Consider the following 57,671-nt stretch of genomic DNA (forward strand, 5'->3'; position numbering starts at 1 on the left):
ATTTGAATTTGTCGCCACCGATGACACCCTATTTACAGAAATTCTAGATTTTCCTGTGGGTGAAGACGATTTGTTTACGGTTATGGTTGATGACCTAATTCTGGGAGAGTTTAGTCCCGGAGATAGAGTCGATTTTCTTTCCTTACTCGGTTCGGGTGTTTCCCGGTTTAAAGTAACTGATATCGATTATTTTATCGGCAATACAGAAGAAACCTATTTTCCGATTCAACTGGCATTTGATAAAAATGTGGGCAGTTTTAAGATGCGTCCAATAGTCACTGAAGAAGAAACGAAAAAGCAGAAGGTACCAGAATCCAATTCGGTTTGGGGTTTAATCGGGTTGGGTGCTTTTGGAGTCTGGAAATTTATGGGTTTGAGGAAGCGGAAGGAGTGAGAGTTGAAGTCAGAAGTTATCTCAAGTCCGAATAATCAGTTACAGTATGTCATGGCGAAGGTCGCGCTAGTGGAATCAAGCAATCTGGATTGTCTCCCAATCTTGGCGATTGCTTCCCTCCGGTCGCAATGACAACTCTTTAAGCGGATTTGATATTAAATTCAGATGTGAGTCAATCTGTAAGGTGGGCATTGCCCACCCTACTTCATTGTTATTTGAAATGACTATACTTACCGTGATTCAATTAACAAAAATAATTTACACCCTATTATTTACGCTCAGTATCGTTATCATTAATCCTTGGGGAAGCAGTCGGGGAGAAATTTGGACTCAACCCAAATGTGCGGTACTGGCTCTGATTGTCATCTGCAATCTCTACTTACTGTGGAAAAATTGGGATACTCTACACATTCCCAAGAGTTGGTTTACCTGTAAACTTCTCTGGGAAATATTTCTGTTGATTGGATTCATTTCTACTCTCTTGAGTCCGTTTCCGATTCGCTCTCTATTCGGTCAAGATCAGATGGGAGATGGTTGGCTCTACTGGTTGCTTGTCGCAGCTTTCACTCTCAGTAATACCCTCGTTTTAAGACGATATCCCCAACTATTGCCCGCTCAACTCTACGGTTTTCTCATCGGTGGCATTCTTCTGGCTTTGAGTACCTTTCCGCAACTGCTTGACTGGCGCATTGACTACACAGCAACCACCGGACAATTACTGCGAGATAATATCCTCGTCAGCACTATTTTTCAGAATCATCAACCCATCGGTTTCTACTCCCATCGCGGTCATGCCGCATTTGTGTTGGCAGCCATTGGCGTGATGGCGGTTGCTTGCAGACAGCTCAGATGGGTGTCGTTGCCAACAACAGTGACGATAATTATTCCCATTATAATCGCTCTTCTTTTAGCCAATACTCGGATGGCTCTTGTTGCTTTCATCGTCGGGATTTTATACTTGTCAGGAAGGAAATACTATCGACGAGTAATCCCCATTATTTTAGTTTTTATACTAATGATTGGGGTCATGACTACCACCAGACAAATTTCAGGTTTGTCTGGGATTAAACAAATGACTTCAGACCGAATATACCTGTGGGAGTTAGCCACTCGTGGCATCAGCAAACGCCCTTTATTTGGCTGGGGTTTCAATGGTTTCGGCATTGCTTATCCCTATATCCGATCGCTAAAAAATACTCCCCATGTCGTCCGTTTGGGTCATTTAAGTTACGATGTAGTGAGGGAAAATGGCAACTTGCATACTGTACCTTTGATTACCTATAAAGCTCATAACCTAATTTTGGATACAATTTTATCAGTGGGAATTTTGGGAATGCTATCTTATACGGCATTGTGGGGATATGGTATTTTCCTGCTTGTCCGATCGCCAAACCGGAAACTGTTGGCAGTAGCGATCGCCTATTTAGTTTTCACTGTAACCTGGTTTGAATGCGCTCAATTTACCCATATAGCTTGGTGGACACTATCGGTAAGCGTGAATACAAGCAGTAAACCTATAGCAGAGTAACCTAAGAAGCCACCTCACTCGTATTCGTAATCCCCAACACCTGAGTAAATCCACCCCTCGCTTGAGTCACACCGATCGCGCGCTCCGAGGCTTCAATCATGGGACGACGGAGACTGACAACAATAAATTGGGCACTACCCAAACTTTGTTTTTTAATCATTTTCGAGAGCCGTTCCACATTCGCGCCATCGAGGAACATATCTACTTCATCAAAAGCATAGAACGGGGAAGGACGATAGCGCTGGAGGGCGAAAATAAAGCTCAGAGCCGTTAAGGATTTTTCTCCTCCAGACATCGATGCCAGACGTTGCACGGGTTTACCTTTGGGATGGGCAATTAAATTCAGTCCGCCACTAAAGGGATCTTCAGGATTATCCAGTTGCAGATGTCCATCCCCTTCCGAAAGTTCGGCAAAGATCTGTTGGAAGTTTTCATTCACGGCATCAAAGGATTCCATAAACGCCCGAAAGCGCAGAGTCGTAAAGTTTTCTACCCGGAGTAAGAGTTCTGTGCGCTCTTTTTCTAGAATCGCCAGTTTTTCGCTGAGAGCTTCCAGGCGTTCGGTGGTATGTTCGTATTCTTCGATCGCCAACATATTCACCGGTTCCAAGGCTTGCAGTTGTTTTTGCAGTTGGCGCAAAGTTTGTTCGAGTTCCTTCATCTTCAGTTTTTCCGGAACTTCGGGCAAGGGAACGGGCAACTCGGCTTTCACCTCTTGAATCTGGTTTTGCAGCGCAATCAGATTTTGGCGACGGGTATTTTGGTTTTCCGCCAGTTTCTGTTGTTGCCATTGCAATTGTTGACGGTTGAGATGCAATTGGCGCAAATTCTCTTCCACCGCATCCCGTTGTTGTTTTTCCGCCCCTAGGGTTTCTTCCAGGATCGCCAATTGCCCCGTTGTTTGCGCCATCTGCCCCTTAATATCCGCCTGTTGGCGACGAATGCGGGTATTTTGGCTCATAGTGGTAGACTCATTCTGCTTGAGTTCGTTCACCCGCTCTAAACCTTGGCGAATTTTCTCATTGGTGCGATCGCGTTTTTTATCCAATTCCTGTAACTGTTGTTCGCATCCTCTCAGAGCCAGTTCTCGCCGATCTAACACACTTTCCTTTTCCCGCAGTTGCTCTTGAATCGCCTGCCACTCCTTCGGTGCTTGATTTTCTTCCAACTGAGCCAAAGACTGCCGATACTCATCCAGTTGGCTCTGTTGTTGAGGCAGTTCCCGATTCAAGTACTCTAAACGGGTGCGAGTTTGATTCAAGTCATGTTCCGTTTGACTTAAAAGCTCCCGAGCGCGATCGCATTGTTGCCGATCGCTTTGGATCTGTTTTCGGCATTGCTCCAGTTGCAGTTGTTTTTCCCGGTGCTGCCCCCTAACCTCCATCAACTCTGCAGAGGCTTCTTTTGTCGCGTCTGACAAACGTCCCTGTTCAACTTCAATTTGAGCCAAAAGTCCTTCAATCTCATTTATCCGGTCTGCTAGCGCCCTCTGCTGGGCTGATTCAGAACTAGCTGTACCCATACCCAAACGCAGGCTCGCTCGCTGGGACTGACTGCCCCCAGTCATCGCTCCAGAGGCTTCGAGCAGTTCCCCCTCTAGGGTAACCATGCGCAGATTGCCAATATGGGATTGAGCGGCGTTGAGGGTGGCAAATACGGCAGTACTGCCAAAAACATAGGCAAAGATCGTGTCATAACGAGGATCGCATTGAATCAGATTGACCGCGTAGTCGATAAAGCCTTCAGCGCTGAAACCCTTATCTGGACGGCGACCGGGGCGAATCTTATTCAAGGGTAAGAAAGTCGCGCGTCCAGCTCGTTTTTGTTTCAGCAGAGCGATCGCCTGGGCAGCTACGTTATCATCTTCTACAACCATATTTCCCAACCGCGACCCCGCCGCAATTTCCAAAGCCAACTGATAGCGAGAATCCACTTGACCTAAACTAGCGACTAACCCATGAACGCCAGGGATCTGGGTTTGCATAATCAGTTTACTGGCGTAAGTTCCCGCCGCTTCTTGCTGGGCCTGTACTTGCGCCTCTAGTTTATCGAGTTGTCGTTGTTTGTCCCGTTGTTCATTCAGCAATCTTTTCTGGGTTTGCTGCTGGGTTTGCTGGTCATATTCTGCTGTTGAAAGGGTTTGAGCGACCACCTGAATGCGCTGGGATAACTCAATGACTTCCACTTCTAACCCGGTTGCGCTTTCATGTTGGCTGGCAATATTCGGTTCTAGGGTGGCAATGCGAGTATTCTGTTCTTCTAGGGTACGGGTTAACTGGCTTTGGCGCTCGGTTAGTTGCGCTTGTTCGGTGCGTTGGGGTTCTAGGGTTTTGAGAATCTCTTCGATATTGTGATTCAAAGCCGTTTGTCGATCTACCCATTCTTGAGACGCAGAAGCGATCGCCTGGGCCTGTTCCCGCGTTTGGGTTAAACTAGCCTGAGCTTCATCCCGACTATCTTGCAATCCCGACAAAGCCTGAGTTTCCAAATTATATTGATGCTGAATCGTGTCCAGGGTTTGCCGGTCTTGATGAATGTCATGTTCCGTTTTTTCTCGTTGATGTTTTAACTGCTGTTCCGTGCTTTCGAGTTCCTGTTGCCGAGTTTCCAGTTGACTCAGTTGCGCTTGTTGAGTCGCTAACGTAGACTGGAGCGCCAATAACTGTTCTTCCCCCAAAGACTTCACCCGCGCATTCAATCCATCGAGTTCTTCACTCACCTGGGAAATTTGAGTATTCAGCGCTTCTAAGTTATCCTGAAATTCACCTTGAGTGCGATCGCCCGCTTCAATCGCTTCCCTCAGTTTTCCTTCCTCCGCTCGTAAAGAGCGCCAGCGCAATACCACTTCCCACTCCTGTTTCTGCAACAGTTCTGTGCGTAGGGTTTGATACTTTTCCGCTTTCGCTCGGTCTTTGGCAAGGCGATCGCGCTGAGAAATTAACTCCTGTTCTATAATCCGAGAATTCTCCTCCTTCTCCTTAACCTCCGCTAACTTCTCCTTCGCCAAATCAATCTTACGGTCAAACTGAGCCACCCCCGCCAACTCATCAATAATTTCCCGTCTCGCCTTCCCATTCATGGAGATAATACTCGTCACATCCCCTTGAAGCACCACATTATAGCCTTCCGGATAGATTCTCAGCCGGTTCAGATGCTCATGTAACTGGGTTAAGGTGCAAGCCTCCCCATTCATATAATAGGTTGACGTATAAGTTCCGGCTGGCGTAACCCGCAGGCGGCGCGTAATATGCCATTCTGGGTCTAATTCAATCTCCCCCTCTGGATCTTCTTCCTCCTCCCAGATACTGCGCTCCACATCCGAAACATCCAACGTCACCGTCACACTCGCTTCCACCGTCGCTTTCCGTTTCTCTCCCTTCGCATGGTTTACCAGATCTGGCAGCCGTTCCGCTCGCATCCCCTTAGAGCTGGATAAGCCCAAACAAAACAGCAGCGCATCTAAGATATTAGACTTTCCCGACCCATTCGGCCCCGAAATCACTGTAAACCCAGGTAACAACGGCACAGTCGTTGTTCCCCCAAAGGATTTGAAGTTGGTCAGTTGCACGCCCTTAACGTGAACCATAGGATTGAGTGTTTAGACGGATTTAGGTTATTTAAATAAGATTAGCGTAGGATTGGCGAGAATGGACAAGGGATGCTCACCCATCCCAAATCTTTACTTTCATCAATTTGGTGCAGATCGATAGTCGATTTTAGATATATTCAACACTGCCATACACCTCGACGGGTAGTAAAACTTCATAAATCAGAATAATTCTTTTTATGATTTAAGCTGACTATAGGCATGATTTTACCCCAAAGATTAAAAAGATTAATATGATAAATCAGTAGGCGATCGCTATACTGAATCATGAGGCTGTGAGCAGTGAACGAGTGGTTAAAATATCGTTCTTGGTTAAGGTTTTTACAGCAGAGATGGGAACTGTGACCACTTTGATCGATTCACCAACTGCATTGAAAACTTCCAGAGTGCAACCGGTTTCGCCGCCGTCGGGGTGGGGAATAAAATCGATGAGGGTGGCGATATCTCCTTGATACATTCCGTATTCTGGAATGTCTTGGATTAAGGCAATTTCTTGATAAAGTTCTAGACTCATGGGTTTATGCTCGATAAGGTTTTAGAGTGACAAAATAAAATTGACTATCGATAGATCGTTGTAACCAAATAGTAGCCACAAGTAATTTACAATCGTTTACTCCTTCAAGTTCGCCGATCGCTTGATAACAGGAATTATTCAATTAGTAAGGAACAACTGAAGAGATTGAAAAGCATTGACCCTCTCTTTCCTGCAACTTAGGAAAAGGGAGGATCAACAACACTTACAGGATCGGGCAATTTACCCGTTGTTCCCCAGCTAAATTATGCTTCATCTAAAGCAGCAATACCGGGAAGTTCCTTACCTTCGAGCAGTTCCAAGCTTGCGCCACCACCAGTAGAAATGTGACTCATTTGATCGGCAACGCCAACTTTTTCCACAGCAGCAACCGAATCACCCCCTCCAATAATAGTGGAAGCACCGGTTTTAGTCAGTTCAGCCAAGGAGCGAGCGATCGCCTCTGTACCCTTAGCAAAGTTCTCAAACTCGAATACACCCATTGGCCCATTCCAGATCACCGTCTTACAATCGGCTAAAGCCGCCTTAAAGGTTTCCACCGAATCCGGGCCAATATCGAGTCCCATCCAACCATCAGGAATCGCATCGACACTGACCGTTTGGGAGTTAGCATCAGCAGCAAAATTATCAGCCAACACTACATCTGTGGGTAATAACAGGTCTACACCCCGTTCTTTCGCCTTCGCTTCCAAAGATTTTGCCAACTCTAGCTTATCTTCTTCCACCAAAGACTTACCGACATTCAGTCCCCGCGCCTTATAGAACGTGAAGATCATGCCCCCACCAATCAGGAGCTTATCGCATTTTTCCAATAGGGTTTCAATAACACCAATCTTGCTCGATACTTTCGATCCACCAATAATAGCTGCTAAGGGTCGTTGGGGACTTTCGATCGCCGCTTGCAGATACTGTAGTTCCTTCTCAATCAAAAATCCAGCAACTGAAGGCTTCAGATATTTAGTCACCCCTTCCGTAGAGGCATGGGCCCGGTGAGCCGTTCCAAAGGCATCATTAACATAAAGATCGGCAATAGAAGCTAACTGTTTGACAAACTCTGGGTCATTTGCTTCTTCTCCAGCATGGAAGCGCACATTTTCCAGTAGCACCACATCGCCATCGTTCATGCTGGCAACCGCAGCAGCCACTTCATCACCAATACAATCATTCGTTTTCTTCACCTCTTTACCCAGAAGTTCAGATAGCCGTTGAGCGACTGGAGTCAAACGCATGGACTCATTCACTTTTCCCTTGGGTCGGCCGAAGTGAGAGGTTAAAATAACTTTAGCCCCCTTGCCCGTCAAATCCTGTATGGTAGGGAGAGCGGCACGGATACGAGTATCATCAGTGATAGACCCATTATCAATGGGGACATTGAAATCCGCCCGCATCAGTACCTTCTTACCAGAGAGGTCAGAAGCCGACAAATTGGCGATCGTTTTCTTGGGCACAGGATAAACCTCCTTCAAAAAATTTTTCGTTATGTTGTTGATTACGCCATCGTCCACATTGTATAGGAGTCCGTGTCTCGGAGGTAAGACCCATGTTTAAGACTGTTCTGTTTCCGATTAACAAAAGCCAAGAAACCTTAGCCGCCACTGAGGTGGTGATGGATATTGTCAAAACCTATGGCTCTCATCTGATTTTACTTTCTGTCCTGGAGAGTGAGACCACTGAAGAGAATGCCTCTAGAGACCCGATGACCTCCCATGAGCAAATTGCTGAACTTTTAAATAAAGTCCAAACTGGCTTTTCTAAGAATGGAATTGAGGCTCAAATCCTAGAACGGCAAGGGAACCCAGCCTTTACGATCTGCGATGTCGCCGATGAAATAGATGCCAAGCTGATTATCATGGGAAGTCGGGGTGTTGGTCTGACGGAAGAAGGGCCAAAGGATAGTATTACCAATCAGGTGATTAACCTTTCTCCTTGTCCCGTCTTGATTATTCCCTAATGTTCCTGATTTTCTCATTCTGATTATGATTCAATGGTATCCCGGACATATTGCTAAGGCAGAACGTTCTCTAGCCGAACAACTCAAACGGGTTGATGTGGTCTTAGATGTTCGGGATATTCGTATTCCCCTGACGACACAACACCCGAAACTGAAGGAGTGGGTGGGGAGTCGGGAGCGAGTGCTGGTGCTGAACCGGATGGATATGATTTCTCCAGAGATGCAAGATTTATGGTTGCAGTGGTTTAGCGATCGCCAAGAGAAGCCCTATTTTACCAATGCTAAATTGGGTAAGGGAATTCGAGAAGTGACCCAAGCGGCGATCGCCGCTGGTGCAGCGATGAATGAACGCCGACGTAACCGAGGGATGCGTCCGCGTCCCGTGCGAGCCGTGGTGGTGGGATTTCCCAATGTGGGAAAATCGGCCTTAATTAACCGGCTCTTGAACCGTAAAGTGGTTCACAGTGCAGCGCGTCCAGGGATAACTCGGCAACTACGCTGGATTAAAATTTCTGCTGATATTGAGTTATTAGATGCTCCTGGAGTAATTCCAGCGCGGTTAGAAGATCAACGAGATGCGGTGAAGTTAGCCATTTGTGATGATATTGGTGAAGCCAGTTATGATAATCAGCGGGTGGCGATCGCCCTTTTGGACTTATTGTACCAACTGAAGACCCATGTTAATACCTTGGATAAACTGCGATCGCGCTATGAAGTCGAGCCTGAAAACCTCTCTAGTGAAGACTATTTACATACCCTCGCCCAAACCAAATACCTCGGAGATTTAGAACGCGCTGCTTGTCAACTGCTCACCGACTTTCGTAAAGGTCACTTAGGGTTATTCTCCCTGGAATTACCTCCTTTGCGATAATCTTCTATAATCTCAGGGCCAGCACTCAGTACAATAGACCTCTTACATAAAGCAGGTAGAAGATATAAGATTAACTCAGGGTTTGCATGATTTAGCACAGGGAGCCAATTCTAATGGCCGATCGTTTTTTTCACCCCCCTAAAACGGTTCCTTTATCCATCTATATTCTCGTGCCTGTGGTATTGCCTATCCTAGTGGCAATGACACTCACCGGATGGCTCTCCTTGCGCCAAAACCATCAGTTAGTCCAACAATTATCCCTGCAATGGATGCAGGAAGTAGCCGATAGCCTAGAAACCAGACTCACCCTTAATCTCGATTTTCCTCAAGAGCTACTCAACTCCTATCCCACCCTTCCCTTAGATGATGAGAGTGCCTTATCCAATCAAAACTGTTTTTGGCCCTTCCTCAACAGTTTTCCCCACCTTCAAGGTATTTATTTAGGATTACACGATAGCGGAGACCTACTCGCTATTCATCGTACAGAAAATGGTGAAACAATTTGTACCCAAGCTAATCGTGAAACAGAGCAACGTTTATTGTCCTATCGTCTCAACGATCGAGGTGAAATCCAAGAGCAAATCCAGGCTGCTTCTACTCCCTATGATGTGCGCCAAGAATTTTGGTATAAAAACAGCTTAATTGAAGAAAACCCGACAATAACTATTATACCATCCTCTTCCCACGCTAAGAACTCTGTCCATCTGCAACTCAAGCAACCTTTATACAACACTGAACAAGAATTAGTTGCGGTCAGTAGAATAGATTTTAACCTCGATTTGTTTCTTGATTATATTCAAGAAAAATCTAGGAATTTTTCCGCAAATATTCTTGTTTTTGATCCACAGCTAAACCTCTTAAATCACTCTGCATTGACTTCTGAGAAACAAAACGCTCTCGACTCCGATTTAGTGCCTGAAATTCAAAATCATCTCCAGAATCCATCCAGCGATCGACTGCAAATCATTAACCACAATAAACAAAACTATTGGATTTTAAGTTCTCCCTATCATTGGCCTGGCGAGCAGCAATGGTGGATCGCTATCATAGTCCCGGAACAACAAATATTTAAAACCGTACAAATCAATTTTCGCAATCACCTCTTGATTAATTTATCTGCGTTATTAATCGCCATAACTTGGGGAGGGTTCTGCCTTTATAAGGTGAGCTATGTTCTCAATCAGTTGAGCAAAAACGTAGAAGAAGCTCTTTATGGAAACTTGCACTTTAAAAGTTGGAATAAATCCATCGTCGATCCTCTGGATAGATTAATCAATCGTGCCCAAAGGCTATCCGATTATGGCTCTCAAATCATGGAATCAATCCAAGAGGAAAATAAACGCTTATTAGATAAAGTCGATTCGGGTACAAATTTATTGATAGAAGCGGTAGAAAAAGCCGATCAAGCCAACCTAAAATTGCAACAATCTCAATCCCGGGTAGAAAGTATTATCAATAGTTCTATGGACGGGATTATGGCGTTTCAGTCTATCCGAGATCGGCGCGGTAGTATTGTTGATTTTGAATGGATTGTTTGCAATCAGGTTTCTGCCCATTTTTTTCACATAAAAACAGTTAATCTAGTGGGGAAATCTTGGCTTCAAGAAATCAAAAATCCTAACCTAAGAAGCTTGTTCGATCATTATGTGAGTGTGGTAGAAACGGGTAGGAACGTAGAACTAGAGTTTCCCTATGATTATCAAACAGAACGGGCTTGGTTTCATGCTATTGCGGTCAAACTAGGGGATGGCTTATCCGTGAACTTTCGGGATATCACTGACCGAAAAAAATCTGTGTTTGAACTGCGAAAAATGCTCGATGAGGTGCATAAACTTGCCAATACAGACGGCTTAACCAAAGTGGCTAACCGTCGTCAATTTGATGAATGTCTCTATCAAGAATGGTTACGTTTAAAACGCGATGGCTTACCCCTATCCATCATTTTATGTGATGTGGATTACTTTAAGCTCTATAATGACACGTATGGACACCAAGCGGGGGATGACTGCCTGATTCAAGTCGCTCGAGTCATTCAACATTCAGTCCGACGCGCTAGTGATGTTGTTGCTCGCTATGGAGGAGAAGAATTTGTTGTCCTGCTTCCGAATACGTCAGAAGATGGTGCAAAAGTGGTTGCCCAGTTAATTCAGTCCAAAATGGAAGATTTGCAAATTCCCCATGAAAGCTCGAAAGTTGCTTCAACTGTGACGATTAGCTTGGGGATTGCCACCTTAGTTCCTACAACACAACTATCCAAAGAAAGTTTGATTGCTCTAGCGGATGAAGCGTTATATGAAGCTAAGGAACAAGGACGAAATCAATTTGTAGTTAAATCTTAATCTGGGGCAGGTAACGTAACAAAATGTTGCAAGTCTTTGAAAACTATTGAGAAATGCCCCAAAGTCCTCTACTGCCTTTACCCTAGTTCATTAAAATAATGTTAACTTTCCCCAATACCAACTTATGAACGATCAACAGAGCTATCGCCTCCATTGCACCCTCTCCTTTGGAGATATCTATGGACAAATCATTGTCTGGTTAATTGTAATTTTCATCAGTTTAGCAGCCGCCTTGGCCCTAATGGGTGCAGGGAGTCCGGTTTATGCCTTAGCCACGGTGGGATTAATTCTGGTTCTTTCTTTACCGTTTCTGTTGTTTAGCTTTGTGACGACTTTACTCAACCATATTGAATTTATGCCGGTTGAAGAGCGTCAGCAAAAACGCTCCTCTCGTGCAGGAGCATCCCAAAATCCAGCACAAGCAGCCGGTTAACCGGATTCGTAATGTATTGTTGTAGGGGCGAAGGGCCCCTACTAATTTCCTGTTTCTTGACCCAGTTGGAGAAGATCAACCAAACCATGTTAGAGCATGATGTAATCATTGTTGGCGGTGGACTGGCCGGGTGTCGTGCGGCTGTGGAAATTGCCCGCACCGATCCTAGTCTGAACGTTGCTGTAGTGGCTAAAACTCATCCGATTCGATCGCACTCGGTGGCGGCTCAAGGGGGTATTGCAGCTACCTTGAAGAATGTGGATTCTGAGGATAGCTGGGAAGCTCACGCCTTTGATACAGTGAAAGGTTCCGACTATTTAGCGGATCAGGATGCGGTAGAAATTTTAGCGAAAGAAGCCCCAGATGTGGTGATCGATTTAGAGCATTTGGGGGTTCTATTTTCCCGTCTACCGGATGGCCGCATTGCTCAACGAGCTTTTGGGGGCCATTCCTATCGTCGCACCTGCTATGCTGCGGATAAAACGGGTCATGCAATCCTTCATGAGTTGGTGAATAATCTGCGCCGCTATGGGGTAAAAGTCTATCAGGAATGGTATGTGATGCGCTTGATCCTGGAAGAAGGGGAAGCGAAGGGTTTGGTAATGTACCACATCCTGGATGGTCGCTTAAAGGTGGTGCGAGCGAAGGCGGTGATGTTGGCGACTGGGGGCTACGGCCGGGTGTTTAATACCACTTCCAATGATTTTGCTTCGACGGGAGATGGGTTAGCCATGGTGGCGAGGGCGGGTTTACCGCTTCAGGATATGGAGTTTGTACAGTTCCATCCGACGGGATTATATCCAGTTGGGGTGTTGATTTCTGAGGCAGTCCGGGGCGAGGGGGCTTATTTACGCAACAGTAAGGGCGATCGCTTCATGGAACAGTATGCTCCAAGCAAAATGGAGTTAGCTCCCAGGGATATTACGTCTAGAGCTATTACTCTGGAAATCCGCGCCGGTCGTGGGATTCAGACCGATGGCAGCGCGGGAGGGCCCTTTGTGCATTTGGATCTGCGCCACATGGGCCGGGAAAAAATTATGAGCCGCATTCCGTTTTGCTGGGAAGAAGCCCATCGCTTGGTGGGTGTGGATGCGGTGGAGGAACCGATGCCTGTGCGTCCGACAGCCCATTATTCTATGGGGGGGATTCCGGTGGATACGGATGGCCGGGTACGCAGTGGGGTAGAGGGCTTTGTAGAAGCGTTGTTTGCGGCGGGAGAATGCGCCTGTGTGTCGGTACATGGGGCGAATCGTCTGGGGAGTAATTCCCTGCTCGAATGTGTGGTCTATGGACGACGGACGGGGGCGGCGATCGCCCAATATGTCCAGGATCGCAAGTTACCGAGTTTGGAGGAAGGGCCTTATCTGCAAGAGGCACAGGAGCAAATTCAAGCGTTATTAGACCAACAGGGAGAACAGCGTATTAATCCCTTGTGCCAAGCGTTTCAAGATGCCATGAGTCAATATTGTGGCGTATTCCGCGATCGGGAATCGATGGAGAAGGGGTTAGAGATTACACAAGAGTTGCAACAGCAATATGGCAGGATTTATCTTGGCGATCGCGGATCGTTGTGGAATACCGAGATTATTGAAGCCCTAGAGCTGAAAAATATTATGGTGGTTGGGCGCACGATTCTTACTTCTGCTCTGAATCGTAAGGAGAGCCGGGGTGCCCATTCCCGCGAAGATTATCCCCAACGGGACGATCCCAATTTCCTCAACCATTCTTTGGCGTTTTATTCAGCCGCAGGAATTGATATTCAATACCGTCCGGTGACGCTGACCCAGTTTGAACCGCAGGAGCGGAAGTATTAAGCATGGGGGCGATCGTATAAGAGAGCCAATCTAGCCCATATCAGGCGAGATGATCGGGATCGAGACCCAGTTGTTGCAGGTGTTCTCTTAAGTGTTGAATCTTCTGATTTTGTTCCTCAACAACAGTTTCGGCTAGGTTTGCTCTCTCCCGTTCGCGATCGCGCTCCGAATTTATTTAGTATAGCGCTATGCCTGGCGATCGCCCTTTTCCCAACCTCGAATTTCCGCTAAGGTATAGAGGGGACGGCCTTTGACTTGTTCGTAAATGCGGCCGATATATTCGCCTAGAATGCCGATGCTGACGAGTTGTACGGCTCCCAGAAAGAAGATGGCGATCAGAATGGTGGCAAACCCGGTGAGGGGTGCGGTGGGGGCTACGATGCGCCAATAGAGGACGAGTACAGCCATGAAGAGGGCGATCGCCGCAGCCGCTAAACCGAGATACGTGGATAGCCGTAGGGGAACCTTAGAAAAAGACACAATTCCATTAATCGCCAGGGAGAAGGATTTGGTAAAGGTGTATTTGACTTCACCTGAAAATCGGGGGCTACGCTCGTATAAAATAGCCGTTTGATGGAAGCCCATCCAAGCTCGCAATCCTCGAATATAGCGATCGCGCTCTGGCATCTGATTTAACACATCCACCACACACCGATCCATCAAACAAAAGTCGCCTGTATCCGTGGGAATCTCCACCTCTGATAGATAGTTTAGTATCCGATAAAACAAGTAAGCCGTCCATCGTTTCCGCTTTTTTTCTTGATGTCGGCGGGTTCTTTGGGCATAAACCACTTGATAGCCCTGTTGCCATTTTTCCAACATTTCTGGAATTAATTCCGGGGGATCTTGCAAGTCTGCATCTAAGATCACGACCGCTTTACCGCGCGCATAATTTAAACCCGCAGTTACGGCAATTTGGTGACCAAAATTACGGGCAAAACTGAGATAACAAACCCGCTTGTCCCTCTGATACAATTCCCGCAATAAACGCAAGGAAGCATCCGTACTGCCATCATTAACCAAAATTAATTCCGTCTGTCCCTCTAATTGCTCCATCACCGACTGGAGACGGTTATACAGCTCAGGAATCGTGTTTTCTTCATTGTAAATCGGAACAATAAAAGAATAGGTTGGCTTGACAAACAGTTCCATGTTTATTTACAATGTATCTTTTACAACAAATTATGGGATATAAATTAGGGGCATGATTAAACCTGATTGTATTAAACCATGGTTGGGGCACGTCATTTGTTTCATGCTTCTAGTCATTACCGTTTCCAGTGGTACAATTCTTTATGTCTCCAGCGAACAGTATTTTCACTTTTGGGATTTTGCCGCTTATCAAATTTGGGCCCAAGAAAGTTTTACCGCCTTTAGCCAATCTTGGTTAATAGGTTGGCAGGAACTGCAAGCGTCCTTTTCTCAAAGTTATAATAAGCTCTATACGTTACCCTTGATTCCAGGGTTGTGGCTATTTGGAGACTCTCGATTAGGCTATATCCTCAGTTTGGCGATCGCCTATTTAATCCCCTTTACCTTAGCCATAGGTGCGATCGCAACCCAACTTATCCCGATTTATCCGTCCCTCGTCTTCTGGTCAACCGTGTTTTTCAGCCTCTGTATTCCTGCAACTTGGTTACCTACACTACAAGGCTATCCCGACACCGGAGCCGCCCTATTTATTGCGATCGCTCTTTGGATTTACTTACAGAATACCCGATTAAAATATAGGTGGCAAATTCCCCTAATTGGAATTTGCTTAACCTTAGCCTTTGTCTGGCGTAGGCATTTTGCCTATTCAGGAATTGCCCTCATTCTAACCTTCATCATTCAAGGTATACTCACTTATCTTAAAGAAAAGAATTCCCAGTCACCTAGAGCAATCAATAACCTAATTGAATATCAAATCAAAATTGTCTTAATTGGTGTAACCAGCTTTCTCACGTTAGTGCTTATTGCTCGACCCTATTTACTTCTGGCACTCCAAAGAAATTATACGGATCTTTATCAATCCTATATTATCCCCTATAGCCAACTGTTACACCAATACCTTGATTTTTATGGACTTAGTTTACTCGGTTTAAGTCTCGTGGGCTTCGTCATGGCTTGGGGTAAATTATCGCGTCAGCCTTATCGGATTATATTTATTTTTTATGCGATCTGCGCCATAGAATGGATCGGGATTTTACGCTATATGGGGGTTCAATATACCCTGCATTTGACCCCCTTAGTGATTTTAGGTGTAGTTTCCTTGGTGTGGACGATCGTTAAAACCACCAATCGACCGATTAAAAATCTCTTAATTTGGGGATTAATCGGTTATTTAATGCTCAACTTAACCCTATCATTCACTCCCCTAGGACAACCCCTCAGCCGCACTTTTCAGACCATCCTATTTTCTTTGTATTCGCCTCCCCCCTCCCGCTCAGACTACCCGGAATTAGTCCGAGTTGTACGAGCGCTACATCACCTTGCACCCAATCAAGAACCCTTATATCTTGTTGGCTCATCTCTGATTTTTAATAGCTCCTTAATCAGTGTAGCAAACCAAGAATTATATGGTCAAAATAGCTCTAATCTCTATATTTTACCAACACCAAACATAGATTCTGAAGGTTGGTATCCTCTAGAGCAACTTTTGCAGGCAAAGTATGTGATGATGGCCCAACCTTTTCAACATATTATCGCTGTTGAAGAAACCGATGTCGAGAAAGTGGTTTATGATATTTTTGATCGGAATGGGCCTATCGCTGCCGACTTTAAGCAATTACCCTTGGAATTTGAACTAGAAAATAATACCAAACTGGTCATTTATGAACGACTGCACAATACCTCAGTAGAACTTGCCTGGGAAACTTTTATACAAATGCAAGGAGTTATAGGCGATCGCCCTGGAAATCAACCGCCATGGATCGCCTTAAATCCTAACTTTCAAACTGCCATTTTACCCCAATCCGATACCTATACCGTAGCCACCTCTTTTAATGAGCAAAATTACGATCAAATTCTAGATATTCTCTGGATTAATGCTCTCCCTAATCCATTTATCTTAACCGGAAAGCCTGTATTTTCTAGTGATGTTTGTCCAGAGTCCAACTTACGGTTATCTTGGATTAATCCACAAGGTGAATCAGAATATCTTACCGAAACCAGCTTGCGTGTTGAGGATGCATCGGTGTTTGAATTGCCATTACAGCCAGTTTCCGAAGGCTATCTCAATCTCAGCTTAAGGGTAGCTGATCCCAAAACTTTCACCACCACTTGTTATCTAAGAATTGATCGACTAAACTTAGAATAGATTCCCTAGAACTTGAGTATCGAATGCCAGTTTATTCAGATTGATGATAGGTTGTCGATTCGGGGCATGAGTAAACCTAATTTTATTAAACCATGGTTGTGGCACGTCATTTGTTTGATGCTTCTAGTCGTTACCGTTTGCAGTGGTACAGTTCTCTATGTTTCCAGTGAAAAATATTTTCACTTTTGGGATTTTGCCGCTTATCAAATGTGGGCGCAAGAAAGTTTTACCGCCTTTAGTCAATCTTGGTCAATCGGTTGGCAGGAACTGCAAGCATCTTTTTACCATAATTATAACAAGCTGTATACATTACCCTTAATTCCAGGGTTTTGGCTATTTGGAGACTCTCGATTAGGCTATATCCTCAGTTTGGCGATCGCCTATTTAATTCCCTTCACCTTAGCCATGGGCGCGATCGCTACCCAACTTATCCGTATTAATCCGGGTCTTGTGTTTTGGTCAACCGTATTTTTCACCCTCTGTATTCCCGCCAGTTGGTTACCCATATTACAGGGGTATCCAGACACTGGAGCCGCCCTATTCATCGCCCTAGCCATCTGGATTTACTTAAAAAATATATGCTTAAAACACTGGTGGCAAATCCCCTTAATTGGGATTTTATTAACCTTAGCCTTTTTATGGCGTAGGCATTTTGCCTATTCAGGACTTGCCCTCATTTTAGCCTTAATCATTCAAGGTATCATCACCTATTTTGAAGATAAGAATAAAGCATCATCTAAAGTTATCAAAAACCTGATTCAATATCAAATTAAAGTCGCGTTAATTGGCTTAACCAGCGTTCTCACCTTAGCCGCGATCGCTCGACCCTATCTAGCAATAGCAACCCAAAGGAATTATAGCACTCTTTATGAATCCTATGTTATGCCCTATGGGAAACTCTTTCATCAATATGTTGATTTTTATGGAATCGGTTTACCGATCTTTAGTGCAGTGGGTTTGATTCTCGCTTGGAGAAGCAAGAATCAGATTGGCATATTCTCTCGCCCATCTTATATTATTCTATTGACTTTTTATCCGATCTGTGCCATAGAATGGATCGGAATTCTGCGCTATATGGGCGTTCAATACACCCTGCATTTTACTCCCTTGATAATTTTGGGTTTAATCACCCTAATTTGGGCAATGATTAGTTTGATTAAACCGCCTATCAGAAATCTTTTAATTGTCACAGTTCTTGGCTATTTAGCCCTCAACCTAACCCTATCTTTCACTCCCCTAGGACAATCCTTAAGCCTAACTCCAGCAAAAACACTCGTTTCCTTATACGCACCGCCTCCCTACCGATCTGATTATCCTGAGTTAGTCCGACTGATGCAAGCATTACATCGCCTTGCCCCCAATCAAGAACCCTTATATTTGGTTGGATCTTCTCCTATTTTCAATAACTCCTTAATTGTTTCAGCAGAAAAAGAATTGTATAGTCAAGATAGTTCTCAACTCTATATCCTGCAAACTCCAACCTTAGATTCTCAAGATTGGTATCCCCTAGAACAGTTTCTACAGGCAAAGTATGTGATCGTTGCCCAACCTTTTCAACATAATATCGCCATTGAAGAAACGGGCGTAGAGAAAGTCATTTATGATATTTTTAATGAGAATTGGCTAATTGCAGCAGACTTTGAGCAATTACCCCTAGAATTTGAACTGGAAAATAACATCAAGCTGGTCATCTATCAGCGACTGCAAGATACTTCGGCAGAGACTGCATGGAAAACTTTTATACAGATGCAAGAAGTCATCGGCGATCGCCCGGGAAGTCAAGAAAATTGGATTACCCTCAACCCTAACTTTAAAGTATCCATTTTACCGGGACATAAAACCTATACCCTCTCGACCTATTTTAACGATCAAAATTACGATCAATCCTTAGATATTCTCTGGATTGACGATCTGCCCAACCCCTTGCTCTTAACAGGATTACCTCGCTTTTCAACTGACCTTTGTCCAGAATTTAGCTTGCAATTTTCTTGGATAAGTTCCCAAGGAGAATCAAAAACGGCTGCCGAAACTACCTTTAGTTTTTATGATGCCCCTGTCTTTGAACTTCCCTTAGAGCGTCTTCCAGAAGGCTATCTGAATCTCAGTTTAACAGTAACCGATCCTAAATCATTCACGACCCCTTGTTATCTAGGAATTAATCAACTACACTTAAAACAGATTCCCTAAAAGCAATTCGTGTGCCAATTGTTAGGAGGTAAGTTACTTAGAGTCAATTGTTTAAGACCAATCAAAGCAAAGCTACGGCGAAAAATTGAAGATATTGTAAAAAATGAGTGTAGCATGTCAGAAGAAACCTTAAAAAAAGAACGAGATTTTCACGATCAATGGGCCGCCACCATTGATATTGAAGAAATTCATGTCTCCGATTATTTTGAAGCTTGCACGGCTCCCGAAAATCGGTTTATCTTACATCATTTGGGAGAGGTGAAGGGCAGAACCTTATTGGATGTGGGCTGCGGAGCTGGGGAAAATAGTGTTTATTTTGCCCAAAAAGGCGCTCAATGTGTGGCTTCTGACTATTCTCCGGGCATGGTGGAAGTGGCACTAAAACTAGCTGAAAAAAATGGGGTGAGTATCAAAGGTCATGTAGGGAATGCCATGGCTTTCGATTTTCCTGACAATAGTTTTGATATCGTTTATGTGGCCAATCTTTTACATCACCTTCCCGATCCGAAGTTAGCGCTCCAAGAATTGTATCGGGTTGTGAAACCAGAGGGAAAGGTCTGTTTTTGGGAGCCATTAAAACACAATCCAATCATTAATGTCTATCGGCAAATGGCGACTGAAGTACGCACGGAAGACGAACATCCTTTGGATATGAATATTATTCCCTTTGTAGAGTCCTTATTCGAGCAGACTCAATGGGATACCTTTTGGATTGCTACCTTATGGATTTTCCTACGCTTTTATTTGATTGAACGGGTGAATCCTAATGAGGAGCGCTATTGGAAAAAGATTATCCTCGAAAAGGATCGATTGGAACCCGAATATCGGCGACTCGAACAGATGGATCGCTGGCTGAAACAGATTCCAGGAATGAAGCGGATGGCGTGGAATTTGGCAGTAGTGGCGACAAAGTAAGAAGGGTATCAATTCTGTTGAAATTTGACAGGAAGCCGCACAGTAAATGTTGTGCCTTGGTTCACCTGACTTTTAACTTGAATCGTTCCCTGTTGCAGTTCAACAAACTGTTTAACAATGCTCAAACCTAATCCTGTACCGGGAATATTGCTCACATTACGCCCTCGGTGAAATAACTCGAATAAATAGGGTTTGTCTTCGGAGGGAATACCAATGCCTTCATCTTGAATGGTGAAAATGACATGGTTTTGACGCTTGGCGAATTTGAGACGAATAGCCTTGTGTGTCGGGGTATAGCGGAGTGCATTGGAGAGGAGGTTATTCAGGATAGAGCGAAGGAGTCGTTCATCACAATAGGCGATCGCCTGCCGAGAGCGACTGATAAACTCAATAGGAGACTCTGGCCGAGTATACTGGTGTTCGGCTAACAACTGGCGGCAAAATTGAACAAAATCCAGACATTGGGGCTTGACTTCTAGCACCTTTGCCTCAATTTTGCCGATGACGAGGATATCATCAATCATCTGAGTCATGCGTTCTACGTTATTATTGATGCCCAAAAGATAATCTGCTTTTTCTGCCGCAGTCAGTTGCAAATCATAGCGTTTCAGGGAAGAAACCGATAGGGTAATGTTATTGAGAGGGTTGCGAAATTCATGGCAGAGCATGGCGATAAAGCGCGATCGCATTTCGCTTAATTCTTGCAACTGTCGGTTAACCTGCCGGAGTTTAGTGGTGCGCTCTTCAACTTTAATCTCTAACTCCTCATTGCTGCGCTGTAGGACTTCCTCCGCCCAACGACGCTGAGAAATATCCCGAAACGTCACCACCGCACCAATGAGCCGCCCATTGTCCTCACGCATGGGAGTACTGATATATTCTACGGGAAAACTCGTACCATCTTTGCGCCAAAATACTTCAGTCGTCACTCGATGGGTACTGCCATCTTGTAGAGCAGCATAAATGGGACAATCTTCCCGGCAATAGGGCGTTCCATCTGCATGGGAATGATGCAAGACAGCGTGCATCGACATGCCGATTAATTCCTCAGTTGACCAATCAATCATAGCAGCGGCAGCAGGATTGACAAATGTGACATTTCCCTCTAAATCAAGACCATAAACTCCTTCTCCCACAGCATTGAGAATAAGCTGATGCTGACGGAGTAATTGGGTAAAGTCTTGGGCTACCGGTTGATCGAGGGGAGTCAAGGGTGGAGTCGCAGACGTTGGGAACCAAGCATAATCAGTCATCTGAACAGAATGTTATAGCGCTTTGGGCAAGCAGATATGAAATGTGGGGCGAAGGAGTCAACCATTTTTCCCTGAAAATCCTCTTTTTTCAACTTTCTTATTTATTTTCGCCTAAAAAGTGTAATGGACTACATCATAAAAAGGCAAATTCGATCTTAATAAACTCAATCAAAAATAGTCTTATATTCATACCCTGGGACAGTAATGAAAACGATCCTCATTATTGAAGATGAATGTCAAACTCGCAATATTTTTTTGAGATCCCTAGAGTTTGAAGGCTTTTGTGCCTATGGAGCCAGTAATGGTTCTGAAGGGGTGCAATTAGCTCGCCATTATCGGCCGCACTTAGTGGTTTGTGATATTATGATGCCAGATATGGACGGCTATACGGTTCTGTCCCAACTTCGCAGTTCTTCAGAAACCGCAGGAATTCCCCTAATCTTTTTAACGGCTAAAGTTACCATGGCTGATTTACGTCAAGGGATGGAATTAGGAGCTGATGACTATTTGACCAAACCCTGTACCGTAGAGCAATTTTTGTCGGCGATCGCCACTCGCCTGAAACGCCAAGATGATCTGCTAAAATTATATGGGCGATCGCCTCAGCAATACCCAGACCCTAAAGTCTCCCCATCTACCTCTGCTTCTAGCATTTTTCCCCATTGCCCTAAATTAGTTCAGGTCTTCCGCTTTATTGAAACCTCCTATCACAAACCCATCAATCTCAACGACGTTGCCCAAGCGGCTGGCTATTCGCCAGCCTATTTAACCCACCTGGTTCAAAAACAGACTGGACACACCGTCAAACAATGGATTATCAAGCAACGAATGGCAAAAGCTTGTCAGCTTTTACAAACCACCCAAGAAACCATACGACAAGTTGCTGAACGCTCCGGCTATCCCGATGCTGGATACTTTACCCGCCAATTTCGCCAGATTCATGGCATTTCCCCCCTATCCTGGAGACAGCAATTTCTCTCACCATCGCCTGAATAACAATCATATCTAAAAAGAACGATCTGTATCTCAATTAACAGAATCAAGATTGATTTCCCCTCCTAGAGAAATTCCTAAAAAAACTCCCAATTTTTCCCAAATAAAGTCCAATGCATTTCTAGAGTTGACCTGATACATTACTGAATAATATTCACTCCGAATCTGGATGTAACAGCCAATTGTTATTGGTCAGGTTTCGTATTTGTTTGCTTGAGATGGACATGGATCTATGGCTTTAATTTCGGCACAGGAGACATTCAAAAATTGGCAATCTGCCCAAACAAGTAACAGAAAACGGTCTAATTTACAGCCATTGTGTCAAGTCTGTGGACGACAACACTCGAGCTTTGACCATTGGGACTTTATGCAGACCTTGCCCCAAGACCCTGTTGAGTTAGTAGATGACCTCGTAAAAATGGGCATCTACAAAGACAACCAACTGCGGGCAGCCAACACGGTTAATGCCTATGAACTCCGCAAGACCTTATTTTTGAAACGAGTGGGTCGGGGCGACCCCAAACGAGAAAAGCTCATTTTAGCCCTTTGTCAAGAAGCTGGGGGCTTAGAAAATGCTTTTGCTGCTGCCTTTGGCCCCCAAGCTGGACAATTCTTTGGGGATGCCATTCGCAATGGCAAATCCACCCGTCGAGAATTTTTACGCAATATGACTGTCGGGGCAGCCCTCGTGAGTTTAGCCAGTTGTGCAGATGGGGGTTCAGGAGAATCGGAAGCAGACGGCGAACCCGTTGCTGCCGCAGACGTGGAAAAAACCGATCTGCAAATTGGGTTTATTCCCATCACCTGTGCCACACCCATTATTATGTCGGAACCCTTGGGCTTCTACAAAAAATATGGGTTTAACGCCAAGGTGGTGAAAATGCCCAGTTGGGGTGCCGTTCGAGATTCGGCGATCGCCGGAGAACTCGACGCTTACCACATGCTCGCCCCCATGCCTATCGCCATGACCCTCGGTTTGGGATCGGCCGCCTTCGGAGTCAAACTAGCCAGCATCGAAAACATCAACGGCCAAGCCATCACCGTTGCCGAACGGTACAAAGGGCAAGTGAACGGCCCGGCAGACTTCAAAGGCTTTACCATCGGCGTTCCCTTCCCCTACTCCATGCACAACCTGCTACTGCGCTATTACCTCGCCACCGGTGGCATAGACCCCGATGTCGATGTGCAAATTCGTCCCGTTCCTCCTCCCGATAGCATCGCCCAACTCGTCGCTGGAGACATTGATGCCTATCTGATGCCCGACCCATTCAATCAACGGGCAGTTTACGAAGAAGCAGGCTTTATCCACATGCTCACCAAAGAGCTGTGGCCGGGACACCCCTGCTGCGCCTTTGCCGCCAGCGACCAATGGATTGAAGCCTATCCCAAAACCTTCCGCGCCCTGAATAAATCCATTATCGAAGCCGCTGGATATGCGAGTAACCCTGCCAACCGTCCAGAGATCGCTACCGCCATTTCAGAACGAGCCTTCCTCAATCAACCTGTAGAAGTTGTGGAAGCCGTCCTCACCGGTAACTTTGAAGATGGTAATGGTAATACCTTAAATATCCCCGATCGCATCGACTTCGATCCCTATCCCTGGCAAAGTTTCGCCAACTGGATTTCCTCCCAACTGGTGCGCTGGGATCTGCAAGGAGACGGTTTAGCCCCCAAAGCCATTCCCGAAAAAGGCTACGACACGGTAGGCAAAGACATCTTCTTAACCGAACTTGCCCGCGAACTTGCTCAGGAACTCGGCCAATCTCCCCCGTCCGATATCTATCGCACGGAAACCTTGAAGTTTGATACCTTCGACCCCGCCGATCCAGCCACCTACGTACAAGAACAGATTGATGAATATGGTGTTTAGTAAAACAGTCGTTAACCGATGACCCTCACTGAATCAACCCCAATCTCCATTAAACGGAAGCAACGACAAAACCCATTTTTGAACGAGAATGTTCAAGCGTTTGCCCTCTTTATCGGCTCTTTAGCGCTCTTTCTCCTCTTCTGGGAAGTGGGCGCTCGTGCAGAACTGTTTGCCAAAGGCGTGCCTACAGCCTCTAAAACCTTATCTGAATTGTGGTGGTGGATTACCCATCCGTTCTTTAACAATGGCCCCAATGATTTGGGCATTGGTTGGAACCTGTTGATTAGTTTACGCCGAGTTGCCATTGGTTATCTTTTGGCCTCCGTAGTTGCCGTTCCGTTAGGAATTTTAATCGGCATTTCCCCCGTAGCTAGAAAGGGGTTTAATGCCTATATTCAACTGCTCAAACCCGTTTCTCCCTTGGCTTGGCTTCCTCTAGGATTGTATCTGCTCAGAGATTCTGAGAATACGGGTATTTTTATTATTTTCATCTCTAGCATTTGGCCCACCTTAATCAATACGTCATTTGGGGTTGCCAATGTAAACCCTGATTATTTAGATGTCTCTAAAACCCTGGGGGCTTCTCGGCTCCGCACCATTTTTAAGGTGATTATTCCCGCCGCACTGCCCAATATTATTTCCGGTTTGCGGATCAGCATGGGAATTGCTTGGTTGGTCATTGTTGCCGCAGAAATGCTTTTGGGAACCGGTCTAGGATATTTCATCTGGAATGAGTGGAATAACCTCTATATTCCCAATATCTTGGTCGCAATTTTTATTATCGGCTTAGTGGGTCTGATTCTAGATAGTCTCTTTGCTACTGCCGAGAAATTTGTCACATTTGGTCGAAACTAATGAGTATTAGTCCTTTGAATTTTAACCCCGTGACTCCTACAGATGCTTCCCCTTCAGCTCAACTGTCAATCCGCCAGGTGACTAAGGTCTTTGAAGGTAAGCAAGATATCTTTAGTAAGATCCAGCGGAAAACCTCTCGAGACTTTGTGGCGATCGAAAATATTAGTCTCGATATTGAACCGAATACCTTCGTAAGCATTATCGGGCCGTCAGGTTGTGGTAAGTCTACCCTACTCAATTTGATCGCTGGTCTTTCCACTATTACGAGCGGCGAGATCTTACTCAATGGTTCCCCTATTCAGGGGCCAGGGCCCGATCGCGGTATGGTGTTCCAAAACTATGCTCTCATGCCCTGGATGACCGTAGAGGAAAATATCCATTTTGCTGTGGAAACGGTCTATCCCAAACTCTCGAAACGGGAGATCGGGCGCGTTGTTAAAGAACACATTCAGTTAGTCGGTTTGGTGGGTGCAGAAAAGAAGCATCCCCACGAAATTTCGGGAGGGATGCGTCAGCGCGTAGGAATTGCTCGCGCACTGGCGATTAATCCCCAAATTCTGCTCATGGATGAACCCTTTGGCGCGCTTGATGCTCTGACTCGGGGTTTTCTCCAAGATGAGATCGAGCGCATCTGGGAACAGGAGCGCAAAACGGTGATCATGATTACCCACAGTATCGAGGAAGCACTGTTGCTTTCCGATCGCATTGTCATGATGACACGGGGACCAGCCGCTGGGATCGATGAGATTCTGGAAGTGCCTTTCCCTCGACCTCGGAATCGAGAAGCGATCGATCTCCATCCTGCTTATCACGACTTGAAAGCCGAGATGGAAAGCCATCTATTCCGAGAAACTCGCGCTGTTGAAGAAGCAAGGGTGAAAGGGCGATAAGACGCTTTGCTTGGTAATGGGAATTGGTCACAAGTCAAGGTTGTAAGCTGGCTGTCAAGGGAATAGGGAATAGGGAATAGGGAATAGGGAATAGGGAATAGAAAAAAACGTTTTTACCTTTTCCTTGAATAGTCTATAAATAGGGTTGTCCAATTTTCTTCCCTCCATCCCCCGACCTTGCCATTTTTTCAGCTGTTGCCGACATGAATAGGCGAGAATAAAAACCCCTGTAATTCTATACTTTGCACACTTGAAAACGAGGAATTTAACTATGGCTATCTCTGAAGTCACTCAAAAACTATTAGCGGCGAAAAAAGCGGCTGGCGTAAGCTTTGCTGATTTAGAAGCCAAGGTGGGTTGTGATGAAGTTTGGATTGCTTCGGTGATCTATCGCCAGGCTAGTGCTTCCGTGGAAGAAGCCACCAAAATTGTGGAAGCCATTGGTGCAGATACATCCCTAATCGAACCATTAACTGAGTGTCCGGTGAAAGGTTCTCTAGAGCCGGTGATTCCCACTGATCCTCTGATTTATCGTTTCTACGAAATCATGCAGGTCTACGGGATGCCCATTAAAGCTGTAGTTCATGAAAAATTTGGCGATGGCATTATGAGCGCCATTGATTTTTCTGTGGATGTAGAGCGCGAACCCGATCCGAAAGGCGATCGCGTCAAAATCATTATGTGCGGTAAGTTTTTACCGTACAAAAAATGGTAACTCTTGTCTTTATGTCTTTAGGGTGGGCAAAGTTTTGCTCACCCGAACCCCTTCTAAGAATACTGAAATTACAGCCCAATTCAATGACTTCATCAGCGAAAAAACTGCTTCCCCCTTTCGATCGCAAAACGGCGATCGCCAAAGTCCGGATGGCGGAAGATGCTTGGAATAGTCGAGACCCAGAGCGCGTCTCTCTGGCATACACCGAAGATAGTTTTTGGCGCAATCGGGCGGAAATCTTCCAGGGAAGGGACGCGATTCGTGACTTTTTACGTCGCAAATGGCATAAGGAACTGGACTATCGCCTCGTTAAAGAAATGTGGGCCTTTGGCGAAAATCGGATTTCCGTGCGCTTTCAATACGAATGGCGTGATGATTCGGGTCAATGGTATCGAGCCTATGGCAATGAAAACTGGGAATTTGATGCGAGTGGTCTCATGCAACGACGAGAAGCGAGTATTAACGATCGCCCCATTGCCGAATCAGAGCGTCGTTTTGATTGGCCCCTGTCGAGTCCTCGACCTCAAGACCATCCCGGATTAATCAATTCACCAGAATAGCTATTTTACAGATAGTTAAAGAGGAGTAAACTTAGCTATCCTGATAATCAGAACACTCCAACCACCGCGTCCTATGAAAGTTACGGTTGATATTCCGGCGATCGCACTCTCTCAATTCGTTACTCCCACTCTCTCCGAACCCCGCATTACCTTGGGCAATATTTCTTGGCAGCAGTATGAAACCCTGGTTACCACACTCTCACCTCGCCCTAGTTTGCGCCTGAGTTATAACCAAGGACTCTTAGAAATAATGACCACCTCTTCCCAACATGAAATGATTAGAAGTCTCATTGGCAGGCTTCTGGAAACTTATGCATGGGTAGAAAATCTTGACTTTTATAGTTATGGTTCGACCACCTTTCGTAATGAAACTGCGGTCAGAGGTTTAGACGCTGATGAAAGCTATTGTATTGGCCAAAGGCGAGAGATTCCCGATCTGGCGATCGAAGTGGTGATTACGAGCGGTGGGATCGATAAACTGGAGATCTATAAAGGGTTAGGAATTGGTGAAGTTTGGTTTTGGCAAGATGACTGTTTTACACTGTATCAATGGGTTAATGCGATCGCAGGATATCAAGAAATCGAACGGAGCCAACTGCTACCCAATTTAGATCTCGATCTCCTCTGTCAATTTATCGATCCGGAACAAGAACCGCAAATGGTTCGCGCTTATCATCAAGCCTTGCAAAACCAGAAGCGGTAGAGTCAATTCCTCCCACAAACCTTAACCAATCTTGCCAAGTTGGTCGCGCACCTGCATCAAAATTACCCCTAAGCGGTTTTTGCCGCTTCCGTTTTTCCCACATCCCCAATAATAGTCAATTGGGGAGTTTTCGATGATGTCCTCTTCTCCCGTTCCTAATAAAATTTGCCGTAGCTCTTCATGAGTAGCGAACTTTTGCCACACTCCCTGCAACATAATGTCCTCTTTCACCTGTTCCCAATCTTCCCGCAGGGGATGGGTGCGATCGCGTCCCATTTTTGCCGCTTGTTTCGGGGTTTTCGCCATTTGAATCTTCTCACACCAGGGGCGATCGGTAGTGACAAATTTCTGCGCTTGGAAATAATGCTCGCTGGTAGGCCACCATAACTCATCTAACGTAAACCCATAGGCCGAAAAATTGGAGAAACAACCATAATGCTTTTCACGAGTGGAATAGAAGTAAATCGTCATTGTTCCTAGTTTACAAATCATTGAGTACTGCCCCAACTTCCATTTTATACGGTAAACTAGGTCAGCGATCGCTCAATCCCGTGACCCATTATCAGCATATGAAGCGCCCAATTTCTCGCCGTAGCATTCCCCCGAAAATTAGTACCATCCCCCGTCAACAGTCGGAAGCATCCGATTATCTAAATCTGTATCAACTGGCAGTAGAAAAGCAACGACTTTCCCAGGAACTGCAAACAATAGAGCAAAGAAGTCAGCAAATTGAAAAACGTCTGGCGGTAATTAACCATCAGATGGATCGACTAAAAAAAAACACCCCGTCTCCCGGCGCTACCCGCGCTTCTAATCCTTCCTTACCGGGACTCAATCCGACAAAACAACCATCAGAGCGATCGGCGAATTATGAGACACTCATGTTAGATTACTAAAGAACTAATCCACTATTTTTGCTGGGCATCACTCACGAACTCCGCTATACATTTTCCCTCACTCTCTAGTCGATCCACAATCCCTTGCAATGCTACCTTCAGAATAGATAAATCTAACTATGTAGTTTGCCAAACCACTTCTAGATCTACCCAAAAATACTCATGAATCACCATATTCCGCATTCCTCGAATCTGATGCCATGGAATTGTTGGGCCGGCTGACTCCCAATCCTCAATTGAACTCGCTACAGCGCTTGGCACTGGGTAATCGGTACACACTCAACAGTCTGCATCCCCATTTAAACTATTCATTATTCTCTTCTTCTAACTCCTGAATCGCCAGTAAAAGTGCTTCTTCTTGTTCTTCAAATTCCTCTTCGGAAAGTTCCCCCATATCAAAAGCCAACTGGAGCGTGAGTAACTGTTTATTCAAATCTTCCTTATCATTTAATTCAGCATTGGCATGTTCTAGGACTTGTTCGCCAATCCAAAGCATCCCTTCAATGGGGCCAAGAACGGGTAGAGTTAGTAATCGTAAAATCATGGTTTCATCCCAGAGGTTAATCCTCTAATTTGGCAAAATTGAATGGAGCGGTAAAATTATTATACCGAATCCGCAAACGGCCTTCAAATTGCAAATCTAAATGCTCAACTTGCTGTGAGAATTCTGGCTCATCATCCCAAGGAATCAGGTACGCCGTATTATAAATCATGGCATCGGTGAGGGACTCATTTTCAATCACCTCGATCGCCAACGGATTCAGAACCTGTTGAAATTGGGCAATGATTCCATCTTGGCGACGTTGCAACGCTTGCTCCAAAGCTTGACCAATGCCAATCACCTGATCCATGGCGAGCGGTTGTCCTTCCAGGCGATCGCGTTTTGCTCTTAACTCTTCATTTTCTGCTAAAAGCTGTTGTAACTCTTCCTCCATCTCCCACAATACCTTAACACTGACTTCTCGATAGCCCTTAAGCTTCTCAAATAAATGCTTTAACTGTTCTCGATAAGGCTCAATGAGCAGTGCTTGCACCTCTTGCCAATTCTCCACCGTTAACCCAAATTGCAGGGGTAAAACCGTCCGATATCCCGCTTGCATCGCCTCTTCTAACACCTGTTCGTGGCACAGCAGGTTCCGACGACTGGCTAAATATCGGTCTTGCTTGGCTTCCGAGCAAAGAAAGGAAAATCCGTCCACTTGATGAGCATGAACCGGTTGTTTGTCCAATCCCAGCAAATCTAAGTGTTGCGGCCCTGGAGACGGGAAAATACCATAAAGATAAAACGCGGAACAATCATTCATCCGAGATCCTGATATTAGGTTGATGGGTCTATTTTATCAGTCTGGGCGATCGCTAAAGCGGTATCCCCTATTCCCCATCCCCTAGCGCAAAGTGCTATTAAGTCATCTTTGTCACCCATACGGTACACTGGTAAAGCGCTTTTCATCCAGTGTAAACTTTATGGGTCGCAAGAAAGCAACTGTCAATTATCTAATCGTCGATGACCTCAGTGTTCCCCCCGAAGACCAAAAAGGAACCCTGATCGCTGTTGAAGGTCGTCGCAACACCGAAGCCAATCGCCAAAAAGCCCTAGACAAGGCGATCGAATTGTGGCAAGAAGGTCAATTAGAGGGATTTGCCGATGGGTTATCCCTGGAAAATGTGATTTTTGCCCCTGGAACCTCCGGGGCTGCTACAGAGACATATAGTGCCTCTTCAGAGGAAGAATTGCCCTTACAAAAAGCGGCGAGAGATGTCATTACCCTGATCGATTTATTGATTCATCGCGGGGAAGCTATCCAAGAAGCGACTCCCCTATTGCCGATTTTAGAAGCGGCTGAAAAAGGGCAAAAGCTGACTGAAGAACAGACAGCACAGGCTAGGGATAGATCCTTTAGTAAAATTCTGACTCGACTGGCTACCTCGGTGACCGAGCATCAAACGTTTGTGGAAACCCCTGGGGTAATGGAATCTATCCAAATGATTATCGCTATTATCCAAGACGATCGCCTGATTACCCCAGAGCAAATTTTACCGCCTGCCTCTAACGAAACCGAAGAGGAAATAGAGGACGAGGACGATTCCCCATGAGTCAAATTTCCCTTCAGGAACTGATTGCTGGGGCAAAAGCGGGTCAGGTGGTGAGCTTTCCTACGGATACCGTACCTGCTTTAGCTACTTTGCCCCATTGTGCCTCCCTAATTTTTGAGGCCAAAAACCGTAGTTTAGACAAACCCCTAATCCTGATGGGGGCGGTTCCCGAAGACCTCTGGCCGTTTTGTCAAGGGACTCCTGAAGAGGAATTGATTTGGCAACAGGTGGCTGCCCAATATTGGCCGGGAATGCTCACCCTAGTCTTGCCAGCATCACCGGCGGTTCCTCAAGCACTCAACCCGCAAAATCCGACGAGCATTGGGTTGCGGATACCGAATAGTGCGATCGCCAACACTATTCTCGCTCAAACCGGCCCCCTAGCCACCACCAGCGCCAACCGCTCTGGACATCCTGCCCTACACTGCCTCACCGAAATTGCCGCCGAATTTCCCCAAGTCCTTACCCTTAAGGGCGATGAATTCAACCCAGAGAACTCGCCCAGTGGTATTCCCTCCACCGTTGCCCGTTGGACAGGGAAAGATTGGGAAATTTTACGGCAAGGAGCGGTTAAGCTGTAGACTCTCATTTCCCGAATCGCACTAGAATACAGACAAAATCAATTGGGGATTCACTCACTACCATGGCTTGGGGGAATTGGTTAGAGTTTGCATCTGGAGCGATCGTCGGGATAGGAGGCCTCAGTATTAGTCGGACCCTGTGGAAGAACCGGAAACGCTCAAGGAAAATAAAAATGAAACGCAATTATTCTGCATCTTCATCCGATACGGATGAGGTGCAACAGCTTAAACTGGCTTGTCAAATGGCAACTGATATGGCCCAGCTCAAGCAAGGATTTTTAGGAAGAATTTCCCATGAATTGCGATCACCACTGAATGGCTTGATTGGAATGCATCAACTGATTCTCAACGATCTCTGTGATTCCCCAGAAGAAGAACGGGAATTTATCGCCAAAGCCCACGATTCCGCCCTCAAATTAATTAAGCTCATTGATGAAATGGTGATGATTTCCAAAACTGAGCAAGGCACGGATGTCATGGAGATTGAAACCATTCCTTTAACCGAAGTCTTTCAAGATATCTATGATTTAACCTACTTGCAGGCAGCCAATCGAAATTTACAGCTCGATATTGTGATGCCCGATCCCGAAATTTATGTCAAAGCTGATTTACGCCGCCTCAGACAAGTCTTAACCAGTTTAGTTGATAGTGCGATCGCCCATATGAGTGAAGGCTCCATTCACCTTCATGCCGATCCCGTTCCCGAAACCCAACAGGTTTATCTCTATCTCGAAGACCAACGCTCCCCCGACTGTTGGCAAGAACCGGTTGATTTATTAAATACTCCCCCTTCCCCAGAGTTAACGTGGAATGGCTCGCCCTCTCCTGGACTTACCCTGATGGCGAATAAACTGCTCTTAGAACTGATGCACGGTAGCTTAGAATTACTAAACGTTCCCTCGATGGAATCCTCTGCCCAACCCGAAACGAGTCGCATCTTGTGTAAATTACCTTGGGGTAGCTCGGAACCTGAAACTCCAACTCATGCAATTACAAATTAGTTAGATAATGTCTGGGTCAAATTGCTACAATAGAAGAACTTGAGTTAGGAGAAAGGGATATGTGCGATCGCGGCTACAAGCCCAAGGGAATGCTAACCCAGAACGGGAAGGTTGACCCAGAAGGGTTTGATTTTGCCAGTATCCTGAAAGCCTCGCAAGCTCTGAGCGAAATTGTTCAATTTGACAAACTCCTGCGTCAAATTACTCAAATCATTTGGCAAAATTCTGGGGGCGATCGCTGCGCCCTTATGCTTCCGGACGAGAACGAAATGTGGCAGGTAGAAGCGATCTCAACTGCCGAAAATATTGACCTTTGCAGGGTTCCCCTCAAGGGATACATGAACTTGCCCGTCAAGCTAATTGAGTATGTTAAAAACACCCGCGAAATTTTAGCGATCGACAAAAGTAAGACCGATTTGCCCGTTAGCGATCCCTACCTCGATCGCCAACCTCCCCAAAGTCTTCTCTGCTTGCCTTTACTGCATCAAGGACGGTTGACAGGTATTGTCTATCTGAGCAATCAAGCAACGTCAGGCGTTTTTACCGGCGATCGCCTTCTCGTTCTCAACTTCCTCTGCACCCAAGTCGCCCTCTTGCTAGAAAATAGGAAACTTTCCCAGACCTTAGAACAACAGGTGCAAGAGCGAACTGAGGCACTATGGGAAAGCCAACAAGAACTCTCCGACTATATAGAAAATGCCACCATCTCATTACACTGGGTGGATAAAAATGGGATGATCGTCTGGGCCAATCAAACCGAATTAGATTTCTTGGGGTACAGCCGAGAAGAATATATCGGGCAACCCATTGCCAACTTTCACGCCGATCCGGAAGTTATTGCCGATATCCTCACTCGCCTCTCCAACAATGAAACGCTGGTTAACTACGAAGCACGCTTGCGTTGTAAAGATGGCTCCCTTCGCTACGTGGCAATCAATTCCAATGTCTTGTATCGAGACAGTCAATTCATTCACACGCGCTGCTTTACAGTCGATATTACTCAGCGCAAATCCATCGAACGAGAATTGCAAGCCAGCCAACAACGCTATGCTACGCTTGCCGACATACTACCGGCTGGAATTTTTCTCACCGATCCCCAAGGTCACAGCCGTTATAACAATCCTAGTTGTTGTCAGATGCTGGGTCTAACACCAGCAGAAGCCTTGGGAGAAGGATGGTCTCAAACCTTGCATCCCGATGACCGCGATCGCGTATTCCAAGGATGGTATCACGCTGCACAAAACCAACAGATGCCCTATCATACTGACTGTCGCTTTCTGCATCGCGACGGTAAAGTGGTTTGGTTGAGCGTGCAAGCTGTTGAAGAATTCGACCTTGAAGGGCACTTGACTGGGTATATCGGCACTCTAATCGATGTCACCAAACGTAAGGCTGCCGAAGCTGCTCTCCACAAGCTGGTGGAAGGAACCGCCGCAACCACTGGCGAAGATTTCTTTCCCGCTCTAGTTCGTCATATTAGTAAAGCTCTTGACGTTCCGATCGCCTTGATTACTCAATTCGTTGGCGAAGAGCTGCACAGTATTGCCTTTATGGTCGATGGCGAATTACAACCCAATTTTACCTACAATTTACCCGAAACGCCTTGTATTGAACTGGTGACCGAATACTCCTACCATTGTCCTTGGGGGATTACCGATCGCTTCCCCAACAATCCCCATCGAGAAAGAGGAGTCGAGAGCTATCTGGGAATCGCATTGCGCGATCGCCAAGGACAGGTGCTGGGCAGTTTGTGCATCTTCGATCGCCAACCCCTACAAGAGCCGGAACGAGCCAAACAGATTCTCGAAATTTTTGCCAGTCGCACCGCCGCAGAAATGCAGCGCCAGCGCGTCGAAACCTCCCTACACAGCCTGATTGCTGGGACTGCCGTTACCAAAGGCATAGACTTCTTTCCCCTCCTTGTGCGCCACCTCACCGAAGCTCTAGGCGTGTCCCACGCTCTGATGGCGGAGCGAGTTGGCGATGAAGAAGTGAGTCTCGCCTATTATGGCGATGGCAAACTCATTCCCTGTAAATCCTTATCACTTCTCGGCACTCCTTGCGAGCAGGTATACAAGAATGAGGTTTATTACTGCGAGTTAGAGCCATGCCAGACCTGTTCAGAACTGGCTAGGATGGGGGCCAAGAGCTATCTGGGGGTAGCGCTATACGATCGCCAAGGCAATCCCATGGGGCTGCTTTGTATTTTCCACCGTCAGCATCTCACCGATCCAACCCACGCCGAGCAAATTTTGCGAGTATTTGCCGCCCGCGCTGTCACTGAGCTAGAGCGCAAACGAGCAGAGAACGCCTTGCAAAACTTAATTGCTGGAACCGCAGCATTAACCGGCCCCGACTTTTTTCCCGCCCTCGTCCGTTACCTCGCTGAAGCCCTCCGAGCCTCCCACACCTTTGTCACTGAAGTTGTCGAGGGCGATCGCTTGCACTTTTTGGCCGCTTGGGGGGATGGGGAGTATCTCCCCAACGATACTGTTGATACCGAGGGAACGACTTGCGCGATCGCTCTTCAGGAGGGTGTCTACTATTGCGATCGCGATGTGGTGGCTTACTTCCCCCAAAATCCCAGACTGGCATTCATGGGAGTGGAGAGCTACATGGGTATTGCCCTCCAGGATCGCCAAGGTCGCAAGATCGGCACCCTTTGTCTCTTTTCCCGTCAGCCCCTGCTTGACCCAGAGCGATCGGAACAAATCATGCGGGTGTTTGGTGCCCGTGCTTCTGCTGAACTGGAGCGTCAGCGAGCGCAAAGTGCCTTAGAGCAATTTAATCAAGAACTGGAACAGCGAGTGGAAGCACAAACCCAAGAAATCGTACGCTCCGAAAAAGATTTACGCACTATCTTTAATAATGTTTATGATGGCATTTTTATTCTGGATTTGGATGGTAGCATTCTCGATATCAATAATCGGGTATTGGAACTCTTCAAGGCAACGCGGGGGCAAATTTTGGCAACCACGATTGCTGATTTATCCGCACCAAGCGCTCCCCTCCACAATCTGCCAAAACTACTCAAACAAGCCAATGCTGGCGCAAAATTGCAATTTGAATGGAAATCTCAACGATTGGACAATTCTACCTTTGATTCCGAAGTTTGTCTGCGCAAAGTCACTTTGGGCAACCGCTCGGCGATCGTTGCTGGGGTGCGGGATATTAGCGATCGCAAGCAAGCAGAAAATGCCCTTCAATTGAGCGAGGCTCGTGCTAGAGCAACGTTTAGCCAAGCCTCTATTGGTATTGCAGAAAGCAATATGTATACAGGGCAATTGATTCAAATTAATGATTATTTTTGTAAGATGTTAGGCTACTCTCCTGAAGAATTGCTTGCCATGAGCGTAGCAGATATTACGCATCCTGAAGATATGTCAGAGTCCCAACACTTAATTCGAGGACTGGCCAACGGAAAAATTAAAAACTTTGTTACTGAAAAGCGATATGTTCGTAAAGATGGCTCGATCTTATTTTCTTTAACCTCCGTAACCCTCGTTCATATGCCAGATGGCAAATCTAACACTTGTTTAGCTATGTTGCAAGATATTGGCGATCGCAAGCAAACAGAAGTGAAACTCCAACAAACGAATCAAGAACTGGCCCGAGCAACTCGTTTGAAAGACGAGTTTTTAGCCAATATGAGTCACGAATTACGAACACCTCTCAATGCCATTTTGGGAATGACCGAGGGACTGCAAGAGGGAGTTTTCGAGCCGATGAATGCCATGCAATTGAAAGCGCTCAAGACGATCGAACGGAGTGGGTTTCACTTACTAGAACTGATCAATGATATTCTCGACTTGGCAAAGATCGAATCGGGGCAAGTCGATCTAGAATACTCCTCTGTTGCCATAGAGTATCTGTGCCAATCGAGTTTGGTCTTTGTCAAGCAACAGTCCCAGAAAAAAGGTCTCCAACTCCATCTGAAGGTTCCCCCTAACTTACCCGATATTACTGTTGACGAACGGCGGATGCGTCAGGTGCTGATCAACTTACTCAACAACGCTGTCAAATTTACCCCAAAAGGAGGACAAATCGTTCTCGAAGTCGCCCCCTTGCTCCTAGATAAAACCAGTGAAAACTATCTGCGTTTTACGGTTACAGATACAGGTATCGGTATCTCCCCAGACAATTTGCCAAAATTGTTTCAGCCCTTTATCCAGATTGATAGTTCCCTCAATCGACAGTATGAAGGAACGGGCCTCGGTTTGGCTTTGGTCAAACAGATTGTGGAACTCCACAAGGGATGGATAACTGTAACGAGTGAGGTTGGGGTGGGCAGTTGTTTTGCGATCAAGCTGCCTTATGCTATCTCTGAACCCAGTTTTTCCCCCTTATTAAAAGCGAACTCTGAGTTGAATGGGAGCGCTCCAGTACAACCGGTACAGTCGGCGATTTCTCCCCTGATCCTTTTAGCAGAAGACAACGAAGCCAATATCATCACGGTGTCCAACTATCTACGAGCCAAAGGGTATCGCCTGAAGGTGGCTAAAAACGGTCAAGCTGCGATTGATATGGCTCAGAAGGAATCTCCCGATCTGATTCTCATGGATATTCAAATGCCCCATGTGGATGGGTTAACGGCGATCGAGCACATTCGCCAAGATCCAGATATGGTTCAAGTCCCCATCATCGCACTGACAGCACTCACCATGGAGGGCGATCGAGAGCGCTGTTTGGCCGCAGGGGCAGATCTGTACTACAGCAAGCCAATTAGACTCAAAGAGTTAGTTTTATCCATTCAAAAATTGTTATAACCCTCTGCTGTCACTCGTGGAAAACCTTTGCCTTGACTGAATTGTAGCATTCTTGCAGGATTGGCGATCGCGACAGTCATTATTTTTGGGCTTTGATTGGACTCGATGAGGAGCAGGAGTACAATACCGAACCCCCAAAGCCCATGTATCACAATCCTATTCCCTAGCGCAAACCGCTATAATCGTTCCCAGAGCCAGACGGCTAACTTTTAACCCCGTATTGCCCAATGTGTAATACATAGATTCTGTTTCTCCTAAAGTAAACTTGATTACTGACTATTACGACGATTCATCATTTTTTGCGATCGCCCATTCCCGAGCAAAACAACCTCCCAGCCCAATTCAATTGATCGATGCTTGAGAGCGAATGCGATCGGGTGTAGTCCCTGTCCACGAGTGGAATGCACGGAAGAATGAGTTAGGATCTTCGTAGCCTAATAAAAGCGAAATCTGCGTGTAAGGTAGCTCAGACTTAGTGATGTAATACCGAGCAAGTTCCTCACGCACCTTAGTCAGAATGAGCTTAAAACTGGTGCCTTCGTTGCCCAACCGTCGTTGAACTGTCATCCTTGTGATTACAGAAAGGCTCGTTCTACCTTTTCTGTGTTATTTATTCCCATTCCATCCACGAGAAAAATTAAGCATTTTTTCTCACCAAGCCGTTGTCGATTATTTGCTGGAAAAAATCATTCATTGACTCGGCCAATGGGCGATAGCTGATGCCGAGTTCTCTAATCCCTTTGCTGTTATCAGCTTTCCAGGGTAAATTGATATTCCGAGCCCAGTTCGCAACCCACCATTGCTTCTGCGTAAGATCCCTCATCAAGAAGGTCAGCTTTGAAATATTTGATTTCACCAGAGCTTGCTGCGGCGATCGCATTGAGATACTGCAATTTTTCTGGATTGTTCGGATCGCGCACGGGGGCATGAACGGTCAGTCCTTCCTCCAGTAGTTTTTTAACTAGCACTCCAGCAACATAACCGGTGGCACCCGTTACCATTACGGGGGCAGAGCGCTCAATCGTTGTCATAGTCAAGCTCCTGTCTCGATCGTGGTTTGCTTGTTACAACCCATGATAGGAGATGCGAAAGGTCAAGGCACTAGCAGAGTGCGCTTATCTATATGCAAAGGGTGCCAATTGGTATGCAGGCGATCGCACCATTTTTGCTCAATACAGCGCTTTGCGCTGTAACGGAGTACAGTATCATTGAGATCAGTCATTGCGAATGGAACGAAGTGGAATGAAGCAATCGCAAAATCCCCCAATCTTGGCGATTGCTTCCCTGCGGTCGCAATGACAACTCACATCTACGATCAACAATGCACCTCATAGCAGCGCGAAGCGCTGTATCAATTCCCAATTGCAGCACTAAGCATTGTCATCAATCGTAGCTATCAAAAAGAATACTCAAGAGGGCGATCGGTAATATAAGCATGTGAACTTTTATCTGGCTAACTCTTCGAGACAGGATAAGATGGTCTCATAGAAGGCACATTCTTTTAACGATAATAACGATTTGCCCCCCTCTTTTAAAGAGTGTTCAATAAATGAAAAGACGAGATATACTGCGCTGGGGAACATCAGCCGCGTTGGGGTGGAGTGCAACTTCTGCACTAACAGCCTGTCGTCGTTTTTCTCCATCTTCTTCTATTCCATTATCCATAGAAGAAACTCGCGGTTTGGAATCGCCAAGTGTGATAGGAACAGATGCCTATCATTTTCTTAAAGATGTAGGCCAAGGATTTTCCGGCACGACAGTGCGATTAATTACTGAAGATTCCCCAGGCGCTAATGTGGCTTGGGAATTTGTACAAGAAGAATTTATTCCCCTAACAGGAATTGACGTGCAATGGGATAGGTTCCCCCTCGATCGCGTGTTTGGGCGTATCGAGCAAGACATCGCCAGAGAAGCCGGAACCTATGACATCATGTACTGGGATCAGGCTTGGATCGGTCGTTTTCTTGAAGTCGGAGTAAATCCTAAAGAATTACTAGAAAACAGCGACCTGCAATATCCCAACTACAATTTTGAGGATTTCCTCTCCCCGTTAGTTGCCAATATTGCCTCCTATCAAGGACAGTTGGCTGCCATCCCCTATGATATTCCGATCTTGATTTTGTTCTACCGCCCAGATATTTTGGAGGAATTAGGATTATCGATCCCCATGACCATGGAAGACTACTTGGAGACCATGCAAGTCATTACTGAAGCCAAAGCCCCTCAAATCTATGGAACGGTAGAACAGTGGAAAGTGGGGCACTATAGCTTACATGCTAATATGACCGCTTGGTTGTGGGCCCATGGTGGGTCGATTTATCATGCCGATGGCACACCAGCCATTAATGACGACCGGGCGATCGCCGCAATGGAATACCTCCTCGCCCAACGACAATATGCCCCCCCCGAAGCCATAACCTGGGATTGGAGCGGACAAGCCAATGCTTTTCGTCAAGGTCGCGCAGGTGTCGCAATTGGGTGGGGGGAATTTTTTCCCTGGTTTGAAGAATCGGCTAACTCCCAAATATCCGGAAAAGTGGCAGTCGCTCCTTGTCCTCAAGCCATTGCCCTGCGTCCAGAGAGCGAATGCGGTTTCGGCGAAGTTCCAGGTGTGAGCCGTCAAGGGGGCAGTAGTCTGGCGCTCTCTCGTTACAGCAAAAATCGAGATGCAGCCTGGGTCTTTTTGCAATGGCTCACCAGCGCAGACACCATGACTCGGGCAGCCCTATTGAGCAAAACCAATAGCGTTCGCCGCAGCACCTACAGCGATCCTCGCTTGAAAATAGGGTTTGGAGCCAATCCCCAAGTTGCCAATTATTTTGAGGTCACCTTAGATGCCATTGAAAATCGCATGGGAACGGAACCCCACCATTCCAATTGGATTGAAGTGGGCTTCGATCGCTTCCCCATGGAACTGGGAAAATTAATGACCAACCAACAAAGCATCCGAACCACCCTAAACAACATGGCGCAAGCTGCTGCCCGAGCAACAGAAACCCTCTAACTCAAAACTATGAAAGCGATTCCTGGGAATATTCGCTCACGAATTGAGCGTTTCTTCAATCATTACAGCTTGCGCCATCAACTGTTAGGGGTATTTTGCTTCATTGCTCTGACTCCCCTGGCGGGATTTGCTTGGTGGAATTACCAGACTACGCGGACAGCTTTGATTCAATCGGCCAATCAATCCCTGAATGCAGCCGCGTCCCAAACGGCGGCAACTCTTGATGCCTTCGTTCGCATCAATTTGACGGTTATTGTTACTGAAGCGCAACAAGAAATCCTTGCCACCTATTTACAAGCTGCACCCAATGCTTCTCCCTCGGTTAGAGAGCAGGCACTCAACACTCTAAAGACCTCGATCGCCAAAGATACAGTCTTTTTAGTTTCCTCCGCTCTTCTGAATACCAATGGACAAAATCTCCTGGATACCCGCACCCCTCAAAGGATATGGGACGAGTCGAATCGGGACTATTTCCAAATTGCCCTAGAAACGGGAGAGCCTTTTGTCTCCAATGTAGAATTTTCTGAGGTTGACGGTCAGCCTTACTTATATTTCAGCCAATCGATCCGCGATCGCCAAACGGGGGAAGTGGTTGGCATATTACGCAGTCAGTACCATGCCGCCAAACTCCAAAACCTCATCCTAGAAAATAATAATTTAGCCGGTTCTTTGTCTTTTCCTATTCTGCTCGACGATCGCAATTTGCGCTTGGGTCAAGGCTATCAAGATGGGGGGAGCCAGCTTGAAGAGCTTCTATTTCAATTTCTCGCTCCTCCTCAACCCGAAACCCTTGATGAATTACAGCAAACCTATCGCTTGCCGGCTTCTCTCCCTGCCGATAGAGCCACTCAACTGACAGAATTTGACAAATTTGCTGCCAATTTTAACCCCGATCGCCCCTACTTCACGACCATTGTGTCCCAAGAGCAGAATATAGAATATGCGGGTGCGATTCACCTGAGCCAAAGCCAACCGTGGAAAGTTGCTTATTTGCGCCCAAAATCTGTTTTTCTCCAACCCATTAATATTCAAACGCGCAATAACCTCCTCCTCACTTTAGGGACGACCCTTGTTGCTATTAGCGTGGGATTTGGCATGGCTAATGTGATTTCTTCTCCCATTCAACGCTTGACGGCGATCGCCAAGCAAATCGCCGAAGGTAATTTAAGTGAGGGTGTAGACATTGTGGCCGATGGGCACTCAGATGGAGTTTTACCCACCCAATGGGGTAATGAACTCGGAGAGCTTGCCAATTCCTTCAGTTATATGGCAACCCAACTGAAATCCTCATTTCAACAGTTGCAAGATTATTCGCAAAATCTCGAACAAAAAGTGGAGACACGAACCCAAGAGCTATCCGAGTCCCAACAGTTGCTCAATTTAGTTATGAATAATATCCCCCAATCTATTTTCTGGAAAAATCGCGAGAATGTGTACTTGGGATGCAATCGCAGTTTCGCCCAAGTTGCCCGCATGAAGCCGGAAGAGATTGTTGGTAAAACCGACTATGATATGCCTTGGTCTCGCGAAGAAGCAGATTTGTACATTGAGTACGATCTCAAAGTGATGAATGCTGGGGAACCAGAATTAGGGATTGTCGAACCGATTACCAAAGGCAATGGAACAATGAGTTGGCTTGAAACTAGCAAAGTTCCCCTCTACAATACTGAAGGCGTAGTCATGGGAATTATTGGTATTCTTCAAGATATTACCCCCTACAAAGAAGCAGAAGCAGCAGCCCAACAAGCCAACCAAGCTAAAAGCGAGTTTTTAGCCAATATGAGCCACGAATTGAGAACGCCCCTCAACGGCATTCTCGGCTACGCACAAATTTTAGGACGATCTAAAACCCTCGCCGAAGCGGATCGCAAAGGGGTAACGATCATTCATCAATGTGGTTCTCACTTACTAACATTGATTAACGATGTCTTAGATTTGTCCAAAATCGAAGCTCGTAAACTGGAGTTGAATCCCATTCCTGTTTATTTTCCCTCTCTTTTACAAAGTGTGGTGGAAATGTGCAAAATTAAAGCCCAACAAAAAGGAATTGATTTCATTTACAGCGCTTTGCGCTGCTATGAGGGACAGTATTGAATCCTTAAAGCCATATACCACAACCCTATTCCCTATTCCCTATTACCTATTCCCTAGCGCAAAGCGCTATATCAGCCCAGCTCTCGCCTGCCGGAAGGAGTAGAAGTGGATGAAAAACGCCTACGACAGGTGTTAATCAACCTTTTGGGCAATGCCATTAAATTTACGAATAGCGGTTCCGTGAGGCTGCGGGTAGATGTGATTTCCGAGTCGGAAACCAGTGCAACCGTATTTTTTCAAGCGATCGATACTGGGGTGGGTATTGCCCAAGCCGATCTAGCCAAACTCTTTGAAGCCTTTGAACAGGTTGGCGATCGCCAAAAACAATCTGAAGGAACCGGGTTAGGATTGGCTATCTCCAAGCAAATTGTTGGGTTAATGGGTAGTACGATTGAAGTCACTAGCCAATTGGGTCGAGGAAGCGAATTTTCCTTTTCCGTTAACTTGCCCCTCGCTGTCGATTGGGCAACACGACAGATCGGTTTAGAGGGGCGCGATAATGCTCCGCATCGCTGGCGCGATCGCATTATCGGTTACGAGGGAGATCGGCGTACAATTCTCGTCGTGGACGATCGCTGGGAAAACCGCACTGTTGTCTCCAACTTACTCACTCCCCTCGACTTCACAATCATTGAAGCAGAAAACGGCCGCGAAGGCTTAGAAAAATTACGGGAGAACTCACCCGATTTAGCGATCGCCGACCTCTTTATGCCTGTGATGGATGGTTTTGATTTCCTCAAGCATATCCGGAGTTCCAAAGACTTGCAACATCACAAAATTATCGTCTCTTCCGCATCCGTGAGTGAAAAGGAGCAATATCGAGCAATGGATGCAGGGGGCGATTGCTTCCTCAACAAACCCGTCGATTTTCAAGAATTGTTGGCAGCAGTCTCGGAATGCTTGGATTTACAATGGATTTATGAAGATCGAGAGGATACGGAGGCGCTTTCGGAATCAACCGCTACCCCAATGGTTCTGCCAGCACCTGAGATCCTCAGCAACTTATTAGATTTGGCACAGCAAGATCGGATTCGAGAGCTGTCTGAATCCCTAGAAAAACTTACCTGTCATGATTCAATGTATATCCCATTTAGTCAACCCTTACTCGACCTAGCCAACCAATTTGCCACAGAGGAAATCGAAGATATCCTGCAACAATATCTAACCGAAGGAGGATATCATGCAGAATAAAGCTGACCATCAACCAGAAATTTTAGCTGTTGATGATACGCCAGCCAATTTGCGAGTGGTAGCGGACACCTTATCTCCTGCCGGTTATATTGTTGCTGCTGTAACCAGTGGTGAGCGCGCTCTCAAGCGCTTGCAAACCTATGTTCCCGATCTGATTCTCCTCGATATTCAAATGCCAGGCATGGATGGCTTTGAAACCTGTCGGCAAATTAAGGACAACCCCAATACTGCCAGTATTCCCATCATTTTTATTACGGCTCTATCAGACGACAAGAGTATTATCAAAGGATTTGACTTGGGAGCCGTCGATTACATTACCAAACCGTTTCGCGAGGCGGAAATGCTAGCACGGGTGAAGACGCACTTACAGTTGGGAAAGTTGAGGGCAAACTTAGAAAAGCAAGTGGAGCAGCGCACGACTGATTTGACTCAAGCGATAGAGAAATTGCGATCGTCGCAAATGCAATTGGTTCAACAGGAAAAAATGGCAGGATTAGGTAATCTTGTAGCGGGAGTCGCTCATGAAATCAACAATCCGTTGAGTTTCATTACTGGTAATATCACGATGCTTAAAGACACTCTTGTCGATCTGTTGGCAATTATCCAAGCCTATCGCCAAGAATATCCCGAACCTAGCCCTGACTTAGCAGAAGAGATTGAAAATGCAGATCTCGACTTTTTGCTCGAAGATATTCCCAAAATTCTTGTTTCTATGCAACAAGGAGTGAAACGCATTGCTAATATTAGCACATCTTTGCGAACCTTTTCCCGTGCAGATACAGATATCAAAACTGAGTTTAATGTGCACGAGGGTCTTGACAGTACTTTATTAATCTTAAAATACCGCCTTAAAGCGAATGAGCAACGTCCCGCCATTAAAATCGTAAAAAATTATGGTGATATTCCCGAACTGAAATGCTATCCGGGACAGCTCAATCAAGTCTTTATGAATATCTTAGCAAATGCGATCGATACTCTGGATGAAAAGAGCAAAAACAAGTCTTTTGAAGAGATAGAAAAAGACCCTAATTATATTACTGTTACGACTGATTTGAGCGAAAAAAAGCAGGATGTTGTGGTCAGAATTATCGATAATGGCATGGGAATGCCAGAATCTGTAAAGGCGAAAATATTTGAGCAGGGATTTACCACTAAGAAAGTCGGCAAAGGAACAGGTTTGGGCATGGCAATCGCCTGTGAAATTCTGACCAAAAAGCATTGTGGAAAAATCACCTGTTCTTCACAATTGGGACAAGGAACTGAATTTGTGATTTCTCTTCCTTTGGGGTAAAGTCCTTCGCCTTGAAGTCGCCTTAGAGAGCTTCGCCACCCAGAAATCGAATTAACTTACAGCGCAAAGCGCTGTAACGGAGTACAGTCTCATTGAGATCAGTCATTGCGAAGGTCACGCAAGTGGAATGAAGCAATCGCAAAATCCCCCAATCTTGGCGATTGCTTCCCTGCGGTCGCAATGACCACTCACATCTACGATCGACAATGTACCTCATAGCAGCGCGAAGCGCTATCTTTTTCTCATGCATCAAATTAGCTTAGATAGTCCACTCCCTCCCGATCCAGTTGCCTTGTGTCCCCTTGATCCGGAAAAATAGAGGATAACCCAATCAAGGCTCACTAGGGATTATGGCTGTAGACTATTCAGACTATTCAGAAATTGATGTCGCTGACTATATCGAACATTCCCTGTTGCACCCCACAGCAACACCGGAACAAGTACAGCAGTGGTGCGAACAAGCCATGGCTATGAATTTTCCTACGGTGTGCGTGCCTCCCGTTTACGTGCGGCAAACGGCAGATATCTTACAAGGAAAATCGACTAAAGTGTGTACGGTGATTGGCTTTCCCACGGGTGCGACGACACCAGGGGTAAAGCTCTACGAAGCCCAAGAAGCGGTTGAACATGGAGCAGTAGAGTTAGATGTGGTGATTAATATCGGCTTACTGAAGGCGGGAAAAAGCGAAGCCGTGCATCGGGAAATGGCGGAAATTTGTGAAGAAACGGGGCAAACGGTGAAAGCAATTTTAGAAATGACGGTGTTGACGGAAGCGGAAAAACGATTAGCGGCAGAGCTTTGTTTAGATGCGGGGGTGGCGTTCCTGAAAACGAGTACGGGTTGGCAAGGAGGCGCGACGGTGGAAGATGTAAAGTTATTGAAGTCTATCAGCCGAGGAAATGTGGGGATTAAAGCTTCTGGTGGCATTCGCAATTTAGAGCAAGCTTATGCCTTAATTGATGCAGGTGCAACGCGGTTGGGGACTTCACGGGGGATGATGTTAATGGAAGAGCGCGATATGGCGCTTCGCCCTGGTAATAGGTGATCGATATTGGTAATCCCTCTTCTGTGACTTTTCACTTTTTGGGAAAGTGACAGAAGAGAGAGCTTTAGAGGATAAAGTTTAGGTTGGGTTTCACGATCGTGAAACCCAACCTACGCTCTGGAAAAGCTAGTATTAGTTATCCTCCCAAAATATCTTGTTACCATACACCAAAGAGTTTCGTTTATCCCTCAGTTTCTGCTCTTCAATAATTACTTCTTCAATTTCCTTTACTACTTCCTCAGAAACGCCCATCAGATCTGCCATTTTCCGAATGGCTTGTTTTTCCGCTTCTGGATATTCTTTATCTGCACTACAGGCTTTTATTGCCCAATAAATTGTGCCTTTTTTCCCGTTTTCTACTATCGGACTGCGTGCCAGAACATCAGCAATATCTTCATCACCATTATAGGATTCCACTTCTTCAATTATTGAAGTGGGCATTTCCCGAGAAGCTGCAAAGCCCAGTACCCATTCACGCTCTTCTTTGCTAATTACGCTATCTCCTTTAGTGCAAAGCAAAATCGCCTTTAAAAAATCCACGGCATCGCCCAGATTTATATAAGTATTATAAGACCATCCCCATTGTTCTTTATTAGACCAACGCGAAGCTCTTAACGTATTTTCTTTATCCAACTTCTTTCTCTCCTTGACAAATTGTCTCGATCACCTTATCACATCTAACTTAAAGGGTCAATAATGGTATTGCTATAAAATAGTGGAGGAAAATCTTAATGCTAAATTCACCAAATTTACACGAAGTTTTACTCTGGGTGATTAAAGATATTCATAGCAAGGGTTGGTCTACTGGTACGGCAGGGAACTTTAGTGCAGTCCTCCAGAGAGAACCTCTGACTTTGCTGATGACTCCTAGCGGGATAGATAAGGGCTTGGTGCGATCGCAGGATTTAGTTGAAATCAACGAAGCTGGAGCAGTTGTCAAAGGGACGGGGAAACCTTCATCAGAGACTTTACTGCACCTCACAATTGTCAGGGAGACAGGAATGGGAGCTATTATACACACCCATTCAGTCTTTAATACTATTTTGTCACAACACTTTTTGCGTGAAGGGAAACTAATCTTAACGGGTTACGAAATGCTCAAGGGTTTAGAGGGGATTCTTACTCATGAGACGATTGTTAATATCCCCATCTGGCCAAACTCTCAAGATATGCAACAATTGAGCCAAATAGTTGGCTCTCACCTCCAACTTAATTCTCACTATGGAAATGAGGGAACGTCTTTTCCTCGTACTTATGGATTTCTCTTAGCAGGCCACGGGCTGTATACTTGGGGAGAAACTCTGTTTCAGGCTCGACGACATCTGGAAATTTTAGAATTTTTGTTCGAGGTGACTTACCGCCAACTTGTCTTAGCGGATTGATTGGGCAACGGGAGGAAAATTGCAGCTAGTAATACTTCCAAGGGCGATCGCTGTTGTTTCAACCAATGATTTGGAAATACTATATGGTAGAAAAAACTAGAGATAATGTTAGGGCGTTGCTGTTAGATATTGAGGGAACGACAACACCTATAAATTTTGTTTTTGAGGTTTTATTTCCCTTTGCAAGAGATAACGCCGAAGTTTTTCTCAAAGAACGCGGTGGCGAACCTGAGGTGCAAGATGACCTCAATCTGCTACGTCAGGAATATGAAATCGATCGCGCAAAAGGAGATGCTATACTGGAGTGGACTGGTACTGATGCTATTGCTGCGGTTCCTTATATTCATTACCTAATTGCTACAGATCGTAAGTCTACTGCTCTCAAGTCTCTTCAGGGGAAAATCTGGGAGCAGGGATATAGAAATGGAACCCTTAGAGCGCAGCTTTTCCCAGATGTAAAACCCGCTTTTGAACGTTGGTTGGCTGCTGGCAAAAAACTCTATATTTTCTCGTCGGGGAGTGTACAGGCACAACAATTGCTATTTCGTTATTCAGAGATCGGAAATTTAACGCCTTTTTTAAGCGGATATTTTGATACTCGAACTGGATCGAAACTGGAATCTCAAAGCTATAAAAAGATTGCCGAAATCATTGAAATCGCTCCAAGGGAAATTCTATTTATTTCTGATGTTGTCTCTGAATTACAAGCGGCTAGAGCTAGCGGTATGAAGTCTAGGTTCTCTTCAAGACCTGGCAATTATAGTACCGATCCTCAAGGATTTACTTTAATTCAAACTTTTGAGGGCATCTAATACCATTTTTAATTTTAATTGATATTATGAGCAAAACCTATAAGGCAACGGGCATTAATTTGAAGGGAATGCCGATGGGAGAATCTGACCGGTTATTGACGGTGTTAACCCCGGAAGTTGGATTGATTCGGGCGATCGCCCCCGGAGCGAGAAAAGCTAAGTCCAGTTTAGGGGGACGCAGTGGGTTATTTGTGGTGAATGAATTGTTGGTGGTGAAGGGGCGATCGCTCGATAAAATCATTCAAGCGCAAACGATTCAATCCTATCCGGGATTAAGTCGAGATTTACTCAAACTGACTGCAAGTCAATACTTGGCAGAATTAGTCCTCTGCCAAGCCCTCACAGATCGCTCCCAAACAGACCTCTATGACCTACTGTTGCTCCATCTCGATCGCCTGGAAACCAGCGACCTCAACCTCACCTTACCTCGCTTAATTCAAGGTATCTTTCACCTGCTGGCCCTAGCGGGAATTGCGCCACAAGTGCAAAATTGTTGTAGAACGGGACAGGCGATCGCGCCCAATTTCAACGATCCCCAGTGGAAAATTCAATTTAACCTCGCCTCTGGTGGCATTGTGAGTGAGGAAAAAGAGCGACAAGTCTTTCAGGTTCAAGAATCTGGAGCCAGCTATCAGGTACAACGTTCACCTCGGAAATCGCCCCAACCTCCAGCATTTTCCCTCAACGCCAGTCAATTATGGATACTTCAGCATCTAGCGGGGCCAGAACTCCCTAAACTAGAACAAGGAACAGACCATCTCTGGCCTTCCCTAGAAAACCTCCTGCGTGCCTATGCTCAATATCACTTCGATCGACCGATACGAGCTGCAACCCTCATGGAGCCTTGCCTTGCCAAGTTGCCAAAAGATCCCTGAAGTTTAAATCCTATGTCCCTATCCAAAACCGATGGAGAAATAACCCCTAAAACCCCTAAACCTAATCTTCCTCCACCCTCTCCTAGTCTGGGTGCAGTCCTCAAAAACCGCAATTTTCTCACCCTGTGGAGCGGTCAAGTTTTTTCCCAGTTAGCCGATAAAATCTATCTAGTTTTAACGATCGCCATTATTACTAGCGAGTTTCAACAACAGGAGCAAACCATTAGCGGTTGGGTATCAGCGATCATGATTGCTTTTACGATTCCCGCTGTCTTATTTGGCTCCTTAGCCGGGGTATTTGTGGATCGCTGGCCGAAAAAATCGGTCTTGGTTCTCACCAACTTACTCCGAGGAGCCTTTGTGCTGACGATTCCTCTGTTCTTAAGTCTATCTGCGGGAATTGACTTGGCGATCGATATTCCCCTCGGTTTTGCGTTGCTCTTAGGGATCACCTTTGCTGTCTCTACTCTCACCCAATTCTTTGCTCCTGCCGAACAAGCCATTATTCCCCTAATTGTCAAGCGCCATTTGCTCTTGCCAGCCAATTCCCTCTACACTTCTACCATGATGGCCTCGGTGATCCTGGGATTTGCTCTTGGCGACCCACTTCTGAACCTAGCAAGTCACCTGATTAGCCCGATTTTAGGTAATGGCGACTTGGGTAAAGAAGTTCTAGTGGGAGGTGCTTATGTGTTGGCGGGTGTGATTTTGTTGGTGGTGAATACTCAAGAAAATACTTATCCCCCAGACCACGAACACCCCCATGTTTTGCAAGATCTGCGCGATGGATTACAGTTTTTGCGCGATCGCCATCGGGTTCGCAATGCAATTTTACAACTGATTATTCTCTCCTGTATTTTTGCCGCCTTAGCCGTTTTAGCCGTTCGCATTGCCGAAATTATTCCCACTCTTGAACCCTCCCAATTTGGCCTATTATTAGCCGTTGGCGGAATCGGTTTGGGCATCAGTTCGGCTGTCGTGGGAGAATTCGGCCATCGTTGGGGATCGAATGCTCAACTGAGTTTAATCGGATCGATGGGGATGGCAGGATCGCTGCTCGGTTTGTCGTTTACGGTTCAATACTTGGGATGGTCTCTGTTTTGGATTAGTTTGTTAGGTTCCTCAGCCGCCTTTATTGGCATTCCCATGCAAACGACGATTCAATCGCAAACACCGGAAGAGATGCGGGGGAAGGTGTTCGGCTTGCAAAATAATGCTATTAATATCGCCTTGAGTTTTCCTCTGGCTTTGGTGAGCGTGGCGGAAGCTGGATGGGGAATTCAAGTGGTTTTAGCTGGTTTAGCCCTCTTAGTCTTCGCAGGGGGAGTCTCAACCTGGTATATTTCCCGTACAGGAGATCGGGATCGATCGTCATTGTCTCCAACCCGATAATGCTGGGCATCGCTGGCGCAATACAGCAGTTTTCTTTGCTATGCAGTAGATCTCGATCCCCCCATCTCCCTATCCCCTTCTTGGCAATTGAATGCATATCGCTTGGCTTGGTAAAAAATCTCCGTTCTGTGGTAACGTCACTTATTCCCGTGAGGTGACGAATGCGTTGCTCGATCGCGGACATCAGGTGAGTTTTTTTCATTTTGCCTCGGAGGATGGGGTCGCAGAACTGCCAGCGAATGGCGCTCAAGCCTCTTCGGAAGGCTGGCCGGATTGTCCAGAAGTACCGATTCCTTGTTTGTATAAATCAACAATTTATACGATTCCGACGTTGAGTTCGTCTAAGGTTTTAGCGCGATCGCTCCATTCTTTGCAACCGGATCTGGTTCATGCGTCTTTAACCTTGTCTCCTCTGGATTTTTTGCTGCCGGAAATTTGCCAAGATTTGCATTTACCTTTGGTGGCGACATTTCATCCAGCATTTGACCGCAAATTACGCAATTTTTCTTCGGGAACGCAACAACTCACCTATCAACTTTATGCCCCTTGTTTGGCAAATTATGATAAAACTATTGTCTTTTCCCAGATGCAGCGCGAGATTCTGATTAAACTGGGGGTTCCGGAATACAAAGTGGTGGTGATTCCCAATGGGGTGGATGCCCTGAAATATTCCCCTGGCCCTTCTTCGATTAAGCAGCAATTGCAGGCAGAACGGTTATTTTTGTATCAAGGACGCATTGCCATTGAGAAAAATGTGGAGTCGCTGCTGAAGGCTTGGAGAATGGCGGATTTGGGGCCGGGGTGTAAGTTGGCGATCGTCGGGACTGGCCCCCTGCAAACTGCCCTCAGAGCTTCCTATGGAGCAGAACAGGGGATTGTTTGGTTGGGCTTTATTGGGGATGAGCAGCGTCGAATCGAGATTTTACGGGGAACAGATGTGTTTCTTTTACCCTCTTTTGTTGAGGGATTGTCTCTCTCTCTGTTGGAGTCCATGGCTTGCGGAACGGCTTGTCTGGCAACGGATGTGGGAGCTGATGGTGAGGTTTTGGAAAAGGGTGCAGGGGTGATTTTGAATGCGAATCGCGTAACGACTGAGTTACAAACCCTCTTGCCTTTGTTTCGGGATCATCCCGAATTAAGTATTATGCTGGGACAAAAAGCGCGTCAACGAGTATTAGAACGCTATACGCTTAATCGTAATATTTCTCAGGTGGAACAGCTTTATGATGAGGTCATTGAACAGAGTAACGATGCTTCTTACCGGAGCTTGGTTAATTAAGGGGACTCGAGAGTATCCGGATCGATATTCAACTGTCGGAGTTTTTCGCGTAATTGTTGTAAATTAGATTCTGCGCGATCGGCTCTTTCTCGCTCCAATTCCTTTTCCTGACGTTCGCGATCGCGATCTAATTCAGCAATATCAGCTCTTTCCTGTTGGCGATCGGCTCTTTCCTGCTCCTGCACTGCCACTTCTTCCGGCAACAATACCAAATTACCCTCAGCATCATAAAAGCGCAACCAAGAAGCATTTTCTTTCATCAACTCCCCATTCCAGGTGCCCAACCATAATCCTAAACTCTCACACCACAGCCATCCGCGATCGTTTGGCGCTATTTCATCATACTTGCGCGTTCCACTTAAATTCCATCCTTGTAATGACTCAGAGTCAAAGGGATCGTAGATAAAATAATCGTTAGTTTTCCAGACTTTTTCATACAACTCTTTCTTCTCATTCCGGTCAACTTCTGCCGTGGAAGGGGACATCAATTCCACAATCACATCAGGATAACGTCCTTGCTCTTCCCACAAAATCCAACTGCGGCGCTCAAGGGTTCCATCTACATCTAAAACCACAAAAAAATCAGGGCCGCGAAAATCCTGGTTTCGCACTTGTGCGCTACTGTAGTAGACGAACATATTCCCACCCGTGTAATAATCATTGCGTCCTTGATAGGCCTGATGCAAGGACGCAATCAGGACATTCATAGCGATGCGATGGCGATTACTTTCCAAGGGTACTCCGTCGTCGTAAGGTAAATCAGTTGGCGGAAGGGGAATGACTTCTTGCTCTTGTGGTTCAGTCTGAGGTAATTTTTCGTCAATAAGTTCGACTGACATGGCTCTTTCCCTCAACACTCGGTTATCACAGTATAACTGAATCGGTTAGTTACTCGACAAGTTGCTCTAAGCCCCTTGCCTCCCAAGGATCGATTGATGCAAACCTTTAAGAATTTGATCTAAGATTCTTGTATTGTTAAGGGTGCAGATTCCCATGCCACAATTAATTGTTATTGCTGGGCCCAACGGGGCTGGAAAATCGACCAGTGCGCCGATCTTGTTACCAGGAGTTTTAAGCGTTAACGAATATGTTAATGCTGATGCGATCGCCCAAGGTCTATCGGGGTTTAATCCAGAACAAATAGCATTTCGCGCTGGCCGGATCATGCTCAAGCGGCTCCAAGAACTAGCCAATGAGCGGCTTGATTTTGCTTTTGAAACCACCTTAGCAACTCGTAGCTTTGCCCCTTGGATTACTTCCTTGAGGCTAACTGGATATCGATTTCATTTGATTTTTCTCTGGTTAGTCAATCCTGAATTAGCGATCGCTCGCGTTCAAGAACGAGTTCGCAGAGGAGGTCATCATGTACCGGAAGAAACCATTCGTCGTCGTTACCATGCAGGAGTCCGAAACTTTTTTCAATTATACCAAGCCATTGCGGATACTTGGCTTTTTTATGACAATTCCGATCCGAAAGAATCACCAATTATTGCGATGGGAGGAATCGAAATCGATGAGGTGATATATAATCAAGAAACATGGAATATTATCTTAAGAGGTGAATCATGAGTGAAACTAACGATAAGGATATTCCCGCTATTTTTGCTGAACATATCTTAATTGATCAAGGGATTCAAAAAGCCATTAATCGAGCAGTATGGGAACACAAACAACTGGGAAATCCAGTTGCAGCCTGGAAGGATGGAAAAGTGGTGTGGATTGCACCAGAAGACTTGGATATTGAGCTATTACCATAACAATGAACAATGAACAATGAACAATGAACAATGAACAATGGGTTTGGGACAAGTTTCTGAGTTAACGCGAGGGGGAAAGAAACCGGGTTTCTGCCACAGTTATGGACACCAATGCGAAGATACGCAAGAAACCCGGTTTCTGGATTTGAATTGTTATATCAAATCCGGTTAAACAGTTGTCATTGCGACCGCAGGGAAGCAATCGCTACAATTATCGAGACGATCGAGATTGCTTCACTCCACTGCGTTCCGTTCGCGCTTCGCGCAAGCTTCGCTAAACGCAATGACAAATCATAGCTGATGATTCGGATTTAATTGTTAATTGTTCATTGAACCAAAGCGATGGAAGGGATACAACCGGAAAATCACTTGACCGCGAATTTGTTGGCGGGAGACGACTTGACCGACATCTTGGTATTTATAATCGGGGTCGGTGACAATGGCGTAATATTCATCGGAGTTGAGGGTGATGGGGGGTTGGTTAAATGTGGGGGGTAACTCGATGGAACCCGTATCGAGGGGTTCATCATTGATAAACACTTCACCGGATCGGATTTCTAGGGTTTCCTGGGGTTCGGCAATAATGTATTTGATAACACTCAATTCTGGCATTTCAAAGAAAATGATATCCCCTCGATGGAACGGACGAAAACGATGGGTTAAGCGGTCAATAAATACGGTGTCTTGAGGGCGGAAAATTGGATCTAGTCCCACGTTAGTGATGCGTTGAGCAGAAAAGGTATCGATGCTTCTGGGCAACCAAACACTCATGAAGAACAATATCAACACTAAACCCCAATTTATTTGGTGTGGGGGCAGGGTATAGGCAGGGAGGGAGACTTCTTGGGCTAAATGTTCCCGCAGTGTGTCGTGATAAAAGCGAAACCGTCCCCCCGATTGTTTTAAGATGCCTGCTTGACTGGCTTGAGTGAGAAAGTGTGCATAATTCTCAGGCATGTTTCCCTGATGAAACAACACCCAACGCAGGGCAAAATGTTGGATTAAGGCAACACCACCCCCAGCCAAAAATCCGAGTATTATTCCCATTCCTGCCCCTTGAATCAAGGCAGTCAGCAGATCGACCTCCTGTCCCGTCGCCCAATTCGGTACAATAACCATGAGCGGGCAGAGGGGCATCGCTAACCCGATGGTAATCAGGGTTTTAATCCCCGTTTCCTTGATGCCTTCATTGGGGCGTTGCCTCACTTTTAAGTCGGCTCTCAGACCGACAATCAGCCCTCCAATCAGCCCGACAATCAGCCCAATAATCAGCCCTCCAATCAGCCCTCCAATCAGCCCGACAATCAGCGCCCACTTTAAACCCAGGCGTAATTCGCGCTTGATTCCCTGCCAAGATAAATCGAGGGCTTCTGTTAATTGAATGGAGGTGTGATCCAAAATCAGCCCGAAAATTAGCCCAACAATCAGCCCGATAATTAGCCCGAAAATTAGCCCGACAATCAGCCCGATAATTAGCCCGAAAATTAGCCCGACAATCAGCCCGATAATCAGGCGATAGTGTCGGTATTGCCGCGCATTTTCTAGCCAGGTGGGTTGCAAGGATTCAATTAAAAACTCCCGTTGATTAATCCCTTCTTTGCCCATACTCGCCGCTAACCAAGCCAGATAATGCCTCGGATCTTTATCTTTCTCCTTATAATCATCTAGTTGGGGCAGTTTTTTCGCCAAAAATGCATCAAAAAGCTGTTTTTGACAAGCCGCAATATCTTCCAGTGCATCCCCTGGCAACCGTTCCGGGTAACGGTAAGCAATGGGCATCAGATTCAAGAGCATGGGATTCTTGGCCAATTGCTTCCATTCTGGATGAGTCCCTAAGTCTTCCCAGAGATGGGAGGCTTTACGTTGGTCTAGATAATGCTGAATTTGCTCATCTGTTAATTGGCGCAATCTTACCGCTCGGTCAAGTTTGCGGAACCGCAGGCGACAGTTGGGTTCAGTTTCCGTCTCTGTAGTCGTGCTTTCATAATCTTTAACCCGGCAACAAATAACTAAGAATTTTTGCTGCTGCTGATAATTATCTTGTAACTGCTCAATGGCATGAATAGCTTTTTTCATCCTCTCTTGTCCTAGCTCATCCAAACCATCGAGCAAGGGCATAATCCGGTCTGTTGACAGCCACTGACGACAAAGTTCAGGCTTTAAGCCATACATCTCTGCCATCTGTTCTACCATCCAATCGAGGATTTTCTCCTCGCGCCAGGTGGACAGCTCAAAAATCACCGGGATGGGTTTCTCTGGGTTCTGGGCAGCCTTTTTTGCCAAGGTTTGGGCGACTCTGAGCAGTTTGGTGGTTTTGCCGCTTCCGGGTTCTCCTAAAATCAGTAACCGTTGACTCCGAGACGGTTGAGATGGAGTAACGGGTTGATCTAAGTCTATGGGAGAATCATCCCAATCCAGAGGAATATAACAGTCTTGATAGAGATTGCCTTTGAGTCGCTCTCTAATCTTTTCCTGATTTCCTTGAGCGAACTTTTGCCATAACTCCTCGCTACTGTTCTCTTTTTCGTTTAATAATTCTGGCCCGACAACAACAACAGCCGCAAATATCAACGCAGCAATAATCAGCATGATAGGCGGCACATCTTTGAGCAGGTCTTCTAAGGCAGGAAGTTGATTGACCAAATAGGGATACAAAACGAACGCTAGAGCGACAAAGGCCAAGCGCACATAGCGAGAGAGGCGACCCTTTGAGGACATTTCGATTCAAAGTTAACAATGGAGGGGTTAATGATTATTGTAGCAGGGGGAAAGAAACCCAGTTTCTGAATCATTGCTCCCTATGAGATAATAGTAAGTTGGTCTAAATGGGAGCAACACAGAATGCGACTGTCACACATGCTGTTTAATACGCTGCGAGATGACCCAGCAGAAGCAGAAATTCCCAGCCATAAGTTATTGGTTCGGGCAGGATATATTCGTCGAATTGGTAGCGGACTCTATGCTTATCTTCCCCTAATGTGGCGAGTTTTGCAAAAAGTCTCCCAAATTGTACGTGAGGAAATGAATGCTACGGGGGCCCAGGAATGCTTGCTTCCCCAACTGCAACCGTCGGATCTATGGCAAGAGTCCGGACGTTGGGAAACCTATACCAAAGCCGAAGGTATTATGTTTGCCTTGCAGGATCGGCAAAAACGGGAGTTGGGGTTAGGGCCAACCCATGAGGAGGTGATTACGGCGATCGCCCGTGATATGATTCGCTCGTATCGGCAACTACCGATTCATCTGTATCAAATTCAAACCAAGTTCCGCGATGAAATTCGTCCCCGATTTGGCCTGATGCGGGGTCGGGAATTTATTATGAAGGATGGCTACTCGTTTCATACTAACCGGGACAGTTTGAAACAGACGTACCAGGATATGGATCGAGCCTATCGGAATATGCTGCGGCGATGTGGTCTGAAATTCCAGCCGGTACAAGCGGACTCTGGAGCCATTGGGGGTGGGGTTTCCCAGGAGTTTATGGTGTTGGCTGAGGCTGGAGAAGATGAGGTTCTCTACACGGAAGATAGCCAATATGCAGCCAATGTGGAAAAGGCGGTTTCTCTTCCCGCAGAAGCTCAACCTTCTCCGTTTACAGAGTATAAAAAAGTAGAAACGCCGAATACAAATACCATTGCCACACTTTGCGAGGCGCTCGGTTGTGATGCCACCAATACGGTGAAAAATGTGCTGTATCAAACCGTTTATGATAGTGGAATGACGGTTTTGGTGCTAGTGAGTATTCGCGGCGATCAAGATGTGAATGAGGTGAAACTCTCTAATGAGTTAACTGCTTTGGCTCCAGAATACGGCGCGAAGGCTATTTTGGCGCTCACCGTTCCCGATCCAGAAGCACAGAGCAAATGGGCTGCTAAACCTCTGCCGTTGGGTTATATCGATCCGGGTTTAGGAGATGAATATATTACTCAACAAGAGAATTTAGCGCCCAAGTTTTTGCGGTTGGTGGATAAAACGGCGGTAGAGTTGCAAAATTTTGCTACCGGAGCTAATGAGACGGGCTATCATATGATGGGCGCAAATTGGGGAGAGCAGTTTGTTTTACCTGATCGCATTGTGGATGTGCGTACCGCTAAAGCTGGCGATCGCGCCGTTCACGACCCGACGCAAATGTTACAAACTGCCAGAGGCATTGAAGTCGGTCATATTTTCCAGTTGGGAACCAAGTATTCCCAGGCTATGAATGCCACGTTTACCAGCGAACAGGGGGAAGAATTGCCCTGTTATATGGGATGTTATGGGGTTGGAGTCTCTCGCCTCGCGCAAGCTGCGGTAGAGCAGTCCTATGATAAAAATGGCATCATTTGGCCCGTGGCGATCGCGCCCTATACTGTCATTGTCTGTGTTCCCAATATTACTGATAGTCAACAGATGGAAGTCGCCGAAAAGCTCTATCAAGACCTGCAAAAAGCTGGAATTGAGGTCTTACTTGATGACCGCAATGAGCGAGCTGGGGTAAAATTCAAGGATGCAGATTTAATCGG

Annotated in this window: 49 protein-coding genes and 4 pseudogenes (1 of these 53 running past the window's edge); 36 read left to right on the forward strand and 17 right to left on the reverse strand. The window is 46.0% G+C overall.

What is annotated here, in order from left to right:
* Both J7545_RS10795 and J7545_RS10800 read left to right on the forward strand, forming a co-directional pair.
* Nucleotides 1–394 (forward strand): annotated as a pseudogene (locus tag J7545_RS10795) (hypothetical protein); the annotation flags it as partial.
* 220 nt (nucleotides 395–614) lie between these two features.
* Entirely contained in the window at nucleotides 615–1,922 is a 1,308-nt protein-coding gene (locus tag J7545_RS10800; protein WP_318719544.1) for an O-antigen ligase family protein, read from the forward strand.
* Between the two features lies 1 nt (nucleotide 1,923).
* On the opposite strand, the gene smc is transcribed toward J7545_RS10800, so the two are convergent.
* The 4 genes from smc to J7545_RS10820 form a co-directional block, all read right to left on the reverse strand.
* Nucleotides 1,924–5,508 (reverse strand): chromosome segregation protein SMC, encoded by a 3,585-nt coding sequence (smc, locus tag J7545_RS10805; RefSeq protein ID WP_318719545.1) that lies wholly within the window; start codon nucleotides 5,506–5,508, stop codon nucleotides 1,924–1,926.
* Nucleotides 5,509–5,794: 286 nt separating this feature from the next.
* The gene (locus J7545_RS10810; RefSeq protein ID WP_318699769.1) at nucleotides 5,795–6,043 is read right to left on the reverse strand and encodes a DUF4926 domain-containing protein; all 249 of its coding nucleotides are present in this window, start codon (nucleotides 6,041–6,043) and stop codon (nucleotides 5,795–5,797) included.
* Nucleotides 6,044–6,306: 263 nt separating this feature from the next.
* Nucleotides 6,307–7,509, reverse strand: coding sequence for a phosphoglycerate kinase (locus tag J7545_RS10815; RefSeq protein ID WP_318699770.1), 1,203 nt, complete (start codon nucleotides 7,507–7,509; stop codon nucleotides 6,307–6,309).
* Nucleotides 7,472–7,603 carry a hypothetical protein gene (locus J7545_RS10820; RefSeq protein ID WP_318699771.1) on the reverse strand — a complete coding sequence of 44 codons (132 nt, stop codon included), beginning with the start codon at nucleotides 7,601–7,603 and terminating at the stop codon, nucleotides 7,472–7,474. Before J7545_RS10820 ends, J7545_RS10815 begins: the two co-directional genes overlap by 38 nt.
* Between J7545_RS10820 and J7545_RS10825 the strand changes: the two genes are divergently transcribed.
* From J7545_RS10825 to J7545_RS10845, 5 genes are all read left to right on the forward strand, one after another.
* Nucleotides 7,602–8,012, forward strand: coding sequence for a universal stress protein (locus tag J7545_RS10825; RefSeq protein ID WP_318699772.1), 411 nt, complete (start codon nucleotides 7,602–7,604; stop codon nucleotides 8,010–8,012). The two genes, J7545_RS10820 and J7545_RS10825, sit on opposite strands and share 2 nt — an antisense overlap.
* A gap of 25 nt (nucleotides 8,013–8,037) precedes the next feature.
* Nucleotides 8,038–8,883: a ribosome biogenesis GTPase YlqF gene (ylqF, locus tag J7545_RS10830; RefSeq protein ID WP_318699773.1), complete on the forward strand. Its 846-nt coding sequence runs from the start codon at nucleotides 8,038–8,040 to the stop codon at nucleotides 8,881–8,883.
* A 113-nt stretch (nucleotides 8,884–8,996) separates the two neighbouring features.
* Complete coding sequence (locus J7545_RS10835; protein WP_318719546.1) at nucleotides 8,997–11,222, forward strand: diguanylate cyclase domain-containing protein; 2,226 nt, start codon at nucleotides 8,997–8,999, stop codon at nucleotides 11,220–11,222.
* Between the two features lie 124 nt (nucleotides 11,223–11,346).
* On the forward strand, nucleotides 11,347–11,655 hold the full coding sequence (locus tag J7545_RS10840; protein WP_271940242.1) for a hypothetical protein: 309 nt from the start codon (nucleotides 11,347–11,349) through the stop codon (nucleotides 11,653–11,655).
* A gap of 86 nt (nucleotides 11,656–11,741) precedes the next feature.
* Entirely contained in the window at nucleotides 11,742–13,469 is a 1,728-nt protein-coding gene (locus tag J7545_RS10845; protein WP_318700340.1) for a succinate dehydrogenase/fumarate reductase flavoprotein subunit, read from the forward strand.
* 186 nt (nucleotides 13,470–13,655) lie between these two features.
* Here the strand turns inward: J7545_RS10845 and J7545_RS10850 are convergent, their stop codons facing one another.
* On the reverse strand, nucleotides 13,656–14,621 hold the full coding sequence (locus tag J7545_RS10850) for a glycosyltransferase family 2 protein (protein WP_318700339.1): 966 nt from the start codon (nucleotides 14,619–14,621) through the stop codon (nucleotides 13,656–13,658).
* 52 nt (nucleotides 14,622–14,673) lie between these two features.
* Between J7545_RS10850 and J7545_RS10855 the strand changes: the two genes are divergently transcribed.
* From J7545_RS10855 to J7545_RS10865, 3 genes are all read left to right on the forward strand, one after another.
* Entirely contained in the window at nucleotides 14,674–16,767 is a 2,094-nt protein-coding gene (locus J7545_RS10855) for a hypothetical protein (protein WP_318700338.1), read from the forward strand.
* Between the two features lie 66 nt (nucleotides 16,768–16,833).
* Nucleotides 16,834–18,954 carry a hypothetical protein gene (locus tag J7545_RS10860; protein ID WP_318719548.1) on the forward strand — a complete coding sequence of 707 codons (2,121 nt, stop codon included), beginning with the start codon at nucleotides 16,834–16,836 and terminating at the stop codon, nucleotides 18,952–18,954.
* Nucleotides 18,955–19,068: 114 nt separating this feature from the next.
* Nucleotides 19,069–19,869: a class I SAM-dependent methyltransferase gene (locus tag J7545_RS10865; protein ID WP_318719549.1), complete on the forward strand. Its 801-nt coding sequence runs from the start codon at nucleotides 19,069–19,071 to the stop codon at nucleotides 19,867–19,869.
* 8 nt (nucleotides 19,870–19,877) lie between these two features.
* Here J7545_RS10865 and J7545_RS10870 read toward each other — a convergent pair whose 3' ends face one another.
* Entirely contained in the window at nucleotides 19,878–21,122 is a 1,245-nt protein-coding gene (locus J7545_RS10870) for a PAS domain-containing sensor histidine kinase (protein ID WP_318699715.1), read from the reverse strand.
* 204 nt (nucleotides 21,123–21,326) lie between these two features.
* On the opposite strand from J7545_RS10870, the gene J7545_RS10875 reads away from it, so the two are divergent.
* The 7 genes from J7545_RS10875 (at nucleotide 21,327) to J7545_RS10905 (ending at nucleotide 27,708) form a co-directional block, all read left to right on the forward strand.
* On the forward strand, nucleotides 21,327–22,118 hold the full coding sequence (locus J7545_RS10875; protein WP_318699716.1) for a response regulator: 792 nt from the start codon (nucleotides 21,327–21,329) through the stop codon (nucleotides 22,116–22,118).
* Between the two features lie 229 nt (nucleotides 22,119–22,347).
* Nucleotides 22,348–23,985 (forward strand): CmpA/NrtA family ABC transporter substrate-binding protein, encoded by a 1,638-nt coding sequence (locus J7545_RS10880; protein ID WP_318719550.1) that lies wholly within the window; start codon nucleotides 22,348–22,350, stop codon nucleotides 23,983–23,985.
* A gap of 18 nt (nucleotides 23,986–24,003) precedes the next feature.
* On the forward strand, nucleotides 24,004–24,840 hold the full coding sequence (gene ntrB, locus J7545_RS10885) for a nitrate ABC transporter permease (RefSeq protein ID WP_318699718.1): 837 nt from the start codon (nucleotides 24,004–24,006) through the stop codon (nucleotides 24,838–24,840).
* Nucleotides 24,840–25,730, forward strand: coding sequence for an ABC transporter ATP-binding protein (locus J7545_RS10890; protein ID WP_271940254.1), 891 nt, complete (start codon nucleotides 24,840–24,842; stop codon nucleotides 25,728–25,730). The genes ntrB and J7545_RS10890 overlap by 1 nt, the downstream gene beginning before the upstream one ends.
* A gap of 271 nt (nucleotides 25,731–26,001) precedes the next feature.
* Complete coding sequence (gene cynS, locus J7545_RS10895; protein ID WP_318699719.1) at nucleotides 26,002–26,445, forward strand: cyanase; 444 nt, start codon at nucleotides 26,002–26,004, stop codon at nucleotides 26,443–26,445.
* A gap of 83 nt (nucleotides 26,446–26,528) precedes the next feature.
* Entirely contained in the window at nucleotides 26,529–27,005 is a 477-nt protein-coding gene (locus tag J7545_RS10900) for a nuclear transport factor 2 family protein (RefSeq protein WP_318699720.1), read from the forward strand.
* A 73-nt stretch (nucleotides 27,006–27,078) separates the two neighbouring features.
* Nucleotides 27,079–27,708, forward strand: a complete 630-nt coding sequence (locus J7545_RS10905) for a Uma2 family endonuclease (protein ID WP_318699721.1) — start codon at nucleotides 27,079–27,081, stop codon at nucleotides 27,706–27,708.
* 21 nt (nucleotides 27,709–27,729) lie between these two features.
* Here J7545_RS10905 and J7545_RS10910 read toward each other — a convergent pair whose 3' ends face one another.
* Complete coding sequence (locus J7545_RS10910; RefSeq protein WP_318699722.1) at nucleotides 27,730–28,179, reverse strand: NADAR family protein; 450 nt, start codon at nucleotides 28,177–28,179, stop codon at nucleotides 27,730–27,732.
* A 20-nt stretch (nucleotides 28,180–28,199) separates the two neighbouring features.
* On the opposite strand from J7545_RS10910, the gene J7545_RS10915 reads away from it, so the two are divergent.
* Entirely contained in the window at nucleotides 28,200–28,604 is a 405-nt protein-coding gene (locus J7545_RS10915) for a hypothetical protein (protein WP_318699723.1), read from the forward strand.
* Nucleotides 28,605–28,721: 117 nt separating this feature from the next.
* On the opposite strand, the gene J7545_RS24015 is transcribed toward J7545_RS10915, so the two are convergent.
* From J7545_RS24015 to J7545_RS10930, 4 genes are read right to left on the reverse strand one after another with little or no spacing between them, the layout of a single operon-like run.
* Nucleotides 28,722–28,883 (reverse strand): DUF86 domain-containing protein, encoded by a 162-nt coding sequence (locus tag J7545_RS24015; protein ID WP_413038995.1) that lies wholly within the window; start codon nucleotides 28,881–28,883, stop codon nucleotides 28,722–28,724.
* A 25-nt stretch (nucleotides 28,884–28,908) separates the two neighbouring features.
* Complete coding sequence (locus J7545_RS10920) at nucleotides 28,909–29,148, reverse strand: gas vesicle protein GvpG (RefSeq protein WP_318699724.1); 240 nt, start codon at nucleotides 29,146–29,148, stop codon at nucleotides 28,909–28,911.
* 16 nt (nucleotides 29,149–29,164) lie between these two features.
* Complete coding sequence (locus tag J7545_RS10925; protein WP_318699725.1) at nucleotides 29,165–29,908, reverse strand: GvpL/GvpF family gas vesicle protein; 744 nt, start codon at nucleotides 29,906–29,908, stop codon at nucleotides 29,165–29,167.
* Nucleotides 29,909–29,922: 14 nt separating this feature from the next.
* The gene (locus J7545_RS10930; protein WP_318719551.1) at nucleotides 29,923–30,054 is read right to left on the reverse strand and encodes a hypothetical protein; all 132 of its coding nucleotides are present in this window, start codon (nucleotides 30,052–30,054) and stop codon (nucleotides 29,923–29,925) included.
* Between the two features lie 14 nt (nucleotides 30,055–30,068).
* Here J7545_RS10930 and J7545_RS10935 point away from each other — a divergent pair, with 14 nt between their 5' ends.
* From J7545_RS10935 to J7545_RS10950, 4 genes are all read left to right on the forward strand, one after another.
* Nucleotides 30,069–30,698, forward strand: a complete 630-nt coding sequence (locus tag J7545_RS10935; protein ID WP_318719552.1) for a hypothetical protein — start codon at nucleotides 30,069–30,071, stop codon at nucleotides 30,696–30,698.
* Entirely contained in the window at nucleotides 30,695–31,279 is a 585-nt protein-coding gene (locus J7545_RS10940) for an L-threonylcarbamoyladenylate synthase (RefSeq protein WP_318719553.1), read from the forward strand. The genes J7545_RS10935 and J7545_RS10940 overlap by 4 nt, the downstream gene beginning before the upstream one ends.
* A 173-nt stretch (nucleotides 31,280–31,452) precedes the next feature.
* Nucleotides 31,453–32,280: a HAMP domain-containing sensor histidine kinase gene (locus J7545_RS10945; protein WP_318719554.1), complete on the forward strand. Its 828-nt coding sequence runs from the start codon at nucleotides 31,453–31,455 to the stop codon at nucleotides 32,278–32,280.
* Nucleotides 32,281–32,339: 59 nt separating this feature from the next.
* Nucleotides 32,340–37,046 (forward strand): PAS domain S-box protein, encoded by a 4,707-nt coding sequence (locus J7545_RS10950; protein ID WP_318719555.1) that lies wholly within the window; start codon nucleotides 32,340–32,342, stop codon nucleotides 37,044–37,046.
* 342 nt (nucleotides 37,047–37,388) lie between these two features.
* On the opposite strand, the gene J7545_RS24020 is transcribed toward J7545_RS10950, so the two are convergent.
* The 3 genes and pseudogenes from J7545_RS24020 to J7545_RS10960 all read right to left on the reverse strand — a co-directional run bounded on the left by J7545_RS24020 (nucleotide 37,389) and on the right by J7545_RS10960 (nucleotide 38,268).
* A complete protein-coding gene (locus tag J7545_RS24020) occupies nucleotides 37,389–37,613 on the reverse strand; it encodes a helix-turn-helix domain-containing protein (protein WP_413038611.1) in 225 nt (74 codons plus the stop codon).
* Nucleotides 37,614–37,834: 221 nt separating this feature from the next.
* A pseudogene (locus J7545_RS10955) lies at nucleotides 37,835–38,077 on the reverse strand (NAD(P)H-binding protein); the annotation flags it as partial.
* 62 nt (nucleotides 38,078–38,139) lie between these two features.
* Nucleotides 38,140–38,268 carry a hypothetical protein gene (locus tag J7545_RS10960; protein WP_318719556.1) on the reverse strand — a complete coding sequence of 43 codons (129 nt, stop codon included), beginning with the start codon at nucleotides 38,266–38,268 and terminating at the stop codon, nucleotides 38,140–38,142.
* A 327-nt stretch (nucleotides 38,269–38,595) separates the two neighbouring features.
* Between J7545_RS10960 and J7545_RS10965 the strand changes: the two genes are divergently transcribed.
* The 6 genes and pseudogenes from J7545_RS10965 to deoC all read left to right on the forward strand — a co-directional run bounded on the left by J7545_RS10965 (nucleotide 38,596) and on the right by deoC (nucleotide 45,672).
* The gene (locus tag J7545_RS10965; RefSeq protein WP_318699731.1) at nucleotides 38,596–40,050 is read left to right on the forward strand and encodes an ABC transporter substrate-binding protein; all 1,455 of its coding nucleotides are present in this window, start codon (nucleotides 38,596–38,598) and stop codon (nucleotides 40,048–40,050) included.
* Nucleotides 40,051–41,145: 1,095 nt separating this feature from the next.
* Nucleotides 41,146–41,322 (forward strand): annotated as a pseudogene (locus tag J7545_RS24025) (HAMP domain-containing protein); the annotation flags it as partial.
* Nucleotides 41,317–42,108: pseudogene (locus J7545_RS24030) on the forward strand (histidine kinase dimerization/phospho-acceptor domain-containing protein); the annotation flags it as partial. The pseudogenes J7545_RS24025 and J7545_RS24030, both read left to right, overlap by 6 nt.
* A gap of 141 nt (nucleotides 42,109–42,249) precedes the next feature.
* Entirely contained in the window at nucleotides 42,250–43,335 is a 1,086-nt protein-coding gene (locus tag J7545_RS10975) for an ATP-binding protein (RefSeq protein ID WP_318699733.1), read from the forward strand.
* The gene (locus J7545_RS10980) at nucleotides 43,325–44,626 is read left to right on the forward strand and encodes a sensor histidine kinase (RefSeq protein ID WP_318699734.1); all 1,302 of its coding nucleotides are present in this window, start codon (nucleotides 43,325–43,327) and stop codon (nucleotides 44,624–44,626) included. Before J7545_RS10975 ends, J7545_RS10980 begins: the two co-directional genes overlap by 11 nt.
* A 350-nt stretch (nucleotides 44,627–44,976) precedes the next feature.
* Nucleotides 44,977–45,672: a deoxyribose-phosphate aldolase gene (deoC, locus tag J7545_RS10985; RefSeq protein WP_318700118.1), complete on the forward strand. Its 696-nt coding sequence runs from the start codon at nucleotides 44,977–44,979 to the stop codon at nucleotides 45,670–45,672.
* A 132-nt stretch (nucleotides 45,673–45,804) separates the two neighbouring features.
* On the opposite strand, the gene J7545_RS10990 is transcribed toward deoC, so the two are convergent.
* A complete protein-coding gene (locus tag J7545_RS10990) occupies nucleotides 45,805–46,305 on the reverse strand; it encodes a hypothetical protein (protein ID WP_318700119.1) in 501 nt (166 codons plus the stop codon).
* Nucleotides 46,306–46,403: 98 nt separating this feature from the next.
* Here J7545_RS10990 and mtnB point away from each other — a divergent pair, with 98 nt between their 5' ends.
* From mtnB to J7545_RS11015, 5 genes are all read left to right on the forward strand, one after another.
* Nucleotides 46,404–47,054 carry a methylthioribulose 1-phosphate dehydratase gene (gene mtnB, locus J7545_RS10995; RefSeq protein WP_318700120.1) on the forward strand — a complete coding sequence of 217 codons (651 nt, stop codon included), beginning with the start codon at nucleotides 46,404–46,406 and terminating at the stop codon, nucleotides 47,052–47,054.
* Between the two features lie 83 nt (nucleotides 47,055–47,137).
* The gene (mtnC, locus tag J7545_RS11000) at nucleotides 47,138–47,866 is read left to right on the forward strand and encodes an acireductone synthase (RefSeq protein ID WP_318700121.1); all 729 of its coding nucleotides are present in this window, start codon (nucleotides 47,138–47,140) and stop codon (nucleotides 47,864–47,866) included.
* 26 nt (nucleotides 47,867–47,892) lie between these two features.
* Nucleotides 47,893–48,741: a DNA repair protein RecO gene (gene recO / locus J7545_RS11005; RefSeq protein WP_318700122.1), complete on the forward strand. Its 849-nt coding sequence runs from the start codon at nucleotides 47,893–47,895 to the stop codon at nucleotides 48,739–48,741.
* 12 nt (nucleotides 48,742–48,753) lie between these two features.
* The gene (locus J7545_RS11010; RefSeq protein WP_318719557.1) at nucleotides 48,754–50,133 is read left to right on the forward strand and encodes an MFS transporter; all 1,380 of its coding nucleotides are present in this window, start codon (nucleotides 48,754–48,756) and stop codon (nucleotides 50,131–50,133) included.
* 91 nt (nucleotides 50,134–50,224) lie between these two features.
* Nucleotides 50,225–51,412, forward strand: coding sequence for a glycosyltransferase family 4 protein (locus J7545_RS11015; protein WP_318700124.1), 1,188 nt, complete (start codon nucleotides 50,225–50,227; stop codon nucleotides 51,410–51,412).
* On the opposite strand, the gene J7545_RS11020 is transcribed toward J7545_RS11015, so the two are convergent.
* Nucleotides 51,409–52,251, reverse strand: coding sequence for a Uma2 family endonuclease (locus tag J7545_RS11020; RefSeq protein WP_318700125.1), 843 nt, complete (start codon nucleotides 52,249–52,251; stop codon nucleotides 51,409–51,411). The two genes, J7545_RS11015 and J7545_RS11020, sit on opposite strands and share 4 nt — an antisense overlap.
* Nucleotides 52,252–52,405: 154 nt before the next feature.
* Between J7545_RS11020 and J7545_RS11025 the strand changes: the two genes are divergently transcribed.
* Nucleotides 52,406–52,981: a zeta toxin family protein gene (locus J7545_RS11025; RefSeq protein ID WP_318700126.1), complete on the forward strand. Its 576-nt coding sequence runs from the start codon at nucleotides 52,406–52,408 to the stop codon at nucleotides 52,979–52,981.
* Complete coding sequence (locus tag J7545_RS11030) at nucleotides 52,978–53,169, forward strand: hypothetical protein (protein ID WP_318700127.1); 192 nt, start codon at nucleotides 52,978–52,980, stop codon at nucleotides 53,167–53,169. Before J7545_RS11025 ends, J7545_RS11030 begins: the two co-directional genes overlap by 4 nt.
* A gap of 318 nt (nucleotides 53,170–53,487) precedes the next feature.
* Here J7545_RS11030 and J7545_RS11035 read toward each other — a convergent pair whose 3' ends face one another.
* Nucleotides 53,488–55,887 (reverse strand): S26 family signal peptidase, encoded by a 2,400-nt coding sequence (locus tag J7545_RS11035; protein ID WP_318700128.1) that lies wholly within the window; start codon nucleotides 55,885–55,887, stop codon nucleotides 53,488–53,490.
* Between the two features lie 123 nt (nucleotides 55,888–56,010).
* Here J7545_RS11035 and proS point away from each other — a divergent pair, with 123 nt between their 5' ends.
* Nucleotides 56,011–57,671: the 5' portion of a proline--tRNA ligase gene (proS, locus tag J7545_RS11040; protein ID WP_318700129.1), read on the forward strand. Its footprint extends 148 nt past the window's final position; 1,661 of the gene's 1,809 nt are visible here — the first part of the coding sequence; its start codon is at nucleotides 56,011–56,013; its stop codon lies off the right edge, out of view.

The organism is Roseofilum sp. SBFL (assembly GCF_017746885.1).
Lineage (GTDB): Bacteria > Cyanobacteriota > Cyanobacteriia > Cyanobacteriales > Desertifilaceae > Roseofilum.

Bases quoted from the DNA above. Each gene is read 5' to 3' on its own strand.
- J7545_RS10800 (WP_318719544.1), top strand. From the start codon at position 615: ATGACTATACTTACCGTGATTCAATTAACAAAAATAATTTACACCCTA.
- smc (WP_318719545.1), bottom strand. From the start codon at position 5,508: ATGGTTCACGTTAAGGGCGTGCAACTGACCAACTTCAAATCCTTTGGG.
- J7545_RS10810 (WP_318699769.1), bottom strand. From the start codon at position 6,043: ATGAGTCTAGAACTTTATCAAGAAATTGCCTTAATCCAAGACATTCCA.
- J7545_RS10825 (WP_318699772.1), top strand. From the start codon at position 7,602: ATGTTTAAGACTGTTCTGTTTCCGATTAACAAAAGCCAAGAAACCTTA.
- J7545_RS10820 (WP_318699771.1), bottom strand. From the start codon at position 7,603: ATGGGTCTTACCTCCGAGACACGGACTCCTATACAATGTGGACGATGG.
- ylqF (WP_318699773.1), top strand. From the start codon at position 8,038: ATGATTCAATGGTATCCCGGACATATTGCTAAGGCAGAACGTTCTCTA.
- J7545_RS10835 (WP_318719546.1), top strand. From the start codon at position 8,997: ATGGCCGATCGTTTTTTTCACCCCCCTAAAACGGTTCCTTTATCCATC.
- J7545_RS10840 (WP_271940242.1), top strand. From the start codon at position 11,347: ATGAACGATCAACAGAGCTATCGCCTCCATTGCACCCTCTCCTTTGGA.
- J7545_RS10845 (WP_318700340.1), top strand. From the start codon at position 11,742: ATGTTAGAGCATGATGTAATCATTGTTGGCGGTGGACTGGCCGGGTGT.
- J7545_RS10850 (WP_318700339.1), bottom strand. From the start codon at position 14,621: ATGGAACTGTTTGTCAAGCCAACCTATTCTTTTATTGTTCCGATTTAC.
- J7545_RS10855 (WP_318700338.1), top strand. From the start codon at position 14,674: ATGATTAAACCTGATTGTATTAAACCATGGTTGGGGCACGTCATTTGT.
- J7545_RS10860 (WP_318719548.1), top strand. From the start codon at position 16,834: ATGAGTAAACCTAATTTTATTAAACCATGGTTGTGGCACGTCATTTGT.
- J7545_RS10865 (WP_318719549.1), top strand. From the start codon at position 19,069: ATGTCAGAAGAAACCTTAAAAAAAGAACGAGATTTTCACGATCAATGG.
- J7545_RS10870 (WP_318699715.1), bottom strand. From the start codon at position 21,122: ATGACTGATTATGCTTGGTTCCCAACGTCTGCGACTCCACCCTTGACT.
- J7545_RS10875 (WP_318699716.1), top strand. From the start codon at position 21,327: ATGAAAACGATCCTCATTATTGAAGATGAATGTCAAACTCGCAATATT.
- J7545_RS10880 (WP_318719550.1), top strand. From the start codon at position 22,348: ATGGCTTTAATTTCGGCACAGGAGACATTCAAAAATTGGCAATCTGCC.
- ntrB (WP_318699718.1), top strand. From the start codon at position 24,004: ATGACCCTCACTGAATCAACCCCAATCTCCATTAAACGGAAGCAACGA.
- J7545_RS10890 (WP_271940254.1), top strand. From the start codon at position 24,840: ATGAGTATTAGTCCTTTGAATTTTAACCCCGTGACTCCTACAGATGCT.
- cynS (WP_318699719.1), top strand. From the start codon at position 26,002: ATGGCTATCTCTGAAGTCACTCAAAAACTATTAGCGGCGAAAAAAGCG.
- J7545_RS10900 (WP_318699720.1), top strand. From the start codon at position 26,529: ATGACTTCATCAGCGAAAAAACTGCTTCCCCCTTTCGATCGCAAAACG.
- J7545_RS10905 (WP_318699721.1), top strand. From the start codon at position 27,079: ATGAAAGTTACGGTTGATATTCCGGCGATCGCACTCTCTCAATTCGTT.
- J7545_RS10910 (WP_318699722.1), bottom strand. From the start codon at position 28,179: ATGACGATTTACTTCTATTCCACTCGTGAAAAGCATTATGGTTGTTTC.
- J7545_RS10920 (WP_318699724.1), bottom strand. From the start codon at position 29,148: ATGATTTTACGATTACTAACTCTACCCGTTCTTGGCCCCATTGAAGGG.
- J7545_RS10925 (WP_318699725.1), bottom strand. From the start codon at position 29,908: ATGAATGATTGTTCCGCGTTTTATCTTTATGGTATTTTCCCGTCTCCA.
- J7545_RS10930 (WP_318719551.1), bottom strand. From the start codon at position 30,054: ATGAAAAGCGCTTTACCAGTGTACCGTATGGGTGACAAAGATGACTTA.
- J7545_RS10935 (WP_318719552.1), top strand. From the start codon at position 30,069: ATGGGTCGCAAGAAAGCAACTGTCAATTATCTAATCGTCGATGACCTC.
- J7545_RS10940 (WP_318719553.1), top strand. From the start codon at position 30,695: ATGAGTCAAATTTCCCTTCAGGAACTGATTGCTGGGGCAAAAGCGGGT.
- J7545_RS10945 (WP_318719554.1), top strand. From the start codon at position 31,453: ATGAAACGCAATTATTCTGCATCTTCATCCGATACGGATGAGGTGCAA.
- J7545_RS10950 (WP_318719555.1), top strand. From the start codon at position 32,340: ATGTGCGATCGCGGCTACAAGCCCAAGGGAATGCTAACCCAGAACGGG.
- J7545_RS24020 (WP_413038611.1), bottom strand. From the start codon at position 37,613: ATGACAGTTCAACGACGGTTGGGCAACGAAGGCACCAGTTTTAAGCTC.
- J7545_RS10960 (WP_318719556.1), bottom strand. From the start codon at position 38,268: ATGACTGATCTCAATGATACTGTACTCCGTTACAGCGCAAAGCGCTGT.
- J7545_RS10965 (WP_318699731.1), top strand. From the start codon at position 38,596: ATGAAAAGACGAGATATACTGCGCTGGGGAACATCAGCCGCGTTGGGG.
- J7545_RS10980 (WP_318699734.1), top strand. From the start codon at position 43,325: ATGCAGAATAAAGCTGACCATCAACCAGAAATTTTAGCTGTTGATGAT.
- deoC (WP_318700118.1), top strand. From the start codon at position 44,977: ATGGCTGTAGACTATTCAGACTATTCAGAAATTGATGTCGCTGACTAT.
- mtnB (WP_318700120.1), top strand. From the start codon at position 46,404: ATGCTAAATTCACCAAATTTACACGAAGTTTTACTCTGGGTGATTAAA.
- mtnC (WP_318700121.1), top strand. From the start codon at position 47,138: ATGGTAGAAAAAACTAGAGATAATGTTAGGGCGTTGCTGTTAGATATT.
- recO (WP_318700122.1), top strand. From the start codon at position 47,893: ATGAGCAAAACCTATAAGGCAACGGGCATTAATTTGAAGGGAATGCCG.
- J7545_RS11010 (WP_318719557.1), top strand. From the start codon at position 48,754: ATGTCCCTATCCAAAACCGATGGAGAAATAACCCCTAAAACCCCTAAA.
- J7545_RS11015 (WP_318700124.1), top strand. From the start codon at position 50,225: ATGCATATCGCTTGGCTTGGTAAAAAATCTCCGTTCTGTGGTAACGTC.
- J7545_RS11020 (WP_318700125.1), bottom strand. From the start codon at position 52,251: ATGTCAGTCGAACTTATTGACGAAAAATTACCTCAGACTGAACCACAA.
- J7545_RS11025 (WP_318700126.1), top strand. From the start codon at position 52,406: ATGCCACAATTAATTGTTATTGCTGGGCCCAACGGGGCTGGAAAATCG.
- J7545_RS11030 (WP_318700127.1), top strand. From the start codon at position 52,978: ATGAGTGAAACTAACGATAAGGATATTCCCGCTATTTTTGCTGAACAT.
- J7545_RS11035 (WP_318700128.1), bottom strand. From the start codon at position 55,887: ATGTCCTCAAAGGGTCGCCTCTCTCGCTATGTGCGCTTGGCCTTTGTC.